The 57,032-nt window shown below is 66.1% G+C and carries 55 protein-coding genes (1 of these 55 only partly in view); 23 read left to right on the forward strand and 32 right to left on the reverse strand.

Annotated elements, in window-relative coordinates:
* The first annotated feature begins 19 nt into the window (after positions 1-19).
* From OXK16_08145 to OXK16_08160, 4 genes are read left to right on the forward strand one after another with little or no spacing between them, the layout of a single operon-like run.
* Complete coding sequence (locus OXK16_08145; protein ID MDE0375915.1) at positions 20-1,255, forward strand: HNH endonuclease signature motif containing protein; 1,236 nt, start codon at positions 20-22, stop codon at positions 1,253-1,255.
* A 60-nt stretch (positions 1,256-1,315) separates the two neighbouring features.
* Positions 1,316-1,855 carry a GNAT family N-acetyltransferase gene (locus OXK16_08150; GenBank protein ID MDE0375916.1) on the forward strand — a complete coding sequence of 180 codons (540 nt, stop codon included), beginning with the start codon at positions 1,316-1,318 and terminating at the stop codon, positions 1,853-1,855.
* Between the two features lie 51 nt (positions 1,856-1,906).
* On the forward strand, positions 1,907-2,344 hold the full coding sequence (locus OXK16_08155) for a cupin domain-containing protein (protein MDE0375917.1): 438 nt from the start codon (positions 1,907-1,909) through the stop codon (positions 2,342-2,344).
* A gap of 49 nt (positions 2,345-2,393) precedes the next feature.
* Positions 2,394-3,452 carry a hypothetical protein gene (locus OXK16_08160; GenBank protein MDE0375918.1) on the forward strand — a complete coding sequence of 353 codons (1,059 nt, stop codon included), beginning with the start codon at positions 2,394-2,396 and terminating at the stop codon, positions 3,450-3,452.
* Positions 3,453-3,614: 162 nt separating this feature from the next.
* On the opposite strand, the gene OXK16_08165 is transcribed toward OXK16_08160, so the two are convergent.
* A complete protein-coding gene (locus OXK16_08165) occupies positions 3,615-3,755 on the reverse strand; it encodes a hypothetical protein (protein ID MDE0375919.1) in 141 nt (46 codons plus the stop codon).
* Positions 3,756-3,934: 179 nt separating this feature from the next.
* On the opposite strand from OXK16_08165, the gene OXK16_08170 reads away from it, so the two are divergent.
* From OXK16_08170 to OXK16_08180, 3 genes are all read left to right on the forward strand, one after another.
* On the forward strand, positions 3,935-4,642 hold the full coding sequence (locus tag OXK16_08170; GenBank protein ID MDE0375920.1) for a hypothetical protein: 708 nt from the start codon (positions 3,935-3,937) through the stop codon (positions 4,640-4,642).
* Between the two features lie 898 nt (positions 4,643-5,540).
* On the forward strand, positions 5,541-6,680 hold the full coding sequence (locus OXK16_08175; protein MDE0375921.1) for a DUF1295 domain-containing protein: 1,140 nt from the start codon (positions 5,541-5,543) through the stop codon (positions 6,678-6,680).
* A gap of 419 nt (positions 6,681-7,099) precedes the next feature.
* The gene (locus OXK16_08180) at positions 7,100-8,212 is read left to right on the forward strand and encodes a Fic family protein (protein ID MDE0375922.1); all 1,113 of its coding nucleotides are present in this window, start codon (positions 7,100-7,102) and stop codon (positions 8,210-8,212) included.
* Positions 8,213-8,233: 21 nt separating this feature from the next.
* Here OXK16_08180 and OXK16_08185 read toward each other — a convergent pair whose 3' ends face one another.
* The 3 genes from OXK16_08185 to OXK16_08195 form a co-directional block, all read right to left on the reverse strand.
* A complete protein-coding gene (locus OXK16_08185) occupies positions 8,234-9,049 on the reverse strand; it encodes an endonuclease/exonuclease/phosphatase family protein (GenBank protein MDE0375923.1) in 816 nt (271 codons plus the stop codon).
* 72 nt (positions 9,050-9,121) lie between these two features.
* A complete protein-coding gene (locus OXK16_08190) occupies positions 9,122-9,520 on the reverse strand; it encodes a type II toxin-antitoxin system VapC family toxin (GenBank protein ID MDE0375924.1) in 399 nt (132 codons plus the stop codon).
* Positions 9,517-9,801, reverse strand: a complete 285-nt coding sequence (locus tag OXK16_08195) for a type II toxin-antitoxin system prevent-host-death family antitoxin (protein ID MDE0375925.1) — start codon at positions 9,799-9,801, stop codon at positions 9,517-9,519. Before OXK16_08195 ends, OXK16_08190 begins: the two co-directional genes overlap by 4 nt.
* Before the next feature lie 148 nt (positions 9,802-9,949).
* Between OXK16_08195 and OXK16_08200 the strand changes: the two genes are divergently transcribed.
* On the forward strand, positions 9,950-10,786 hold the full coding sequence (locus OXK16_08200) for a phytanoyl-CoA dioxygenase family protein (protein ID MDE0375926.1): 837 nt from the start codon (positions 9,950-9,952) through the stop codon (positions 10,784-10,786).
* Between the two features lie 419 nt (positions 10,787-11,205).
* Positions 11,206-11,877, forward strand: a complete 672-nt coding sequence (locus tag OXK16_08205; GenBank protein MDE0375927.1) for a pyridoxamine 5'-phosphate oxidase family protein — start codon at positions 11,206-11,208, stop codon at positions 11,875-11,877.
* A gap of 15 nt (positions 11,878-11,892) precedes the next feature.
* Here the strand turns inward: OXK16_08205 and OXK16_08210 are convergent, their stop codons facing one another.
* Positions 11,893-13,515, reverse strand: coding sequence for a gamma-glutamyltransferase family protein (locus tag OXK16_08210; GenBank protein ID MDE0375928.1), 1,623 nt, complete (start codon positions 13,513-13,515; stop codon positions 11,893-11,895).
* A gap of 66 nt (positions 13,516-13,581) precedes the next feature.
* On the reverse strand, positions 13,582-14,757 hold the full coding sequence (locus OXK16_08215) for an ATP-binding protein (GenBank protein ID MDE0375929.1): 1,176 nt from the start codon (positions 14,755-14,757) through the stop codon (positions 13,582-13,584).
* Between the two features lie 521 nt (positions 14,758-15,278).
* Here OXK16_08215 and OXK16_08220 point away from each other — a divergent pair.
* On the forward strand, positions 15,279-18,041 hold the full coding sequence (locus OXK16_08220) for a UvrD-helicase domain-containing protein (GenBank protein ID MDE0375930.1): 2,763 nt from the start codon (positions 15,279-15,281) through the stop codon (positions 18,039-18,041).
* Between the two features lie 20 nt (positions 18,042-18,061).
* Here OXK16_08220 and gcvPB read toward each other — a convergent pair whose 3' ends face one another.
* The 6 genes from gcvPB to OXK16_08250 are packed head-to-tail and all read right to left on the reverse strand — an operon-like array spanning position 18,062 to position 24,614.
* Positions 18,062-19,543, reverse strand: a complete 1,482-nt coding sequence (gcvPB, locus tag OXK16_08225; protein ID MDE0375931.1) for an aminomethyl-transferring glycine dehydrogenase subunit GcvPB — start codon at positions 19,541-19,543, stop codon at positions 18,062-18,064.
* Positions 19,540-20,898 carry an aminomethyl-transferring glycine dehydrogenase subunit GcvPA gene (gcvPA, locus tag OXK16_08230; protein ID MDE0375932.1) on the reverse strand — a complete coding sequence of 453 codons (1,359 nt, stop codon included), beginning with the start codon at positions 20,896-20,898 and terminating at the stop codon, positions 19,540-19,542. Before gcvPA ends, gcvPB begins: the two co-directional genes overlap by 4 nt.
* A 7-nt stretch (positions 20,899-20,905) precedes the next feature.
* Positions 20,906-21,310 carry a glycine cleavage system protein GcvH gene (gcvH, locus tag OXK16_08235; protein MDE0375933.1) on the reverse strand — a complete coding sequence of 135 codons (405 nt, stop codon included), beginning with the start codon at positions 21,308-21,310 and terminating at the stop codon, positions 20,906-20,908.
* A complete protein-coding gene (gene gcvT / locus OXK16_08240) occupies positions 21,310-22,425 on the reverse strand; it encodes a glycine cleavage system aminomethyltransferase GcvT (protein MDE0375934.1) in 1,116 nt (371 codons plus the stop codon). Before gcvT ends, gcvH begins: the two co-directional genes overlap by 1 nt.
* Positions 22,426-22,484: 59 nt before the next feature.
* Positions 22,485-23,699, reverse strand: coding sequence for a CoA transferase (locus tag OXK16_08245; protein ID MDE0375935.1), 1,215 nt, complete (start codon positions 23,697-23,699; stop codon positions 22,485-22,487).
* A 30-nt stretch (positions 23,700-23,729) separates the two neighbouring features.
* Positions 23,730-24,614 carry a fructose bisphosphate aldolase gene (locus OXK16_08250; GenBank protein ID MDE0375936.1) on the reverse strand — a complete coding sequence of 295 codons (885 nt, stop codon included), beginning with the start codon at positions 24,612-24,614 and terminating at the stop codon, positions 23,730-23,732.
* Positions 24,615-24,693: 79 nt separating this feature from the next.
* On the opposite strand from OXK16_08250, the gene OXK16_08255 reads away from it, so the two are divergent.
* Positions 24,694-25,986 carry a hypothetical protein gene (locus OXK16_08255; GenBank protein MDE0375937.1) on the forward strand — a complete coding sequence of 431 codons (1,293 nt, stop codon included), beginning with the start codon at positions 24,694-24,696 and terminating at the stop codon, positions 25,984-25,986.
* 160 nt (positions 25,987-26,146) lie between these two features.
* Here OXK16_08255 and OXK16_08260 read toward each other — a convergent pair whose 3' ends face one another.
* Complete coding sequence (locus tag OXK16_08260) at positions 26,147-27,676, reverse strand: ATP-dependent DNA ligase (GenBank protein MDE0375938.1); 1,530 nt, start codon at positions 27,674-27,676, stop codon at positions 26,147-26,149.
* A gap of 120 nt (positions 27,677-27,796) precedes the next feature.
* On the opposite strand from OXK16_08260, the gene OXK16_08265 reads away from it, so the two are divergent.
* Positions 27,797-28,342 carry a hypothetical protein gene (locus OXK16_08265; protein ID MDE0375939.1) on the forward strand — a complete coding sequence of 182 codons (546 nt, stop codon included), beginning with the start codon at positions 27,797-27,799 and terminating at the stop codon, positions 28,340-28,342.
* A 12-nt stretch (positions 28,343-28,354) separates the two neighbouring features.
* On the opposite strand, the gene OXK16_08270 is transcribed toward OXK16_08265, so the two are convergent.
* Together OXK16_08270 and OXK16_08275 are read right to left on the reverse strand one after the other, a co-directional pair.
* Entirely contained in the window at positions 28,355-28,630 is a 276-nt protein-coding gene (locus OXK16_08270; protein ID MDE0375940.1) for a hypothetical protein, read from the reverse strand.
* 169 nt (positions 28,631-28,799) lie between these two features.
* Complete coding sequence (locus OXK16_08275; GenBank protein ID MDE0375941.1) at positions 28,800-29,645, reverse strand: TIGR03619 family F420-dependent LLM class oxidoreductase; 846 nt, start codon at positions 29,643-29,645, stop codon at positions 28,800-28,802.
* A gap of 107 nt (positions 29,646-29,752) precedes the next feature.
* On the opposite strand from OXK16_08275, the gene msrA reads away from it, so the two are divergent.
* A complete protein-coding gene (msrA, locus tag OXK16_08280) occupies positions 29,753-30,397 on the forward strand; it encodes a peptide-methionine (S)-S-oxide reductase MsrA (GenBank protein MDE0375942.1) in 645 nt (214 codons plus the stop codon).
* Entirely contained in the window at positions 30,394-30,873 is a 480-nt protein-coding gene (locus OXK16_08285) for an FABP family protein (protein MDE0375943.1), read from the forward strand. Before msrA ends, OXK16_08285 begins: the two co-directional genes overlap by 4 nt.
* Here the strand turns inward: OXK16_08285 and OXK16_08290 are convergent.
* Entirely contained in the window at positions 30,870-31,868 is a 999-nt protein-coding gene (locus OXK16_08290) for a proline racemase family protein (GenBank protein ID MDE0375944.1), read from the reverse strand. The two genes, OXK16_08285 and OXK16_08290, sit on opposite strands and share 4 nt — an antisense overlap.
* A 74-nt stretch (positions 31,869-31,942) precedes the next feature.
* Between OXK16_08290 and OXK16_08295 the strand changes: the two genes are divergently transcribed.
* Together OXK16_08295 and OXK16_08300 are read left to right on the forward strand one after the other, a co-directional pair.
* A complete protein-coding gene (locus OXK16_08295) occupies positions 31,943-33,094 on the forward strand; it encodes a PLP-dependent aspartate aminotransferase family protein (GenBank protein ID MDE0375945.1) in 1,152 nt (383 codons plus the stop codon).
* Between the two features lie 381 nt (positions 33,095-33,475).
* Complete coding sequence (locus OXK16_08300) at positions 33,476-35,233, forward strand: acyl-CoA dehydrogenase (protein MDE0375946.1); 1,758 nt, start codon at positions 33,476-33,478, stop codon at positions 35,231-35,233.
* Positions 35,234-35,271: 38 nt separating this feature from the next.
* Here the strand turns inward: OXK16_08300 and OXK16_08305 are convergent, their stop codons facing one another.
* On the reverse strand, positions 35,272-35,955 hold the full coding sequence (locus OXK16_08305) for an enoyl-CoA hydratase/isomerase family protein (protein MDE0375947.1): 684 nt from the start codon (positions 35,953-35,955) through the stop codon (positions 35,272-35,274).
* Positions 35,956-36,046: 91 nt separating this feature from the next.
* Between OXK16_08305 and OXK16_08310 the strand changes: the two genes are divergently transcribed.
* Positions 36,047-37,339, forward strand: coding sequence for an O-acetylhomoserine aminocarboxypropyltransferase (locus OXK16_08310; GenBank protein ID MDE0375948.1), 1,293 nt, complete (start codon positions 36,047-36,049; stop codon positions 37,337-37,339).
* A 6-nt stretch (positions 37,340-37,345) separates the two neighbouring features.
* Complete coding sequence (locus OXK16_08315; GenBank protein ID MDE0375949.1) at positions 37,346-38,167, forward strand: alpha/beta hydrolase; 822 nt, start codon at positions 37,346-37,348, stop codon at positions 38,165-38,167.
* A gap of 30 nt (positions 38,168-38,197) precedes the next feature.
* Here the strand turns inward: OXK16_08315 and OXK16_08320 are convergent, their stop codons facing one another.
* From OXK16_08320 to OXK16_08340, 5 genes are all read right to left on the reverse strand, one after another.
* Entirely contained in the window at positions 38,198-38,905 is a 708-nt protein-coding gene (locus tag OXK16_08320) for a ribonuclease HII (protein ID MDE0375950.1), read from the reverse strand.
* A gap of 61 nt (positions 38,906-38,966) precedes the next feature.
* A complete protein-coding gene (locus OXK16_08325; GenBank protein MDE0375951.1) occupies positions 38,967-40,031 on the reverse strand; it encodes a spermidine/putrescine ABC transporter substrate-binding protein in 1,065 nt (354 codons plus the stop codon).
* 296 nt (positions 40,032-40,327) lie between these two features.
* Positions 40,328-41,365 carry a transporter substrate-binding domain-containing protein gene (locus OXK16_08330; GenBank protein ID MDE0375952.1) on the reverse strand — a complete coding sequence of 346 codons (1,038 nt, stop codon included), beginning with the start codon at positions 41,363-41,365 and terminating at the stop codon, positions 40,328-40,330.
* Positions 41,350-41,673 carry a histidine triad nucleotide-binding protein gene (locus OXK16_08335; protein MDE0375953.1) on the reverse strand — a complete coding sequence of 108 codons (324 nt, stop codon included), beginning with the start codon at positions 41,671-41,673 and terminating at the stop codon, positions 41,350-41,352. The genes OXK16_08330 and OXK16_08335 overlap by 16 nt, the downstream gene beginning before the upstream one ends.
* A gap of 25 nt (positions 41,674-41,698) precedes the next feature.
* A complete protein-coding gene (locus OXK16_08340; protein ID MDE0375954.1) occupies positions 41,699-41,902 on the reverse strand; it encodes a hypothetical protein in 204 nt (67 codons plus the stop codon).
* A gap of 77 nt (positions 41,903-41,979) precedes the next feature.
* Between OXK16_08340 and OXK16_08345 the strand changes: the two genes are divergently transcribed.
* On the forward strand, positions 41,980-42,498 hold the full coding sequence (locus OXK16_08345) for a hypothetical protein (GenBank protein ID MDE0375955.1): 519 nt from the start codon (positions 41,980-41,982) through the stop codon (positions 42,496-42,498).
* Here OXK16_08345 and OXK16_08350 read toward each other — a convergent pair.
* The 9 genes from OXK16_08350 to OXK16_08390 form a co-directional block, all read right to left on the reverse strand.
* A complete protein-coding gene (locus OXK16_08350; GenBank protein ID MDE0375956.1) occupies positions 42,458-43,228 on the reverse strand; it encodes an SURF1 family protein in 771 nt (256 codons plus the stop codon). The two genes, OXK16_08345 and OXK16_08350, sit on opposite strands and share 41 nt — an antisense overlap.
* A gap of 102 nt (positions 43,229-43,330) precedes the next feature.
* The gene (locus OXK16_08355; protein MDE0375957.1) at positions 43,331-43,687 is read right to left on the reverse strand and encodes a single-stranded DNA-binding protein; all 357 of its coding nucleotides are present in this window, start codon (positions 43,685-43,687) and stop codon (positions 43,331-43,333) included.
* Between the two features lie 279 nt (positions 43,688-43,966).
* The gene (locus tag OXK16_08360) at positions 43,967-44,596 is read right to left on the reverse strand and encodes a hypothetical protein (protein MDE0375958.1); all 630 of its coding nucleotides are present in this window, start codon (positions 44,594-44,596) and stop codon (positions 43,967-43,969) included.
* Between the two features lie 548 nt (positions 44,597-45,144).
* Positions 45,145-46,182 carry a recombinase RecA gene (recA, locus tag OXK16_08365; GenBank protein ID MDE0375959.1) on the reverse strand — a complete coding sequence of 346 codons (1,038 nt, stop codon included), beginning with the start codon at positions 46,180-46,182 and terminating at the stop codon, positions 45,145-45,147.
* Positions 46,183-46,501: 319 nt separating this feature from the next.
* Positions 46,502-47,047, reverse strand: a complete 546-nt coding sequence (gene thpR, locus OXK16_08370) for an RNA 2',3'-cyclic phosphodiesterase (protein MDE0375960.1) — start codon at positions 47,045-47,047, stop codon at positions 46,502-46,504.
* Positions 47,044-48,291, reverse strand: coding sequence for a competence/damage-inducible protein A (locus OXK16_08375; protein MDE0375961.1), 1,248 nt, complete (start codon positions 48,289-48,291; stop codon positions 47,044-47,046). Before OXK16_08375 ends, thpR begins: the two co-directional genes overlap by 4 nt.
* Entirely contained in the window at positions 48,288-49,655 is a 1,368-nt protein-coding gene (gene rimO / locus OXK16_08380; GenBank protein MDE0375962.1) for a 30S ribosomal protein S12 methylthiotransferase RimO, read from the reverse strand. The genes OXK16_08375 and rimO overlap by 4 nt, the downstream gene beginning before the upstream one ends.
* Before the next feature lie 43 nt (positions 49,656-49,698).
* Entirely contained in the window at positions 49,699-51,234 is a 1,536-nt protein-coding gene (locus tag OXK16_08385; protein MDE0375963.1) for a VanW family protein, read from the reverse strand.
* A gap of 45 nt (positions 51,235-51,279) precedes the next feature.
* Positions 51,280-52,338, reverse strand: coding sequence for a hypothetical protein (locus OXK16_08390; GenBank protein MDE0375964.1), 1,059 nt, complete (start codon positions 52,336-52,338; stop codon positions 51,280-51,282).
* A 192-nt stretch (positions 52,339-52,530) separates the two neighbouring features.
* Here OXK16_08390 and OXK16_08395 point away from each other — a divergent pair, with 192 nt between their 5' ends.
* Positions 52,531-53,070 (forward strand): GNAT family N-acetyltransferase, encoded by a 540-nt coding sequence (locus tag OXK16_08395; protein ID MDE0375965.1) that lies wholly within the window; start codon positions 52,531-52,533, stop codon positions 53,068-53,070.
* Between the two features lie 133 nt (positions 53,071-53,203).
* The gene (locus OXK16_08400; GenBank protein ID MDE0375966.1) at positions 53,204-54,430 is read left to right on the forward strand and encodes an MFS transporter; all 1,227 of its coding nucleotides are present in this window, start codon (positions 53,204-53,206) and stop codon (positions 54,428-54,430) included.
* Here the strand turns inward: OXK16_08400 and OXK16_08405 are convergent.
* A complete protein-coding gene (locus tag OXK16_08405) occupies positions 54,409-55,689 on the reverse strand; it encodes an MATE family efflux transporter (protein ID MDE0375967.1) in 1,281 nt (426 codons plus the stop codon). The two genes, OXK16_08400 and OXK16_08405, sit on opposite strands and share 22 nt — an antisense overlap.
* Positions 55,690-55,941: 252 nt before the next feature.
* Between OXK16_08405 and nth the strand changes: the two genes are divergently transcribed.
* Together nth and OXK16_08415 are read left to right on the forward strand one after the other, a co-directional pair.
* Positions 55,942-56,628, forward strand: coding sequence for an endonuclease III (gene nth / locus OXK16_08410; GenBank protein MDE0375968.1), 687 nt, complete (start codon positions 55,942-55,944; stop codon positions 56,626-56,628).
* A gap of 48 nt (positions 56,629-56,676) precedes the next feature.
* Positions 56,677-57,032, forward strand: partial view of a phosphoribosyltransferase family protein gene (locus tag OXK16_08415; GenBank protein ID MDE0375969.1) — the 5' portion only. Its footprint extends 205 nt past the window's final position; only the first 356 of its 561 coding nucleotides appear in the window; the start codon lies at positions 56,677-56,679; the stop codon falls past the right edge of the window.

Here is a 57,032-nt window from a genome sequence, read left to right on the forward strand (position 1 = left end):
GTTGTTATGCTCATACATTATGTATGAAGTGACAGCTTTCCACGATGCCGACTCGATCCTGGTCGCCGAGAACAACCTCAACGATGCCCAGCGGGAGATCGACCGCCTCCGTGGCCGCCAGCTTGCCTGGTTGAAGATGGTGGTTCGCCATCGGGGCATCGTCCGGGACGGGTACCGCTCCCTGATCGACTGGACAGCCTCTCGGCTGGACATACCTCATACGGTTGCTCGGGATCTCGCCTATCTGGCCCGGCGGTTGGACGATGACACCATCGACCTCATAGGGCGAGGGCACCTGCCCTTCGACCGCACCGTCTCCCAGCGGCGGCTCCTCCAAGCCGGAGCCAGCCCCTCCGATGTAGCCGCGTCAGAGGACCTGGACCTGGCAGGGGTCACGAAGCTGGCCACCAGGTTCCGCAAGCTCAGCAGGGGAGACGAGCGGAGCGCCTTCGAGCGGCAGTATGTCAACCTGCGCGTGTCCGACGACGGCGCTGTATGGCACCTGTCGGGCAGGTTCACGGCCACCGACGGACAACTCGTGCGCCACGCCCTGGACCGCCGAGCCGACCAGATCCCACCCCTCACCTCCGACTCCGATCCCGAATCTGAGCTGACACCCACTCAGAAACAAGCCATCGGCCTCGTCACCATGGCCCAAGACGACCTGGACCAACACCTCATCCCCGGCGACCCCGCCGGGCGGGAACCCGTAATCATGCTCATCAAGGACGAAGCCCTCGCCGACCAATCAGACAACACCCAAGGCGTAGAGGTGTTCGGGGGCCCCCGGGTCGGACCCCAAATCGTCGAGACGGTCGAATGCGAAGGACGCACCGAAGAAGTCACCATCCAGGACAGCCAAGTCGTGGAAATCGGGCCAGTGCAACGTCAGGTTCCCAAACGGCTCCGCCGAGCAGTGTTAGCAAGGGACCGGAAGTGTGTGATCGACTCGTGCCGGAGCGGCTACCGGCTCCAAACCCACCACATCATCCCCAGACGCGACGGCGGTCCCGACACGGCCGACAACCTCGCCACCCTCTGCTGGTACCACCACCACATCGCCATCCACCGAAGAGGACACCGCATCGACCGCCACACACCACCACACCGCCGCCGGCTCCTTCCACCCCGAACCTGGCCCCACTACCGGCACCCCACCAACGTCGAGTACCTCAGCCCCCACCAACAACAACAGCGCGCCTACCAGGCCTTCCTCGACAAATACCACCCCCAACAACCCCACCCCGGCGGATAGCAACCACACCTATACCGGACACGCCCGGCGTCCCGAAGCGCCTGGTCATAAGATGTTTCCATGCGTATCAGGACTGCGGAATTGCGGGATGCCGACTCGCTCGCCAGGGTTCACGTCGACTCGTGGCGGTCCACCTATGCCGGCATCTTGCCTGACGAGTTCTTGGCCGGACTCTCGTACCGGGACAGGGAGTCGTTCTGGGAACAGGTCCTGACGACGGCGCGGCCCACCGTCAGCAACTTCCTCGCGGAAACCGCATCCGGTTATGTGGTCGGCTTGGCCGGGGGAGGGCCGGAGCGAACGGGCAACGAGACCTACGTGGGGGAGCTCTATCTCGTCTACCTACTCGAGCAGTACCAGCGCAGGGGTTTGGGGCGCCTCCTCGTCTCGGCCGTGGCGGAGAGGCTGGTGGCGGACGGGTTCGAATCGATGCTGCTGTGGGTGGCAAAGGACAACCATCCCGCGTGCCGCTTCTATGAGGCGCTCGGAGGGGAACCGATCGACAGCAGAACCATCGACATCGCCGGAGCAGGCATAGCCGAAGTGGCCTACGGATGGCAGCAGGTCGCCGACCTGTTGACCGATCAGGCAGGAGTCTGAGCAACCCACACTACAGTGGAGCGCCCAATTCGCCTGCCCGGGACCGTGATCATGTCCATCCGAAGGTTCACCGAAGTCGAGGCCTACCAGCACGCCGACGACGGCTACTACTACCGGCCGCTGGTCGCCGGGAAGGAGCTGTTCTCCTACGTGGCCCACGTTCCCGCCGGCGGCTACATGCCACCCGATGCCGAGGAGGCCGAGCTGTTCGAGCTCTCGCTGTTCATGCTCGAGGGACACCTCGACGGGATCCTCGACGAGGACCGCGTGGCCCTTTCTCCCGGCGATGCGCTCCACATTCCCAGGGGAATGCCCTTCGGAGTAGAGAACCGGGGTTCTGCCACGGTCTCGTTCGTGCTCAGCTTCGCACCACCGCCACCCGGAGTAGACCTCGACACCATGAAGCAGTCAGCCATTGACCGCGGCCGGGTTGTCATCGAAGCCCCCGACGTAGAGGACGTAGTAGGCCCAGTCACCTTCCCGGCGTAGGCATCAGAGTCTCGGCCGGCGGTTTGGACTCGGCACAACAGGGGCGTAGATGACTATCTCGGGAATCTGGACGCGAAACGATGAAGGATGGCAACTCAGCCGACCCGAAGGGTTCCCTGACGAGGCGACGCTACACAGGCTGATCGAAGACACGCCAGAGATGCTGCCCCTGGCCGGCGCGCCGGCACTCTTGGTACTCGGTAGGGAAGTGCCCCTGGGATCGGGCTGCGCGGACCTCGTGGGGGTCGAGGCGTCGGGCCGGCCGGTCATCATCGAGATCAAGCTGGCGCAGAACAACGAGGCTCGCCGCGCTGTCGTTGCGCAAATCCTTGCCTACGCGGCCAACCTCCACGGTACGACCCGGGAACAACTGGAGGACCGCTTCAGTTCGGAGTTGAAGCAACGCGGCCACGAGTCCCTTGTGGATGCGATGAGATCGGTCCAAGAGGAGGCGCTCGACGCCGAGGAGTTCACAACATCTCTCGACGAGCACCTGCAAGAGGGCAGGTTCCGGCTCGTATTCGTACTCGACGACGTGCCGGCTGAGTTGATGACGCTGGTCGCTTACCTGGAACACGTCACCGACAAGTTAATGATTGACCTAGTCGCCGTTAACTCCTTCGACGTGGACGGCGCTTCCGTAGTCCTGCCGCAACGGGTAACCCCCGAACGGCACGAAGTAACCGTCAACGAGAAACGCCGCGGCAAGTCCGGCACCCTCTATCGGGGGAGCGAGAGATTCGAGCAGAGCATCAACCAAGCACCTCCCGAGAGCCACGAGACACTGCACAGGCTCCTCCTGTGGGCTCGGAGTCTCGAAGCGAACGGTTGGATACGACTCGCTACCTTCGAGGGCAAGGGAGCGAAGCGATTCACCTTGCTCCCACGTCTCGTGGTCGAGAACGTGGGCCTAGTCACGATCTGGAATGAGCGCGGCGCCTACCTGGCCTTTTGGCGCAGCGTATTCGAGAAGAAGGCGCCTCAATTCATCGACCCGATCGAGAAACTGCTCGACACCCGCCTCGGCCAGGGCACGACAACCCGGAACGTCAACGAGAACCTCCTCGCCACTCTTACGGAGGCATACGAACACGCCGCAGAGACCTGAACCTCGGCTTGGCGTGGATGGGCGCGTGTCGGCGGGGAGTGTGACTGCCGAGTGGTATCAAGTAGGTTCTCGTAGTGGGGAGGACTCGAAGTGGCTGTTGAGATGGCGATCTGGAGGATGACTGAGGCAGGGCCTCGGTACCTGGTGTCATCGCCGCTCGATTCAGAACAGCGTCTCGAGGATATGCTCGCTGAAGATCCCGGCATGTGCGGGATGGATCTGCTTGTCGTCGGACGCCAGGTGCGGACCCGATATGGCGGATACATTGATCTCTTGGCCCTGGATGCTGACGGTCGCGCCCATGTCCTCGAGCTAAAGCGTGATCGGACTCCTCGCGACGTTGTCGCCAGACACTCGACTACGGGTCTTGGGTACAGGATCTAGGCATAGAGGATCTGCAGCAGATCTATCTGGACCACCAAGATGGCGAAACCGACCTCGGAGAGGCCTTCGCCGAGCGATTCGACAGCCCGCTTCCGGATGTGGTCAATGCCGATCAGCAGCTCACGATCATCGCGTCCGAACTCGACCAGACGTCTGATCGCATTGTCGAGTTCCTCGCAGAGTCGTACGGTGTACCCATCAACGCCGTGTTCTTCCGCCACTTCAGCGACGAGGACCGTGACTACCTCGCGCGAACGTGGCTACTCGATCCACAGCCGGACGGAGACACGACGCAGCGACCACCGCGGCGAAAGAGCAGGCCATGGAACGGTCGGGACTTCTACTGTGTCCTCGACCGGGCCGATCAGCCCGAACGCTGGTCATTAGCCAGAAAGTACGGTCTCCTAAGCGCAGGCGGGGGATCGCGCTACTGGAAACCCTTAAGACACCTCACACTGGACAAACGCGTGTTCGCATATGTGGGTGGCGCAGGCTATGTCGGCATAGGCCGGGTCATCGGCGAGATGACTCCCGCTCGCGCTGCCGACGTTGAGATCGACGGACAAAGCCAACCACTCCTCCGTCAACCAGAGCTAAGCGCCGAGAAGTGGAAGAACGCCGACTCGGAGGACCCCGATCTGACGGAGATGGTGGTACCGGTCGAGTGGCTGGGCACCCGGCCCATCGAGGACGCGATCTGGCAGAAGGGCCTCTTCGCTTCACAAATCACGGCATGCAAGCTAAAGGACGAGAACACGATCAAGACCGTCGAGACCGCATTCGGACTGGACCTCACAGCGGACTGATCGAGCATCCCTCAAGGATCGCCGCCCGGACAAGCGGACCAGGAGGAAGTACGGATGGATCTAGGAAAGCTAGAGCGCGGGAATGTCAGGGAGGCGTGGCCGCACGAAGCGCATAACTTCACTCCTTGGCTAGCAGAAAACTTGGACCACCTCTCGGCCGAACTGGGCATCGACGACCTAGAACTTGAGGGCACCGAAGTAAGCGTCGGCCCACATCGTGCCGATATCGTTGCTCGGATACCGCAGGAAGGCTCCCTCGTACTGATAGAGAATCAGTTAGAGCGTGCCAACCTCCAGCACCTAGGCCAAATGCTCGCATATCTGGCCGGCTTGGAAGCGAAGATCGTGGTCTGGGTCGCCGCCGGCTTCGATGAGCCCCATCTGTCGGCTATCCGCTGGCCAACAACCACACTACGGATCCCTTCGCGTTCTTCGCCGTGCGCGTCAGCGTTGTCCGTATAGGGGATTCGCCGCTCGCCCCTGTCTTTGATGTGATCGAACGTCCCAACGAGTGGGATCGGACCGTTGGGGAGATAACCCCCAGCGGATCGCTCAGCCCAGTCGGCCAGTTCCGGCGGGACTTTTGGGCGCACTTCGGAAGGGTGCTGCCAGACGCGCCTGGGCCTCGGTCCGGCTATGCAGGCAGCAACGTCTACCACCTAGTGGAGCCGGCCCACCTGCGCATCAGCCAGTACCTAGCGAGCCTCGCTGACCCCACGAGCGACAGGCCGCTTTCTTGGCTTACTGGAGCCGATATAGTGCCTGTGATAGGCACCGCGGCGGCGGCTGATGCAGGAGAGGCGGTGGCCGGGGGCGAAGGGAAAACCGATCTCCTTGGCGGTCCAAGGGCCATCTAGGACCTAGGTGACCACGTTACTGGAGGGGAGGGAACTCGGTCATGATCGAATGGCTTGGGATTGGCCACCTTTTCGAACTGTCAGGGTCGGAGGCGGTTTGGGGGTTCCTCACCCCACTGGTGATCTTCGCGGTGTTTTGCCTGGCACAGCTCATATTGCCGGCGAGGCGGGTTCCCGGCTACGTCATCAACCCCGAGACCGGGAAGCCTCGTGACTACCGGCTCAACGGTCTCCTGGTATTCGTGATCGCGCAGATCGTGTGGGCTCTGGAACTCACTGGTATGCCACATGACTGGTTCTACCGGTCCTCGGTCTATGCCGTGGCGGGAGGAACAGTCCTCACCGCCATCTTCGCGATCATCGCGGTGTTCACCCAGCCGAGAGACGAGACCAAGAACACGCTGCTCGAACTCTGGGAAGGGCGGGTCCGGGAGCTGTCGCTCTTCAACAACCGCTTCGACGTGAAGATGTGGTTCTATGTGGTGGGCGGGACGATGCTGTCGCTCAACGCTCTATCAGGAGCTGTTTACCACTACGAGCGCTTCGGCGAAGACGCCAATCCGGGCGTGTTCTTGTACGCGGGGTTCTTCACACTCTACGTGCTCGACTATTTCGTATTCGAGCGTGCCCAGCTGTATACCTTCGACCTGATCCACGAGAACCTCGGCTTCAAGCTGTTCTGGGGTGGGCTCGTCGTCTACGGGTGGCTGTTCATCCTTCCGCTGTGGGGTATGGCTGCGCACCCGGACCCCGGACACTCACCACCATGGAGGTATGTCTGGCTCATCGGGGTTCCGGCTCTGTTCCTGGCTGGTTGGTGCATCGAGCGCGGCGCCATCATGCAGAAGTACACATTCAAGCGCTGGCCCGACCGTAAGTTCCTCGGGCTCATCGAGCCCGAGTACATTGAGGCAGGCGACCGCAAGATTCTGTGCAATGGCCTATGGGGTGTCGCCCGCCACTTCAACTACATGGGCGAAGTGCTGTACTCCCTGTCAATCTCCTTGACATTCGGGTATCTCACCAATCCCTGGGCCTGGATCTACTTCGCCTTCGGCGTTTCGCTGTTCACCACTCGCCAACGTTTCGACGAACGGTTCTGTCAGGAGAAGTACGGCGCCGAGAAGTGGGCCGAGTATCAGGCACGGGTCAAGTACCGGATCATCCCCGGGATCTACTGAGACGACCAATCTCGCGTGTCAACCACGTGGTCCTCGCTGGTCGTTGCACGCCTTAGGGCGACACCCGCCAGGACGTACCGGCGCCTCGTGACGGAATGTCCCATAATGCATGTTATGTAAAGTTGCGGTTCCGATGATCCGACTGTATCCCTACCCTCGATCTCCGATACCATCCAACGCCACAGAAGTCCCATGACTACGGCAAAGGGGCCCAGGTTCGTCGTGAATGTCCCAAGGTCCGGGTAACGAGTCAGCGAGCGTGTTCACTCCCTGGCCGAGTTCCGACGGCGGACCTGTTGGGAATCGGCATCCTCGGCGATCGCGATACTGCTCTACCCCAGAGTGCCCTATGTCCAGCACACGCTGCGGGATGCTCCGGAGCCTGCTGCGGTGATTAGCTGCTACAATCACCGCAGATTATGCGGCGGTTGTATATTCATGAGCATCGGGACTGGCCCCAACTCCGTTGGGATGCCGACAAGGTGGCGGACAGCCTGGCGGTTGTCCGCTACAAGCAGGGCCGCTTGGTGGGCCAGATGCAATCGTTGGGGTTCGACCTTCAGCAGGAAGCGATTCTCGAGACTCTGACTCAGGACGTTCACAAGTCCAGTGACATCGAGGGCGAACGTCTCGACCTAGAACAGGTCCGCTCGTCTGTCGGCCGTCGCCTCGGTTTGGATGTCGGTGGTCTTCCCCACGCGGAGGACCGGGTCGAGGGCGTCGTGGAGATGATGCTGGACGCAACCGGCAACTATGGCCGGACATTGACCGTCGAGCAGCTGTGGGGCTGGCAGGCGGCACTCTTCCCTACCGGGCACAGCCGGATGCGACCGATCACCGTAGGGGGCTGGCGTGACGACCGTACCGGACCCATGCAGGTGATCTCCGGACCCCTCGGCAAGGAACGAGTGCATTTCGAAGCGCCCGCGGCGGAGCGGATCGGCAACGAGATGAACGAGTTCCTCAGGTGGTTCAACGAGCCGTCGGACACCGACGGGGTGGTTCGGGCGGCATTGGCGCATCTATGGTTCGTGACCATCCATCCCTTCGACGACGGCAATGGACGCATCGCCCGGGCGATCAGTGACATGGCCCTAGCCTGTTCGGAGGACAGCCCCCAGCGTTTCTACAGCATGTCATCGCAGATCCGGCTGGAACGCCGCGGCTACTACCGGATCCTCGAACGAACACAGAAGGGAACACCGGATGTTTCAGAGTGGATGGAGTGGTTCCTAGGGTGCCTCGGCCGAGCCATCGACGGAGCCGAGACGAACCTGGCATCTGTCCTCACCAAGGCTCGCTTCTGGCGACAGGTCGAAGGCGTCAGGCTCAATGTGCGCCAGAGGAGGGTTCTCAACCGACTCCTAGACGGGTTCGAGGGCAAGCTGACCACCTCGAAGTGGGCAAAGCTAGCCAAGTGCTCGCAAGACACCGCTCTGCGGGACATAACTGCCCTGGTAAACGACGGGATTCTCGTCCGAAGTTCGGCCCGGGGTCGCAGCACCAACTACTCCCTCACCACCCGGCCATAGGCTTAGCTAGACACCGCGGTTTCAGAAGTCGGACTCGCACACGATCGGGAGGTGGTCGCTCAGTTTCGGCGTCGGGCCGAACACTTCCTGATGGCTCAGCACCCGGGCAGACCTCAGACGTTCGAGTAAGCCTGCGCTCACGTAGCAGTAGTCGAGTTGGTGGGTGATGCTCCCTCCTGAATGCCTGAAGGTGGGCACATCCCCGTCCATGTAGTAGCTAAGGCAGTCCTTCAAGCCCAAGGCATTCATCCGGCGTATGATTTCCCCGTTACCTCGATCCCTGGGGTGGTCGAACAGAACCGAACTGTTGAAGTCGCCACCGACAACCCAGTTCGTCTCCTCCGGAGTATCCGAGTCTCTGAGCAACGCCCACAGAATCTCCGTAATCCAGAGGCGAGGATTATTCGCGAGCTTGATGCCGGCGAACTCTGAGTGCAGCAGATTCTTAGTAGGAATGGCAAAGGCAGGTGAATGAACCGACACTACTCTCAGCGTGGTCCCCGAACCTGTGGTCACTTCGGACTCGAGGATCCATCCGTGGTGCTGCGATTGGATACGGTTCACCCATCCGAACCGCGACGTCAGGAATTGGCGAGTGTCCATCTCCCCCTTGGACAGGATCGCTGTCGCGAACGGTGCACTGCCACCACGGAAGTATGTTGGTGTTACTACGCGACAGTTGTAGCTGCTCTGTAGGTCCGCGGGTAATCGCACGACTTCTTGCAGCAGGACGACGTCCGCCTCCTCACGCCGCACCGCGTCCCACAGAGCAGACCGTGACTCTGCCGCTTTGTTGACGTTCCAGGTGAGTACCTTCAGTTGTTTGTCAGCATCCATACTCTCCTCCCCGGCCGTTTCAGTCCACTCGCGACTCTCACCCGCATGCGTGCATAAGGACAACTGGTTGGGTCAATCGGTGGCGCGTAGGCGGTTCAGCGAACCGGGCCACTCAAGGATGCGGCGGTCGGCGGTTACCAACTGGCGACCGCCGAGCGCAGTCGCCACGATGATGCGATCTGCCGGGTCGCCGTGGAAATCCCGCAGAGCCGCAGCGCGGATCCCGATGTCTCCATCGACCGGGAGTTCGGCTATGCCTTGGTCGATCTGTTCCCGCCTCCACATCGCAATGTCCTCGGGGAACCTGATCCGGCCCTTCTCCTTCAGCATCGCGACCTCCCAGAATGAGATCGCCGAGACGGCCACACCTTCGGAATGCCACGCCAGGTCGATCTCAGATCGCGCATTGCTTCCGAGTTTGGGATCGCCAGACCTCAGCCAAAGCATCACTTGTGTGTCCAGCAGGATCACAGCGGTTCGTCCCAGCTACCGCCTGCTTCAGCTTCCCAATCGACGTCGATGGGATCGCCTATCTCGCCTACGATCTCGAACCGTCCACGGTCTATCCCGAACAGTGTCTCCGGCATCGTCCGGTGTGGCACGAGCCGTGACACCGGCCGGCCGTGCTTGGTGATGACGATCTCCTCGCCGCTCGCTGCTACCTCGTCCATGAGCTTCAGGCACCTGGCCTTGAACTCGGAAGCCTTGATGGTCCGGACGCCTGCAGACTCGGCGTTGGTGGTTCTTTCCATTCCCCACACTCCTTAAGTGGGACTCATCCTAATATGACCATAGTCATGACTATAGGCGGTTTAGCGGCACGGTATAGACCTGGCGAGTGCCCCATCGCCGTGAGAGGTGCCGCCGCTAGTGTCCGCTGAGGTTGTGGAGAGGAATGCGATGCCCAAGCGTCTGACAGCGGATGAGGTGGCTCAGTACCGGAGGGACGGGTACATCTGCCCGGTTCGGGTGATGGATCCGGCCCGTGCGGCCGGTTACCGGCAGGTGCTCGAGCGTTTCGAGTCCGAACAGGGAGGGCCGGTGTCCGGGGCCCTTCGCAACAAGTGTCATCTGCTGTTCCGCTGGGTCGACGAGTTGATGCGCGACGAAACCGTACTCGACGCCGTCGAGGACCTGATCGGCAAAAACATCCTGTGCTGGAACACTCTCTTCTGGATCAAGGAGCCCCAGACCAAGTCCTACGTGTCGTGGCACCAGGACCTCAACTACTGGGGGCTGGACACCGACGACCTGATAACGGTGTGGCTCGCATTGTCACCCGCCACACCCGAGAGCGGCTGCATGAGCGTTCTGCCGGGCAGCCACCGGGGCGAGTTCATGCCCCACAGCGACACGTACCAACAGGACAACATGCTGACCCGCGGCCAGGAGATAACGGTGGAGGTCGACGAGGCCGAGACCGTCTCGATGCCGTTAAATCCAGGCGAGATCTCCATGCACAACGGCCGGTTGGCCCATGCCTCCTCCCCCAACACGTCCCGGGACCGCCGTATCGGGGTCTCCTTCCACTACATGCCGACCAGGACTCGCCAGATCATCGGCGACTGGGACAGCGCGGCCCTGGTCCGTGGCGAGGACACCTACCGGCACTTCACCCACACCCCTCGACCCACGAGGGACTTCGACCCGGAAACGGTGAGGTTCCACAGCAAGGCCTCCGAAGCCGTGCGCGACATCCTGTTCCACGGTGCCGACAAGGTACGGCAGACCCTCTGAGCCGGGGCCGCTCCGGACCGCCGGTGCGTATCGCGCAGCGATCATCCGGGAGGCGGCCGAGGCGCTTAGTCGCCAACGGTTCGCCCATCGCGTGGCGGCCGAGGCGGCGGAACTGCGGAAGGAGCGGGCAGATTGGTCGTCCTACCTGGAGCAGGCGGAGTCGACTTCCGTTGCCGATGGCCTCGATTGACGAACTTTGACTCTTCGACTTCGGTGACCCATATCCCGGCGAGCCAGGATCGCACAGGCCGGCTCTGGTAGTTGGTCCACCGCGTGCTTTCGGGGCCGGATTCCCGTTCGGCATCCCTGTCATCTCGTGGGAAGTGCCGGGTAATCCCGACTCCCACCAACTGCGACAAGTCGGGCGTGGGCGCTACCCTCCCCCGGCCATGGACGACCTTGCATCTCATGAGAGTCCTATGCCGCCTTCTGCCCGCACGAGGGTCCGCCGCGGTCGGGAACGGGCCCGCTACGACCGAGCGGAAGTGTTGGAGATCCTGGACGCCGGCGTCATAGCCCATGTCGGTGTGGCCACACCGGACGGACCCCTCGTTCTGCCGATGGCTTACGGCCGTGATGACGAGATGCTCTACCTGCATGGGGCCATCGCCAATCACCTCCTCGGCTCTGGTGAGGAACAGGAGATATGCGCCACCGTCACGCACCTCGACGGGCTCGTAATGGCCCGCTCCCCCTTCCACAACTCGATGAACTACCGATCGGTGGTGGTGCGGGGCCGCGGCCGACGGATCCGTGACGATCGGCGGAAGCTCGAGGCGCTCAAGCTCATCACCGACCACGTAGTACCGCACTGGGACGATGTCCGCCCGCCGTCGCGGTCCGAACTGCGCAAGACCCTGGTCCTGGAACTCCCCCTCCTGGAGGCGTCGGCCAAGGTGAGAACCGGGGATCCGATCGACGATCCCGAGGACATCGAAGGCCCCTGGTGGGCGGGGACGGTACCGATCACGACCCGCTTTGGCCGGGCGACCCCGTCGGCAGACCTGGAGTCCGGCTCGAGTGTCCCGGCACCCCTGCGCGCGCTGACCGATCTGACGCTAGACGAACGCCGCCAGCCTCATCGCAGGTGACATAGAAAAGAGAGATCAGAGACCGATGGCACAGCCGTCGCCCCTGGGATCGGAGCCACCCCAGAGGACACCGGTCTCCGGATCGCGCACGATGATCTGCCCTCGGCCTACCACCGTTGTTCGCAGGGCGCCCGAAGCGGGACGGACGGGGTGCCCGAGTCGGGCCAGGGCGCTGATCGTGCCCTCCGGTATGGTGTCCTCGACCCAGATCTGACCATTGGGCGGGTCGTCGTAGATCGAGAAGCGAGGCTCGTCTATGGCACTCTGGGGATCCATGCCGCGGTCCACCAGATTGATAACCGCCTGGACGTGTCCCTGGGGCTGATTCCACGCGCCCATCACCCCGAAAGGTCCCACGAGCGACCCGTCCGGCCGGGTGAGCATGGCAGGGATGATGGTGTGGTAGGGGCGCTTCCCGCCCTCCATGGCATTGGGGTGGTCCGGTTCGAGGACGAACCCGGCGCCGCGGTTCTGCAGGCTGAACCCGCAGCCACGGGGCACGATGCCGCTTCCGAAGCCGTGATAGTTGCTGTTGATGAAGGAGCAGGCGTTCCCCTCTCCGTCGACCGTGCACAGGTAGACGGTGTCGGATCCGCCCGGCAGGTGGCCGGCGGTTGCGAACTCGATGGCGGCCTCGGAGGAGATGAGCCGGCGACGCTCCGCCGCGTACCCTTTGCTGAGCATGGCGGCGACGGGGACGCGGGCGCGGGTGGGATCCGCGATGTAGGCCCGGGCGTCGGCGAAGGCCAGGCGGACCGCCTCGATGGTCGTGTGCAACGCTTCCGGCGACCTCGGTCGGGTCGAGGGGATGTCGAATCCCTCCAGGATGTTCAGAGCCATCAGCGCGGTGATGCCCTGGCCGTTGGGAGGACACTCGTAGACGGTGTAGCCACGGTAGGTGGTTGAGATCGGGCTGTCGAAGGATGAACGGTGATCTCGCATGTCGTCGGCCGTCATGCAGCCACCGTTCATCTGCACAGCCTCGACGATGGCCCGCGCCGGCCACCCGCTATAGAACGCGTCGGCGCCGCCCTCCGCCACGGCGCGCATCACCCGGGCGATGGACGCGTTTCTCCACACCTCGCCTGGCCCTGGAGCACGGCCGTCGACCAGCAGATCGTGGCCGGCAGGTCCCCTAGCCCTCAAGAGGTCTTCTTGCCCCTTCCAGCCGCCGCTGATGATGGGCGTCACCGGAAACCCGTCCTCGGCCAGCGCGATGGCCGGTGCCAGCACCTCAGCCATCGACATCCGCCCGAAGCGCTCCACGGTGTCCACCCAGCCTGCGACCGCGCCGGGCACCGTCACCGCGTGGGGTCCCTGTGGATCGAAGCCAGCCGGTCCCCCGGCCATTTCCGGTGTCAGAGCCTTGGGACTCCGTCCGCTGCCGTTGACGGCGTCGACCACACCTCGGCCGGAGTCATAGAAGAGGGCAAAGCAGTCACCGCCGATGCCCGTGGAACCCGGTTCGACCACCGCCAGCGCCGCGGCGGTGGCAACGGCGGCGTCAGCTGCATTGCCGCCCGACTGCAGCACCGAGATACCGGCCAGGGTGGCCAGCGGCTGGCTTGAGGCCACCACACCCCGCGTGGACAGGATGGGCGAGCGTCGGGACTCCCATCGGATCCGGTGTGCGTACACGCTCCCAGGCTACCCAGTCGCGGAGCGCGGACTCAGGCAGCGCCAGTTCGTCGACCCGCGCAACCATCACTTAGGGCCGGCGTCATGGAGGCGCGCCCACGGCATGAGTGTCCCGTCCGAGCGGAACTGGAGATCGTCACCCCCGTACACCACCATGATGTCGGATGGGCGAGGTATGGAGGCCATGTGCCGCTGGACTGTCCTTCCGGCGCCGAAGAAGCTGGAGGACGCCGTGATCCCCGACTTGGCTTCCACGAGGGTGATCCCGTCCGGACGGTCGATCAGCAGATCGATCTCGACCCCGTTGCGATCCCGATAGAACGAGAGCCCGCCCGGCTCGCCCAGGTTGGCCCGGTGCTTGGCGATCTCGGAAACGACCCATGTCTCGAATATCGCACCCCGTAGCGGATGGGAACGCAGGTGTTCGGGCGTCCGGATGCCGAGGAGCCAGCAGACCAGGCCCGTGTCGTAGAAATGCAGTTTGGGCATCTTGACGAGCCGCTTGCGCACGTTCGAGTGGAAGGCTTGAAGCCGGAACACTACGAACCCCGCTTCGAGGACCGACAGCCACGCCTTCGCGGTCGGCTGTGATACTCCGCAGTCGCCGGCCAGGGACGAGTAATTGAGCAACTGGGCGGTGCGTCCGGCGCACAGTTGAACGAACCGTTGGAAGGTGGCGAGATCTCCGATGCTCCTGATGGATCGGACGTCGCGTTCTATGTAGGTCGCGACGTAGGATCGGAGCCAGTCGGACGGGTCGAGGCCGCGGTCGAATATTCGGGGATAGGAGCCTGCCAGCAGTGACTCCTCAAGACCTGTCGGGTGACGGGGAAAGCGCACGATCTCCCCACGGGTCAGGGTGAACAGATTGTGGAGGGCTGTCCGACCGGCCAGCGACTGGCTTACCGCCTCCAGCAAAGCGAGATTCTGCGATCCGGTCAGGATCCAGCGTCCGGGCTCCGGATCGTCATCGATGAGGCCTTGCAGGTACGACAGGATATGCGGTGCGCGCTGCACCTCGTCGATCACGGCGCCCTCGGATAACCCGGCCAGGAAACCACGAGGATCCGCTCTAGCGAACGCGTGCGTGTCAGGAGCTTCGAGCGTCACGTAAGCATGATCGGGGAAGAGCGTGCGGCACAGGGTGGTCTTACCGCTCTGGCGCGGTCCGGTCAGAGTGACGGACGGCATCGTCCGCGCTGCCGCGAGTACCTGCGGCGCCAGGTCCCTGTCGATCAGCATGCACAGCAGATTACAACCATGCTAGGCTAATTCAAAGTTTAATTTTGAAATAGCTTGGACTCGTGGCCGCTATGCGCTGTCTTCTTGCCAGCGGAGGACGGGGCGGCGGGCGGCAGTGTCTTCTGCCACAAGACACCTGAGTCCCTCTTGGCCTCGTCCGCGTTGACAAATTGCGCGGCCTCTCCATGAGTCTGGGACATCGGCCTGGGTGTATTGCTCGACCACTCGGTTCTGTTAGCCCCCTTCGCGCGCAGCCCGGCCACCGTGATTGCCGCTCGCTTGCATTCTCTAGGCTGCTATGCCGTACCTGACCGCCGACTGAGTCAAGGACCGGAGAAGTGGCTAAGGCCGAGCGGGAACTGACCTGGACAACCTCGCCGCCATCTAGGAGAGCGTTGCGTAGGCAAGGCTTCGCCGTGTTCCACTTTGCCGAGGTGCGGAACAGGCACATCGTACATGCTCGCTCAGCGACGGTCACACGTGACACGCTTGAGAACGCTGCGGCAAGCATCTTGAGATTGATGGACGGCCACGAGCGCATCGCGATTCTCGGAGTACCCGCTCGAACAAATGGGGACGTCGATGACATCTACTCTTTTCTGGTCGAGCCATCGTTCCGCCGCGACCTCACGCTACTTCTCGGCGTCGACAGGTCGTTCGACGAACTCGATCCGGTAGAACTCACGACACCGGAAATGGGATATCCATGGAGCCTCGAACGGCTTCAGTATCTAATGCGGACCTACGCCCGGAACCAGCAAAGCGATGGGATACCGCCCCTCACGCCGATCGAAGCGATCCTGCTCGGTGCTATGCGTAGTCACGGCTTGACGCCGCAGGCACAGTACGGCATCATCAAGTACCGGGTTGACTTCGCTTTCCCCGCCCAGCATCTAGTCGTCGAATGCGACGGACGCGGATGGCATGATGCGGAGCGCGATGCCCGGCGAGACGCGCAACTCGAAGCTCTAGGCTGGAAGACCCTTCGCTTCACAGGCTCGGAGATATACCGCCGGGCGTCTGCAGTCACGAAACAGATAGTCTCCGAGCTTGAGACGCGATCACACGTCACGACTTACACAGAACAACCCCGGGAAGCACGTCGCGCCTGGTGGCACCGAATCCTCGATTTCTTCCTGGGCCGCCACCAGCCGCAAACCTCACTGCCCCCTCCATCGACACCTGCTTCGGAGCGCAGCGTGCCGGCCTGGAAGGCCCATCTCGACGCCGACCAGCGCCGCGCGGTTGACGGCCACGAAGGAGTAATACAGGTCATTGCGCCGGCCGGCTCCGGCAAGACCACCACCATGATCGCCCGGGTCCAGGAACTCTTCGCGAGGGGGGCACTTGCTAACCGAATCCTGTGCACCACCTTCAACCGAGATACCCGTGTTGACCTAGAGGCTCGCCTTGAGCCGAAGGGTCTCGCCAATGTCCAAGTGAAGACGTTCCATGCGCTCGGAAGGGCCATCCTCGACCAGGAAGGCCTTCTTCGTTCGGAAATCGGCTCCATCAGTCATGGTCAGTGGCGTCGGATCGCGAAGCTAGCCAAGGATGCGGTCGAGGATGGTGTCTGGATTGACGCTCCGGTAGCGGCCGAAGTAGTGAGCAATTACAAACTATCTGAAATGTGGGACCCGCTGACGGCTCGGCAACGAGCAGCAAACAGCTTCTACAGGACTGCCGCCGAAATCTACACCCTTTATGAGGAGCATCTGGAAGCTGCGGGACGCAATGACTTCGATGACCTGATATTCCGAGCCGTTGAGCATTTGAAGAGCAATGATGCTGCTAGACGGCGCTGGCAGGATAGATGGGAACACGTGCTAGTTGACGAGTACCAGGACATTGAGCCAGCGCAGGAGCTACTGATCCGTTTCGTAGCGGCACCGGAGGATTCTCTCTTCACCGTAGGCGACGAGGATCAATGCATTTACACATGGCGGCGGGCCAGCGTCGAGCGCATTGTGATGTTGGACACAAAGTACCCGGGTCTTCAGCGCGTCGTGTTGAGCACCTCGTATCGCTGCCCACCCGTGGTCACCGACGCCGCCCGGAGTCTTATCAGCAACAACAGACGTCGTTTCCCCAAGGAGATTCTACCGAGTCCCAACCGGAAGGGGTTAGGTGAGATTGAGCTTCGGATTACCGAGAGCCTTGCCGCGGGTGCTCATGAGACCACGACCTTGCTGAAGGAACATGACGGGCCACCCGGCGAGATAGTGGTGTTGGCGCGCACCAGCCGTTTGCTACGCGCCGTTGTACGCGCATGTGCAGAACAGGGGGTAGCTGTCAATGCGCCACGTCAGTCGCTGCGCCTCACTGATTCGGAGAAGACCGTGCTCGCCTATCTGCGAGTTGTGTCGTCGCCTAGGAGCGCCCAGGCCGAAGACATCAAACGTTCTTTTCGTGTCCCCAACCGCTACCTCCGCGACGGCGACCAGCACCGGATTCGGCAAGCTCTCGGCGATCGGCTCTCCTTCGCCGGGGCGGTGGAATCGATCGGCGCTACCGGTTCAGAGGAGTGGCGCACCAGGGGACAGCGGGAATGGGCACAGCTATGTCAGGAACTCAGGACCGCTGCTGATGCCACCGCCGCCATGAAGCTCCTTCGAACTTCCGGGGGGCTCGACCGTCACTACATGAGCGTCGACCAGTTGTCCCGCCACGATCAGTACGAGGTAGAAGCGCTAGAGGACATCCAGGACGCAGCAACAGGCCGGAGCCTGTTCGAGTTGGTCACACACCTCGAAAGCCGCGCGTTGTTGCTAAACCAGGATCGGAACAGCCAAGGAGGCAAGGACGCGATCGAGCTAAACACAATCCATCGGGCAAAGGGACGCGAGTGGGACACGGTCATTCTGTTCGGCGCCGACGATGATCAGCTTCCCCACCGTCGAACGGTACTCGAAGCTGAGAGCGAGGAAGAGTTGGAGGTAGCCATAGAGGACGAGCGACGCCTGGCCTATGTCGCCATCACGCGAACCCGCCACAAGCTCGTGCTTGTCACGACCGGAGTTCCCAGCCCGTACCTGCGTGAGGCAGGTATCACTCAGTCGGCTGGAGCCCTTCCAACACGCGCCAGCCTCCTTGAGTCGCGTGGATCATCGCATCCCTCGCGGGACTCTGCCTCACCGACAGTTCAAGCGCAGTATCGCACCATATGCCATAACTGCGGTCGGCCCATCGAGCCCGGAAACCCGATCAGGAGATTTGGTGACGGCTGGGCACACGACCAGTGTGACCGTCACAGGCCCCGTCTCCGTCACGAAGCTCCGTTCTGAGTCTTTGGTAACCCCTAGGGCTACTGCCCCTCCGAGGTCCAGCGGAGTACGGGGCGGCGGGCGGCTGTGGCCTCGTCGAGGCGGCCTATGGGTGCGGTCCAGGGGGCATGGTGCAGGGTGTCGGGATCGCTCTCGGCCTCCTTCGCGACCGAGATGAGGGCTTCGACCAGCGCTTCGATCGCCTCGGGAGGCTCGGACTCGGTGGGCTCGATCATCAGGGCCTCCTCGACGATCAACGGGAAGTAGACCGTCGGCGGGTGGAAACCGTGGTCGATCAGGCGCTTGGCGATGTCGTAGGTTCGCACCCCGAGCTCCCGGCGCTGGCGGGAGCCGGAGAACACCACCTCATGCAGCACCGGACGGTCGTACGGCAGGTCGTAGTGGCCATGGAGCAGGGCGCGCACGTAGTTGGCGTTTAGCACCGCCTGGCCGGAGGCGGCGCGCAGGCCGTCGAGCCCCAACGCCCGCATGTACGCATAGGCGCGGACCAGGACCGCCGCGTTGCCCTGGAACTGCTGGAGCCGGCCGATGCTGCGCGCGGGCGCGACCAGGTGCACGAGACCGTCATCGCCCTCCTCCACCATCGGCGTAGGCAGGTACAGGGCCAGTTCCTCGGAGCACAATACGGGTCCGGCGCCCGGGCCGCCGCCACCGTGGGGGGTGCTGAAGCTCTTGTGGAGGTTTAGGTGGACGACATCGAAACCCAGGTCCCCGAAGCGCACGCGGCCCATGATCGCGTTGAAGTTCGCCCCGTCCCCGTACAGGTACCCGCCGGCGTCATGGATGAGCTCGGCCACCTCCTCGATGCCTTGCTCCCACAGCCCGAGGGTGTTGGGCGCGGTGACCATGACGGCCGCCACGGTCTCGTCGAGCTCTCGCTCGATCGTGGCCCTGTCGAGCGAGCCGTCGGCGCCGGTCGGGATCTGGGTGACCTTGAATCCCGCCATGGTCGCCGTCGCCGGGTTGGTGCCGTGGGCCGAGTCCGGAACGAGGATGCGGCGGCGGGTCTCGAGCTCTCCCCGATCCTCGAGCGCGCGAGCCACCATGAGAACACCTGCCAACTCTCCGTGTGCGCCCGCGGCAGGGGCGAAGCTGACATTCGGAAGGCCGGTGAGCTCGCCCAGACCACGACCCAGCTCCAACTGGACCCACAGCGTGCCCTGTACGTCCTCCTCCCGGGCCTGGGGATGTGCCCGGGCGAACCCCGGAAGGGAGGCCACCGTGTCGTTGACCTTCGGGTTGTACTTCATGGTGCAGGAGCCCAGCGGATACGTACCGGAGTCGATGCCGAAGTTCCGCGCCGACATTGCCGTGTAGTAGCGCACCAGCCCTCCCTGGCTGAGCTCGGGCAATCGCACCGAGTCGCGCAGCAGGTGATCGTCCGGCAGAGGAGCCTCCTCCCCCGCCCACGAGGGCACGTCGACCGCTCGACGGCCCGGTTCTCCGCGGTCGAAGCTCAGGCGCGCTCCGAAGTCGGCTACGCCAGGTCCGGAGCCGCTCACGCCTCTCCCCCGATCTCTGCCAGCGCCCCGATCAACGCGTCTACGTGCGCATCGGGAGTCGCCTCGGTCACGGCGAACAGCAGGGCATCGCGCGCCTCGGGCTCCGGCCGCCCCGACACGTCGAGGCCCGCTCCGATGCCGCGCTCGGCCAGCTGAGCCACCAGTTCGGCGGCGGGGATGGGCCCTCGAACGAGGAACTCCTGGAGCCAGGGCCCGCGTTCGGGTGTCTCGTAACCGGGCAGCGCCGCGATGCGGGAGGCGGCGTCGTGGGCGCGCTGGTAGCAGAGCACGGCGGAGTCGCGTAGACCGCTCGGGCCCAGCCCCTGGACGGTGATGGTGAAGGCGACCGCTATCAAGGCTTGCGCGGTGGACACGTTCGACGTGGCCCGCTCCCTCCGGATGAACTGCTCGCGGGCCTGGAGGGTGAGCACGTACCCGGTGCGTTGGTATCCGCTGCCGTTCCCGTCGGCGAGTTCTCTGGTCCGTCCGACGATGCGACCCGGCATCTGCCTCAAGTACTTGGTGCGCGCGGCGAACAAACCGAGGGACGGCCCGCCGTAGTTGGGAGGACCGGCCAGGTCACGGCCCTCGCCGGTCACGATGTCGGCGCCGGCATCGCCCGGCGCCCGTAGCAGGCCCAGCGCGAACGGGTCGGCGACCGCCACGAACAGCGCCCCGACCGCATGGGCAGCATCGGCGAGCGGTTCGAGGTCCACGATGGTTCCGAGGAAGTCCGGTTGCTGGGCTACCAGGCAGGCGTGCTCTTGACCGATCGCATCGGGCGACGGAACTTGATCAACGGCCAGCCCGGCGCCGTGCGCGTAGGTGCGAACCACTTCGGCGGTTCCGGGATGGATGGGTTCTAGCAGCGCGACGGTCCTCCGCTTCGTGACCCGGGCCGCCAGCAGGCAGGCCTCGGCGGTGGCGCTGGCCACGTCGTAGAGCCCGGCGTTGGAGACGTCCATGCCGGTCAGCTCGCAGACGACCGACTGGTACTCGAACGCGGCCTGCAGGGTCCCCTGGCTGATCTCCGGCTGGTAGGGCGTGTAGGAGGTGGCGAACTCGGAACGTGAGGTCAGGTATCCGGTGATGGCCGGGATGGAGCGCCGGTAAGCACCCGCGCCCAGAAAGTCGGGCCGTGACGGCGGCGCGTTGGCGGCGGCGCGCTCCTCCATCAACGCGATCAGATCCGCCTCCGGTAGGGCGGGTGGGAGGTGGATCGCCGGGTCCCGCATGGCTGCGGGCAGGTCGGCAAAGAGGGCGCCCACATCGGGGGCTCCGATCCGCTCCAGCATCCGCGCCCGGTCCGCCTCCGTGGCCGGGATGTAGGGATGCGGTGAGGGCCGCGCAGGCATCAGCGTCTCAGTGGTCCTCAAGCAGCGTCCGGTAGGCGGACGCGTCGAGCAGGTCTTCGAGTTGTGCCGCATCGGCCATGCGGACGCGGATCATCCAGCCGTCTCCGTAGGGAGAGTCGTTGACCAGCTCCGGCTGGTCTTCGAGGTCCCCGTTGACGGCGACCACCTCGCCATCCACCGGGGCGTAGAGGTCGGAGACCGTCTTGGCCGATTCGATCTCGCCGCAGGCCTCACCCGCGGTGACCCGGTCCCCTTCGGTGGGAAGCTCCAGGTACACCACGTCACCCACCCCGTCCTGGGCGAAGTCCGTGATGCCGATGACGCCCTCGTCCGGCTTCTCCTCGTCACGGCGAAGCCACTCGTGTTCCTCCGAGTAGAAGAGGTTGTCCGGAATCTCGAAATCGGCCTTCATCACTCCCTCGACTTTCTGTAGAACGGACGGCGAACGACTTCGACCGGGAGCATACGCCCGCGCACATCGACTTCGAACCGGGCGCCGGTCTTCGCAAGCTCCACGGGAAGGTAGGCCATGCCGATGCCGAGACGCAAGCTCGGGCTGAAGCTTCCGCTGGTGAGCCGAGCCACGGGGTCGCCGCCTTCCGGAGCGTGCACGGCGTAGCCCGACCGCAGTACGCCGCGCCCGCGCGCCTCGAGGTGGGCGAGCCGCCGTGTCCGGGGTCGCCCCCGCGCCTCGACCAGCGCATCGCGCCCTGTAAATGGCGCACCGTCATCGAGGGTCACCGCAAAACCCAGGCCGGCGTCGTAGGGGCTCGTCTCCGCGTCCAGATCGTTGCCGTACAGGGGCAGCGCAGCCTCCAGGCGCAGCGTGTCCCGCGCCCCGAGACCCGCCGGCGATGCCCCTCCCTCGATCAGCGCATCCCACAACGCCGCGGCCTGCGCGAGCCCGACTACGCACTCGCCGCCGTCCTCGCCCGTATAGCCGGTGCGGGCGAACATGACCTGCCCACCGTCCCAGTCGAGTTCCACGCAGGAGCGCATCTCGAGCCCCTCTACGGCGGGCCCGAGGACCGTGCTCAGAAGCGACAACGCGTCCGGACCCTGCACGGCCAGCATCGCGGTCTCAGCGGTGATCTCGGAGGCCTCGTCGCCGAACACGGACCGGAGCCGGTCGAAGTCCTGCTCGGCGTTGGAAGCGTTGTGGACGACCGCCCACCGCTCTCCGGCCAGCCGGTAGACGAACACGTCATCATCGATGCCCCCGGCCTCGTTGCAGTAGAGCGAGTAGTGCGCCTTGCCGGGCACGAGCCCGGTCACATCGAAGGTGGTCACCGATCTGAGCAGCGGCCCCGCCTGCGATCCCTGCACCAGGGCCCGGCCGAGGTGAGAGACATCGAAGACCCCCACCCCTTCGCGTACGGCATGGTGCTCGCCGACTATCCCCTGGTACTGGAGCGGCATCTCCCAGCCGGCGAAGGGTGCGAAGCGGGCGCCGAGGGCTTCGTGCCGGTCCCGCAGGGTTAGCTGTCTGAGCCTGCGTCCGGCGCCCGAACCGCCGTCTTCTGTCACACCCTCAGTTTAGCGACGGTTTTTTCACGGCCTTGGCTTCATGATGAAGACCCCCGGCATTATTCAGGCGGACCGAAGGCGCCTCGGAGGCGGGCTGCCTCGATGCGGGCATCGTCCCAACCCATCTCCCGCAGTACCGATTCGGTGTGCTCGCCCGGGTCGGGGGCCGGGCCCGTCGGACGAAGGTCGGCGCCCTCCATCTCGAACGGCGTCGCCACAGTCCGGAACGTACCCGCGGCAGGGTGTTCGATCTCGGGATAGAGACCCAGGACCTCGGCCTGCGGGTCCGAGGCCACGTCGCTCAGGCTGGAAGCCGGACTCCAGACCAGGCCCGCCTCTTCGAGGACCACGCCCCACTCCCCCAGGGTCCTCTTCGCGAACGCTCGATCGAGGCGCTGGACCACCAGATCCATGTTCTCGCGGCGGGCGTCCGCGTCGGCGAAGCGCTCGTCCTCGATCATGTCCTCGACACCCAGCGCCACACAGAGCGGTCGCCACATCGCACCCCCTGGCATGGTCAGGAACAGCCACCGATCGTCCGAGGTCCGGTAGCGGTTGTTCAGGGCCGTGACCTCGGACGACCTCGACCGGTGCTCACGGTCCCGTCCGTCCACCAGGGTGGCGGCCAGCATGCTGGCCATGGTCCAGATCCCCATTGAGAGGAGGCTGGTGTCAACCACCTGGCCGCGGCCGGTCCGCTCGGCGGTCCGGAGACCCAGCAGGATCGCTGCCACCATCGCCATGGCGGTGGCGTGATCACCGGGTCCCGTCGGCGGCTTGGGAGCGTCGCCATCGGGCGGCGTCATGGTGTCGATCATGCCGCCGCGGGCGAAGAAGGCGGTCATGTCGAAGCCGGGCCGGTGCGCCTCGGGGCCCCGGCTCCCGTACCCGCTCACCCGAGCCACCACCAACCTCGGGTTGGCCTCCAGCAGGTCGGACGGTTCCAGGCCGTATTTCACCAGCCGGTAGTTGAGCATGTTGGTGAGGAACACGTCTGCGGAGCCCGTCAGCGCCAGCAGTGCCTCCCGGCCCGCCTCCCTGTTGACCGCCAGGGTCACGGACCGCTTACCCCGATTGCTCACCGTGAACGGATAGTCCACCTGGGCGGCGGGGCCGCCGACCTCGGGAGAGCGGAGGAAGCCGCGCACCGGATCACCGTTCGGGGGCTCCACCTTGATGACGTCGGCGCCGAGATCGGCCAGGACCGCTCCCGCCGCCGGCGCGGCGATCCAGTTGGCCAACTCCACGACACGTACGTCGGCCAGCGGCTTCATGCCACGCGCACCCGAGCCGGCGCCATACGGTTACGTAGCCGAAGCTTCGGACACGTTGCCCACCAGCCGGTCCAGCACCGCATCGAACTCCTCCTGGGACTGGTCCACCCTCAAGCCCTCCAGGAGGGCCCGGCTGAAGCTGGCCACCATGCCGCGCTGCCGGGCCAGGCGCTCGCACGCCTCCACGTGATCGTAGCCCCCGGAGAGGGCCGCCACCCGGACCAGGTTGGGATGCTCGACCAGACCCGAGTACAGGTTCTCCTGGCTGGGTAGGGTCAGCTTGAGCATCACGCCCGAGTCCCCCAGCCGGCCCAGCCGGGCCCGGATGGCCCCCAGCAACAGGTCCTCCGCCTCGGCCTTCTCGGGGCTGTCGATATCCACCTCGGGCTCGAGGATCGGGATCATTCCGGCCTCAAGGATCCGCTCACCCACCTCGAACTGCTGCTCCACGTTGGCCTCGATGCCCTCCCTGTCGGCCAGCTTGATGACGGAACGCATCTTGGTGCCGAAGATCGCGCTCTCCCGCCCTTCTTCCAGCAGGTCCCCCAGGCCGGTCATCGGCCTCATGAGCTGGACGCCGTCCCGCTCCTCGTCCAGGCCCTCGTCCACCTTCAGGAAGGGCACCACGCCCTTCTCTCCCCACAGGTAGCGCGCCGTGTCCAGACCCTCGATCCGGCGGCGCATCGTGTCGGCGAACAGGATGGCCCCCAAGATCCGGTCCCCACCGAAACCGGGGCTGGTGATGACCCGGGTCCGCATGTCATGGATCAGATCGAACATCTCGTCGCTGGTCGAGTAGGCGTCCTCCGGTACCCCGTATCCCGCCAGCGCCTTGGGTGAGCTACCCCCGCTCTGGTCCAGGGCGGCGATGAACCCCTTCCCTTCCTTAACCTTCTGCAACTGGTTTAAGTTCATGTTCTCGTTCCGGCTAGTCCTACTTCGTGGGCCCGCACCGGCGGGACGGTCCGCCCGCGCTCGCCGCTACGTTAATGGTGTGAGCACCGACTATCCGCAGCCCCGGTCTCCCTCGAAGATCTCCCGCGCCACCCGGGCCGTGGGCCGCAAGATCGAGGGGCAGTTCTCACGACACGGCTGGGCCTTCCGGCGACTGGCTATCTCCCATGCCACGAACGTGGCCGGAGACGCCCTGGTGGCCCTGGCCCTGGCCGACACGCTGTTCTTCTCGGTGCCCACCACGGAGGCTCGGGGCAATGTGGTTGCCTTCCTTCTCCTCACCCTGGCACCCTTCGCCGTGATCGGACCCGTGCTCGGGTCGCTGGTCCACCGGCTGCCTCGCAGCCACCGGGCCGGCCTGGCCGTCGGATCGTTGGGGCGGGTGGTGCTGGTGATCGCCATGATGCGGGCGGAGACCGACGTAGTGATGCTGTCGATGGTGTTCGGGATCCTGGTGCTGTCCCGGATCTACGGGATCAGCCGCAGCTCGATCCTGCCGACCGCGCTACCCGATCCGGCCGATCTGGTGGAGGCCAATGCCCGCCTCGCCCGGCTCGGAATCCTCGCCGGGGGCGCCATCCTCCCGATCGGGCTGGGCGCCATCAACCTGGTGGGAAACACGGCTGCGCTCGTGCTGGCAGCCTGCATCTTCGCCTGGTCGGGCATCGCCGCTCTTGGTCTTCGGGTCGACCTCAGGCCGGCCGCCCGGCATCCGGGCGCGGAGGGGTTCCGCGCCGCCCGCTCCCCCGCCTCCCGGCGGGCGGTCCGCCACGCCCGCATAGCCACCGCCATCGTCCGCCTCCTGAACGGCTACCTCCTCCTCCTGGTGGCTTTCGTGTTCCGCGACAACGAGGCGGGAATCGTGGGATTCGGCAGCCTGCTGCTCGCCGCCGGCGCCGGCTTCGGCGTGGCATCGCTGCTGGCCCAGTTCCTGGCTCGGCGCCTTCGTGAGGAACCGATGGTGGTGGCGGCCCTGGCCCTGGAGGCGGCCGCCGCGTTCATCAGCGCCCATGTGTTCGGGGTCTGGTCGGCGGCGGCCGTGGCCTTCTTCGCCGGGCTCGCCTGGGGAACGGCCAAGTTCGGATACGACGGTCTGCTCCACGCCAGCGTCAGGCCCGAGGAACGGGGCCGGACGTTCACATATTCGGAGACCCTCTTCCAACTCGCCTGGGTGGTGGGGGCGGTCATTCCCGTGCTGGTGCGCATCCCCGCCACGCTCGGGCTGATCCTGGCCGGATGTGCGGCGCTACTGGCCCAGGTGGTCCTGGTCAGCGCCCTACTGATCTCGATGGCCGAGCCCGCCGATACGGACCCCTACGGCATCCATCGTTAGTGGTCTGTCTGTGGTATGGCGGTGTGGTATGGCGTCGCCAGCGGTGTTCCTCGCAAGGCGCGCTGACGAAGGCGTACCCGCAGCGGTACGTTGAGGAAGCGGAACGCGCGACGGGACGCCGATGGCCGCCATAGCACCCGGTTGTGGCGCAGACAGACCACTAGTTCCGCCTTCCGCGTTCCTCGAATATCCGCTGGATCTGCTGGATGGTGTCGGCCTGGTCGGGCGGCTTGTCGGGCCGGTACTGCTTGACGCGGGCGAAGCGGAGCGCAACCCCGCCCGGATACACCGGGCTCGACTGGACGCCGTCGAACGCCACCTCGACCACCACCTCCGGCCGTACGAGCACGACATGGCGTTCCCGGCGGACCGCGATCTCGAGAAACCGCTCGGTCTGCCAGGCGAGCATCGCATCGGTCAGGCCCTTGAAGGTCTTTCCCACCATCACGAACCCTTCGCTCTCTACGTCCCTGGCGCCCAGGTGCAGGTTGGAGAGCCGCCCGGTCCGGCGCCCGTGGCCCCATTCGGCGGCCAGCACCACCAGGTCGAGGTGATAAGCCGGCTTGACCTTGAGCCAGGCCGATCCCCTCCGGCCCGCTTGGTAGGTGGAGCCGATCGCCTTGACCATGATCCCTTCGTGGCGGCTCCGGCGGGCCTCCGACAGAGCGCCCTCGGCTTCCAGGACCCGGTCGGTCACCAGCCTGGGTACCCGGCATCCGGCAGGGACCAGATTGTCGAGCACGGAGATGCGCCGGCCGAGGGGGAGGTCGATCAGGTCCTCGCCGTCGAGATGCAGGATGTCGAAGAAGTACGGGTACAGCGGCTTCCTGTCGCCTTCCTCGTGGGTGCCGAAGTGGCTCATGATCTGCTCGAAACGCTCCGGCCGGCCCTCGACGTCATGGGCCAGAACCTCTCCGTCGAGCACCACGCTCGTGACGGGAAGACCGGATACCACCTCTGCCACCAGCGGCAGCCGATCGGTGACGTCGTTGAGCCGCCGGCTGAACACCGCCACCTCCGAACCGGCCCGGTGCGCCTGGATGCGGACGCCGTCGAGCTTCCACTCCACCGACGCCCGGCCGGACGACTCCATCGCATCGGCGGCCGACCCCGAGGTCGAGGCCAGCATGGGCCGGACCGGCCGCAGCGGAACGATGCGCATCGCCCGCAGCGCGGCCTCTCCTTCAGTGAGGGCCGGAACGGCGATCGATCCGAGATCGCCGCCGAGCATGGCGGCCCGCCTCACCACCGCGGAATCGATGCCCGAAGCCGCCGCCACCGCGTCCATCATGAGGCCCTCGAGTGCTCCGTGCCGGAGCTCTCCGGTGAGCAGCCGCCGCAGGTAGTCCTGCTCGTCAGCGGTGGCTCTACCGAGCAGGGACTCGAGCAGGTCGGTCCTGCGAGCCCGGGAACCGGGGCCCTTGATCCCCGGGAAAGCACCTATCACCCGATCGACCTCCACGATGTCGAGGATCGGTTCCGGGGCGGGATCGACCTTCGACGCCCACAGCGCGGCCGGGCCTACACCGATGCGTCCCTGGCGCGGCCGGCCGGCCAGGAACCCGACCAGGATCCGTATCTCGTCAGGCCTCGCTCCGGCAAGGAGTTCGGCCAGGCCGGCCACCTTGGCGCGCCGCGCCCTGGTGCCTGCGATCTTCTGCGACGTAGCTACCACCTCGGCAAGTCTCAACCGCGCCTCCGATCGACCTACGGCCGGGTTTTCGGCCCGAAATTTACTCGTGAAACGCCCGGCCATACCGTAGAGTCCTAACTACCAAGGGACGGAGCACAAGCCCGCGGCCGGCGACAGATGAGCACCCACCTCCGGGCCGGCCAGAGCGATCGGGAGGAACACATGAACCCGCAATGGATGATCATCGCCATCGGCCTGGTGGCACTCCTGATCGCCTACGCCGCCGTCCGCGATTCCCAGGACGGATGGTCGGGCACAGTCGGCCCGTTGAAGTGGTCCTTCGCCGGAAGCTGGTCGTCGAGCATCGCGGTCGTGCTAGCCCTGGTGCTGGTGCTCTTGGGGTTGGGCGCGCAGGCCACCCTCGTCGCCTTCGGGATTCTGGCGGTGCTGGCGCCCCTGATCTACAAGGGGATCGGTCGATCCGAGGGCGCTTCCAAGCCCGTCTTCTTCATCGTTGCGGCGATCATGACCTGGTCCACGCTGGTAATCCTCTACACGGCCGCCACCGCGGTTCCCAACCTGGTGAGCACGCTGCCGATCGTCTCCGTACTCGTGATCGACGCCGCCCTCGTCCTCGCCCTCCTCGGAGCGGTGATCAACAGCGTCCGTAACCTGGCCGCGGCGGCTTCGAGCGACGGCTCGGAGGCCTGGATCCTGCCCTGATCCAATCCAGGGTCAGCTGCCGAAGGGCGAATCCCCGCTACCCAGCACCGACACCTGACGCTGCTTACCCGACACCGGGCCCGGAAGTATCAGGGCGGGCGCCCGGAATGAGCCGGGGACCTCGAGATCGACCATCATGGTCTTGCCGTCGAGCGCGCCCCCGCTCCACACGATCATGGTGCCTCCCCAACGATGGCCCGGATGGTCGATCTCACCCAGCGACGCCTCGGCCACGTCCAGGATGTTCCCGCCCTCGCCGATGACCCGTACGTAACCCTGGTAACTCACCTACGCATCCTCGCCGGCTCGCTCGCAATCGCGACATCGTAGCCGCTTCATCCGGTTGCCCCGGCGCGGAGCGAGTCGACCGGAGCCATCCGGGAGGCGCGTCCCCGAGCAGGCACCCGGAACAGGGCTCTTTCCCCATGGCCGCGATTCCAGCCGGGCGGGGCGGGTGCTAGTCGTCGACCAGGTGACGATGCTGATCGAGGAGCGGCACGATTACGTCAGCAGGCGCGGGGGGCAGGAAGATAGTCACCCGGGACACCCCCAAGGCTTCGTACCCCTTCCATAGCTCAGCGTCCGGCTGCGAGCCGTAGACGCCGATCTCCACTTCCGACGGATCCCGCCCGGCCTTCTCCAGAAGCCCGTGCAGTGTGGCGATGTCCCCGGCCAGGTTCTGCGGGTACACGGGCATCCAGCCGTCGCAGTACTCGGCCACGGCCGCCAGCGCCAATGGGCCTCCTGCGCTACCCATCACGATGGGCGGATGCGGCTTCTGGTAGGGCTTGGGCCATGCCCAACTCTCCTCCAGGCTGATCATCTCTCCCCGGTAGGAAGCCCGGTCCTCGGTCCACAGGGCTTTCATCAGGGCGATCTTCTCCCGGACCAACCTGTGTCTCGTCCGAGCATCGATGCCGTGGCTGGCCATCTCCTCCCGGTTCCAGCCGAACCCGATCCCGAACTCGAACCGTCCTTCGGAGATGATGTCCAGCGAAGCCACCTCCTTCGCCAGCCAGATCGGATCCCGTTGCGCCACCAGGGCGATGCCGGTGCCGACCTTCAACCGATCGGTGGTGGCCGCGACGGCGGCCAGCGCCACGAACGAGTCGTAGGTGTACCGGTACTCCTTCGGCAGCGGCGGAGCATTCTTCCGCCCTCCCCAGGGAGTGATCCGGCTGGTCGGGATATGGCTGTGCTCCGCCACCCAGAGCGACTCGTACCCCCGAGCCTCCAGTTCCTCCCCCAGTTGAACCGGCTGGATCGAGTAGTCGGTAAGGAATATGTTCACCCCGACGCGCATCCGTACACTCCTCCAAGTCGATTCCGACCCCGGACCACGAGGCTAGGGAGGCAGGGTAGCAACGGCTCGGGAGTAGGATTCCGGGTAGTCGACGAGGGTTGGTTTTGATGTTCCGGACTGCCAAGAACCTGATGACCTCGGCGGAGTCGGCTCTGCCGGGCCGGGATGCCCCGGTCCTGGAGCCGCGCCCCCATTTCGTGCACGGTCGGACCATCGTGCCGCCGTTTCCGGACGGCATGGAAGTCGCCTACTTCGGCATGGGTTGCTTCTGGGGGGTCGAGCGCATCTACTGGCAGATCCCCGGGGTGTACACGACGGCGGCCGGCTACCAGGGTGGGTTCACCCCCAATCCGACCTACCGGGAGGTCTGTAGCGGATACACGGGGCACACCGAGGCGGTACTGGTGGTGTTCGATCCTGAGGTCGTCTCCTACGGAGACCTGTTGAAGAGGTTCTGGGAGGAGCACGACCCGACTCAGGGGATGCGCCAAGGGAACGACCGGGGCACCCAGTACCGGTCGGCGATCTACTGGACATCCGACTCCCAGCGCGAGCTGGCCTCCCAGACCAAGGAGGCCTACGAGCGGGATCTGGCTGCCCGGGGCTTCGGGCCGGTCACCACCGAGATCCGTGAGGCACCCCCCTTCTACTACGCCGAGGACTACCACCAGCAGTACCTGGCCAAGATCCCCAACGGCTACTGCGGCCTCAAGGGGACCGGAGTGTCCTGCCGCGTACCGGCGCCCCAGTGAGCCGAGCCCACCCCGACCTGGCCCCGCTGGCCTTCCTGGTCGGAACATGGAGGGGTAGGGGCACCGGCCGGTACCCCACCATCGAGCCCTTCGAGTATGTCGAGGAAGCCGTCTTCACCCCGGGCCCCGGCAAGCCCTTCATGGCCTACCGGCAGCGGACCAGGCGAGCCGGAGCAGGCGAACCACTCCACTCCGAGTCGGGCTACATACGGCCCGGGGGTGCGGATGGCGCCGAGTTGGTGATCGCCCAACCGACCGGCATCGTGGAGGTCCACACCGGGGAAGTCGCCAGCAACCGGGTGTGCTTCCGGTCCCGCGAAGTCAGGCTGAGCCCTACCGCGGTCGAGGTTTCCCGGGTGGAGCGTCACATACGGGTGGTCGGAGACGTGATGAGCTACCGGCTGTGGATGGCCGCGGTCGGCCAGCCCTTTCAGGTTCATCTAGAAGCTGAACTCACCCGGCTCCAGAGCAGTTAGGACACCAGGAAGCCGTGACGCAAGGGGTCGTCCGGCTCGATGACGAACGATGCGGAGCCGGTGTAGTAGGCCCTCCCGGCCACCTCCACCGTCACCGCCGGTAGGCCGCCGACCACGCACTCTGCCACCACCCGGCCGGTCATGGTCGATCCGGTAACGCTCCCGAAGGTCCGCACCTCCCCCGAGGACACATGCCCGCGAGCGTGGCCGATGGCCATGCGAGCGGTCACTCCAGACCCGGTAGGGCTTCGATCCACCTGGGAATCGGCGAACACGCAGACGTTGGCCGATACAGGCTCGTCGTCCCGGCCGTCGGTCAGGATCGAGCCGTACAGATAACCCAGGTCACCGGCGTCCGGATGGGCCAGTTCGACGCGCTCTCGCACCGCTGCGGACAACGCATCGGCGGCGGTAACCAGGTCCCTAACCGGGGAACCCGGCACCTCCAGCCCGAAGCGGGCGGCGTCGGCCACGGCGTAGAAGGCGCCCCCGTACGCTACGTCGCACGAGACCGAACCATAACCTTCTACATCTACTTTAAGATCAAGGGAGTGGGAGAAAGCGGGCACGCTCTCGAAGCCGACGGCGCCTGCTTTGCCTCCGTCCACCTCCACGCGGACCGCCACCGGCCCGCAGGGGCACTGGATCACCATGCTGGTCTCCGGCGCCACCTTCGGAACCAGTCCCCTGTCCACCGCATACCTTCCCAGCGCTATGACGGCGTGGCCGCACATGGTGGAGTAACCCTCGTTGTGCATGAACAGCACCGCGAGATCGGCTTCAGGAAGGTCGGGTTCCACGGGAATCACCCCGTACATGTCGAAGTGGCCGCGCGGTTCGTGCATGAGAGCCGTCCGCAGGTGGTCCAGCTCCGCGCGGACGTGGCGGCGCTTGTCCAGGATGGTGGCCCCCGGGATGAGCGGGTACCCGGACTCCACGATCCGGACCGGCTCCCCACCGGTGTGCATCTCGGTGGTCGTGATCGTGCGGGCCATCGGGCGATGGTACCGGCCCGCTGCCGGACAATCCCGGACGTCGGGGTAACCTGTCAGCGACCCGAAGGAGACCGATGGGGTTCAGAACAGACCAGATACATGCCGGAGTGACACCTGATCCGTCCAGCGGTGCCATCCTCACGCCCATCCACCAGTCGACCACCTTCGTGCAGCCGTCCGTGGACGACTACATGGCGACCGGCTACTCGTACTCCCGTTCCGGCAATCCCACCGTCACGGCGCTCCAGGCTCGGGTCGCCAAGCTGGAGGGCGGGATCGGCTCAGCGGCATTCTCGTCGGGTATGGCCGCCACCAACGCCGTCTTCATGGCCCTGCTCAACGCCGGGGACCACGCCGTGGTCAGCGACGTCGCCTACGGGGGCACCTACCGCCTCGCCACCAAGGTGTTCACCCGATTCGGGGTGCACTTCACCTTCGCCGACACGTCCGACCTCGATGCAGTGAGGGCCGCGGTCAACGAACGGACCAGGCTCGTCTTCACCGAGACACCGGCCAACCCGAACCTCAAGTACACGGACATCGCGGGAGTCTCCGAGATCGCCACCTCGCTCGGTATCCCCCATGCGGTGGACAACACCTTTCTCACGCCCTACTTCCAGCGCCCGCTCGAGCTCGGGGCCGACCTGGTGGTGCACTCCACAACCAAGTACTTCGACGGTCACAACGCCACCGTGGGCGGAGTGGTGGTTAGCCGGACGGAGGAGCTCTCGGAGGCGGTGGCCTTCGTGCAGAACGCCGCAGGCCTGATCATGTCGCCCATGGTGGCCTGGCTCACACTCCAGGGGAGCAAGACCCTCAGCGAACGCATGGACCGGCAATCGGCCAGCGCCATGGCCGTGGCCGAGTTCCTGGAAGGTCACCCCAAGGTGACGGCTGTCTCCTACCCGGGGCTGGCTTCTTTCCCGCAGCACGAACTGGCCACCAAGCAGGCTTCCGGATACGGCGCCATGGGATGTTTCGAGGTCGAGGGCGGCGTGGAGGCCGCCAAGTCACTGATGGGATCGGTCCGGCTCTGGACCCTGGCCGAGAACCTCGGGTCGGTGGAGTCAATCATCACCCATCCCGTCACCATGACCCACGCGGATGTGGAGAAGCCGGAACGCCTCCGGGTCGGCATAACCGACGGGATGGTGCGCATCTCCGTAGGCCTGGAGGACACAGAGGACCTGATCGGGGACCTGGCCCAAGGACTGGACCGTCTCTAGCCGGCTCCCTCCCCCGGCAACCTGGCACGACACGCCCCGAAGACCGAAAACGCGAAAAACCGGTGCTTCGCACCGGGCTCCCTCCCCCGCCTCCACCGCCGTTACTGTTCGGAGCGTGGTCGGCCACGCCCGGATGGTTGCCGGGCATCGGCCCTCGCTCCATGAAGCTCGGATGATCCCTCGGACCGGTAAAGCCAATGGCATAGTTCATGTACCGGTTGTCAGTGCTTGGCAGTGGGCAACGTACACCGGGGGTGGGACAGATTCAACCCCCTCTCGGCGGAACGCGAGAAATGCTCGGACCTTCGAACCAGATCCCGCTCTGCCTTGGCCGGGGGACGCCGGTCGAATGCGGCTCCTGCGGGCCTAGAATCGCGATCCATGTCCGGCTACGTGGCCCCGCTCCGAGACGTCCGCTTCGCCCTCGAGCACATCGCCGACCTCGATCACGTCCTCGGCCTCGAATCGTTCCGACACGCCGAGCCGGAGGTGGTGGGGTCGCTGCTCGAAGAGTGCGCCCGCTTCGTCCACGATCTGGTGGCGCCCCTCAACCGGGTCGGGGACGTGGAGGGATCGACCCTGGAGGACGGCCGGGTGGTCACCCCGCCCGGTTTCCCGGAGGCCTACAAGTCCTACGTCAACGCCGGTTGGGGAACGATCGGCGCCCCGGCCCCGTGGGGTGGCGCCGATATGCCCCGCATCCTGGGGGTGGCCGTCGAGGAGCTCTTCACCTCGGCATGCCTGTCCTTCAGCACCGGTCCGCTGCTGACCGCCAGCGCCATCACGGCCCTGGCCGCCCACGGGACCGATGAGCAGAAGGACCTGTACCTCCCCAGGCTGATCACCGGCGAGTGGTCAGCCACGATGAACCTCACCGAGCCCCACGCCGGATCTGACGTGGGCGCCCTCGACACCAGGGCTCATCCCGCCGGGGACGGAACCTACCGCCTGACGGGCACCAAGATCTTCATCACCTACGGCGACCATGACATGGCGGGCAACGTGATCCATCTGGTGCTTGCCCGCATTACCGGTTCCCCGCCCGGCACCAAGGGAATCTCGATGTTTATCGTCCCCAAGTTCCTGCCGGACGTGGACGGCGAGCCGGGCGAGCGGAACGATGTGAAAGTGGTGTCGCTGGAGCACAAGCTCGGCATCAAGGCCACCCCTACCTGTGTCATGGTCTACGGCGAGGACCGGGGCGGTGCGGTCGGATACCTCCTGGGAGGCGCCGATCATGGCATGCGGAACATGTTCACGATGATGAACACCGCCCGGATATCGGTGGGCATCCAGGGTATGGCCGTGGCGGAGCGGGCCTACCAGCAGGCGGCCGCCTTCGCCCGAGAGCGGCGGCAGGGACGTGCGGTGGGCGCCACCGAGCCGATGTCGCTGATCATCGATCACCCCGACGTGCGCCGCATGCTGATGACCATGCGGTCCTACACGGAGGCCATGCGTTCGTTGATCTACCGGACGGCCATGCACCAGGACCTGTCACATGCCGCGCCGGACGCGGATCAGCGCCGCCGGCACTCCAAGTGCCTGGCCCTCCTCACCCCCGTCGTCAAGTCGTGGTGCACCGAGATCGGCGTGGAGGTGGCCTCGATCGGGATCCAGGTGCACGGGGGCATGGGCTACATCGAGGAGACCGGCGCCGCCCAGCATTGGCGCGACGCCCGCATCACCCCGATCTACGAGGGAACCAACGGCATCCAGGCCATCGACCTGGTGATGCGCAAGCTCCCCATGGACGGAGGCCGGTTCGTCGAGTCGTACATCCGGTCGCTGCGGCCGTCCGTGGCCGCCCTGCGCGAGGTGGAGTGGTACGGAGCGGCGGACAGCCTCGAGGCGGCTCTCTCTCGCCTCGAGGACGCCACCGGCCGGCTGCTCGCCGCGAGCGACCGGCCCAACCGGGTGCTGGCAGGCGCCAGTCCCTACTGCCTCATGTTCGGAGGTGTGGCCGCCGGCGCGATGATGGCGGACGCAGCCTCGGCGGCGGTCGCAGCAGGAGACCGCCGCAAGCAGGCCACCTGCCGTTTCTACATCGAACAACTCCTGCCGCTCAGCACGGCCCTCCACGGTGCCGTCACCGGCGGGGAGGAGGTCCTGTTCGACATCGGGGCGGCCGACCTGTAGCCGGACCTGCTCCGCCGGTCCGGTGTTCACACCCCGACTCAGAACCCGTCCCGGGCAGGCGTCATCAACTCGACCGCTTCGGCGATGCTCCGCTTCACGGCTAGGAGAGCATGGGCCGGCTTCTCGCACAAGGTATCAGCCAGTTCCCGGACCGCATCATCGAGTTCTGCGGGAGGAACCACCCTGGTCAGGAACCCCGCCGCCTTGGCCTCCTCGGCGGTGAAGGAACGGCAGGTCAACATCAACTCCCGGGCCAGGGATGGTCCCAGTTCGCGTACCAGCCTGGGAACCCCGCCCCAGCGAACCGGAACCCCCAGCTCGACCTCCGGAAGGGAGAAATAGGTGTCCTCGGCGGCGATCCGCAGGTCGCACGCCGACGCCAGCACCACGCCGCCTCCGACAACCGCCCCCCTCAGGACCGCCACGGTGACCGCCGGGATGGCGTCGAATGCCTCCATGACTGTCTGACCGCCCCGGACGATCTCCCGGACCGGGACTCCGCAGTCCGGCTCCAGCATGCGCAGGTCGAGCCCCGAAGAGAACGCCCGGCCCCTGCCCCGCAGCAACACCACCTTGAGCGAGTCCCCACGGGCCGACACCTCGGCCGCCGCCCGGGCCAGCGCGGTCAGCGTGGACGCTGCCAGGGAGTTCAGCGTGTCAGGTCGCTCGATGGTGATGGTGGCCTGGAAGTCACCGCCGTAGCTGATCGATACTTCGTCCATGCGGCTCCTGTCACCTCCGTCCGGGACCACCTCGCCGCCCTCCGGACCGCCGCGCCGGCAGCGTTAGGCTCTGTTCCGGACAGGAGAGCCGTTGGTCGATCCCAAGCTGTTGAACTTCGACACGCTGAGCGTGCACGCCGGGTACCACCCCGATTCCGATCATGGCGCCCGCGCCATCCCAATCTATCAAACCACCTCCTACGTGTTCCGCGATGTAGAGCATGCGGCCGGCCTGTTCAACCTGGAACGGCAGGGCCACATCTACAGCCGGATCTCGAATCCGACCGTGGCCGCCCTGGAGGAGAGGCTGGCCGCGCTCGAGGGCGGCGTCGGGGCGATAGCCACCGCCTCGGGCATGTCCGCCCTGTTCCTGGCCATAGCCACCCTCATGGGCGCCGGCGGCCACATCGTCTCCTCCTCGTCCCTGTACGGAGGATCCAACAACCTGCTGGCCACCACCCTCCCCCGCTTCGGGATCCGGACCACGTTCGTGGATCCGCGGGACACGGACGGTTTCCGGGATGCCATCCGTCCCGAGACCCGGCTGGTGTACGGCGAGACGCTCGGCAACCCCGGCCTCGAGATCATGGACGTGGAGGCGGTGGCGGCCATAGCGCACGAGGCCGGGGTGCCGTTCATGCTGGACAACACCTTCGCCACGCCCTACCTGTTCCGGCCCTTCGAGTGGGGCGTCGACCTCTCCTATCACTCCATAACCAAGTTCATCGGCGGGCACGGGCTGGCCGTGGGCGGGGCGCTGGTCGACAGCGGACGGTTCGACTGGGAGGCATCAGGCAAGTTCCCCACCCTGACGGAGCCCTATCCCAGCTACCACGGCCTCCGGTTCACCGAGGAGTTCGGGACCCAGGCCTTCATCATCCGGGGGCGCGTGGAAGGCCTGCGGGACTTCGGTGCGCCCCTAGCCCCCCAGAACGCCTTCTACATCCTCCAGGGCATGGAGACGCTGGCTATCCGGATGCAGAGGCACGTCGCCAACACGCGCGTCGTGCTGGACTTCCTGGCAAGTCGGGACGAGGTGGCCTGGATCAGCCATCCCGACCTGCCCGAGCATCCTGACCACGATCGGGCGGCCCGGCTGATGCCCGACGGGTGCGGCGCCATCCTGGCGTTCGGTATCAAGGGTGGGAGGGAAGCCGGCCGGCGGTTCATCGAGCGCCTCCGCATCTTCTCGCATCTGGCCAACGTAGGAGACGCCAAGTCACTGGTGATCCACCCGGCATCGACCACCCATTCGACCATGAGCGCCGACCAGTTGGCCAGGGCCGGGGTCGGCGAGGACCTGATCCGGCTCTCGGTGGGACTGGAGGACCCGGACGACCTGCTGGACGACCTGGCGGCCGCCCTGCGGGCCTCCCAGCGGTAGGCCGGCATGGAGCTGACGGTCAGGGGCTCCGGGGTCTCCGCCACCACCGGCGGCCGGGACCTCGACCAGCGGTTACCCCTCCTCGTGTTCATCCACGGAGCAGCGCTCGACAAGACCACGTGGCAACTCCAGACTCGCTATTTCGCGCACCACGGCTTCTCGGTGCTGGCCGTGGACCTTCCCGGTCACGGGTCATCCGACGGCCCGGTGCTCGGAGCCGTCGAGGACTACGCCGACTGGGTGGCGGAGTTGGTGGATGCGGCGGGCTTCGGCGAGGCCCACCTGGTGGGTCACTCGATGGGCGCCCTGATCGCCCTCGAAGCGGCCGCTCGCCATCCCCATCGCGTCTCCACCCTCACCATGTGCGGCGGGGCAGCCGCCATCCGGGTCCATCCCGGCCTGCTGGCCGCCTCCGAGCAGGGAGAGCACCTGGCCTACGAGTTGTTGTCCTCCTGGGGTCACGGCAAGCCCTTCCACCTGGGCGGCCACCAGACGCCCGGCCTCTGGATGATGGGCGGCACCATCCGGTTGTGGGAGCGTGCGCCGACCGGGGTCCTGGCGTCCGACCTCCACGCCTGTAATGACTACGACTGCGGCGCCGAGGCGGCCGGCCGGGTCCGGTGCCCGGCGCTTCTCATCCGCGGCTCACAGGACATCATGACGCCGTCCCGGGCGGCGGCGCCCTTGAGGGAACACATGGCCGACCTGCAGGAAGTCACCATCGACGGCGCGGGCCATATCATGATGGTCGAGCGACCCGACCAGGTGATCGACGCCATCGCCGGCTTCCTGCGAGGACCAGATGAAGGTTCGTCCTCCTCCGCCTGATACAACCTTCTACCTGAGGGACAATGTGTGTCAGCCGGCGTCGAAGAGCACGCCTTGGGGGTCCGGTCTGACGTAACGTGGGATCCCGGTCCAGGGCATGTGGTCCATGAACACCCAGCTCCGGCGGTGGATGGCAGACGGACCCCATGCCTGCAAGGCGGCCTTGTGGGTCGGGCAGGGGTAGCCCTTGTTGTTCTCGAATCCGTAGTTCGGATAGTGGGCCGCGAGACGGCGCATCATCCGATCACGGGTCACCTTGGCGAGGATCGAGGCGGCCGATATCGAAAGGGAGGTCGCATCGCCCCGGACCAGCCTGATGGTCTTCGAACCACCCACGAAATCCCAGCGACCATCGACCAGGATCCGGTCGGCCGTGAGACCCAAGCCGTCCAGCGCGCGGCGGGCAGCCAGGCGTTGGGCTTCCGACATGCCCAGCCGGTCACACTCCTGGTGGTCGGCGTGGCCGGTCGACCACCCCACACACCAGCCGGCCACGCGATCGAACAAGGCCTCCCGCTCGGCCTCGGTGAGCATCTTGGAGTCGCGTAGCTTGTAGATGCGGCGGTCCTTCGGGATCACGGCCGCCCCAACCGTCAACGGGCCCGCCCAGGCACCCCGTCCGACCTCGTCCACGCCTACCACCACCTCGTGTCCCACCTCCCAGAGCCGCTTCTCGACCCGAAGGTTGGGGACCCGCTTCTTGAGGACCGGTCGGAGCTTGGGAACGGTGCTGGCCACCGGTTCAGACTACAAGCCTCCCACCGCGGATCCGGCCCTTGATCACTCCTCGTGACACCTTCTACTCCACGACCAGAGCGAACTCCTCTGCGTACAAGAGGTCCAGTTCCTCCGTGTACTCGAGGAGTACCAGCCGCTCCCTGGCCCGGAGCGTCGGATAGAGCGCCCGGTTGGCGGCGGTCTCGGGCATGAGGTACGAAAGCGACGCCGTGTTCGCAGTCGCCTTCCCGATGTGATCGGCCACGACCGCTCCGGTCCTGGGCTCGAGCAGGAAGTCGATGAAGGAATGGGCGCTGCACGGATGCTGGGAGGTGACGGGCACGGCCATCGACTCCAACCAGATCGTGGCCCCCTCCTGGGGTATGACGTAGAGAAAGTCATCCGAGTCGGGTGAAAGGGCCGCCAGGAAGTCATCCGACCGGCCTTGAGCGAGGTCGAGCCCCCCATCGGCCAACATGGCGGCGTAGTCGTCAGAGTCGAATCCCCTCAAGTGGGCCTTCGCCTCCGCAACCACCCGGCCGGCTTCCCTTACCTGGGCTCGGTTCGCCGAGTTCGGGGAGTGGCCGAGGTAGAGCATGGCGGCGGCCATGACCTGGCGGGGATCATCAAGGAGCGAGACACGGCCCGCGTAGATCCAAGCATGGGAGAGGTCGAAGACGAGCCCCCAACTCGTCTCGGCCGTGTCAGGCACCACGTTGACATTCAAACCGATCCCCACCGTGCCCCAGACGAGTGGCACCGAGTAGAAGCCCTCCACATCCGAACTCGGTTGCGTGAGCTGGGCGTCGAGGTTGACCCGGCCCGGCAAGGCAATCGGGTCGAGAGCGTGGAGCTGGCCTCCCCGCCAGAGAATCGCCGCCAGGTCCTGGCGGAGGATCACCACATCGAACGGATCTGCGCCTGCGGTCACGCGGGAGAGCATCTCGTCGCCGGTCTCGTAGAACAACTCCGTGACGTCCACCGCGTAGCGCCGCTCGAACCGGTCGATGACGTCCGGTGAGATCTGACCGGCACGGCTGAGCAGGACCACCTCGCCGTCGATCTGACCGGACGCGCAGACCGGGGACGGCACCTCCTCGGTCTGGTCGGATCCGAGACCGCAAGCCACCAGCGATGGAATGAGCAAAGCCACAACTGCCCGGCGCCACCGCCAGAACAGCCCGAGAACGCGAAAAACGCGCCGGCAAACCGGTCCTCCCCACCGGGCCCTCCCCCGCCACCACCTTTCCTTTTTGGAGCGTGGTCGGCCATGCCCGGCCGGATGCCGGGATGCGGGCCCCTCGCTCCTAGAAGCTGAATGTTCCCTCGGGCCGGTCGAGCCAATTGGTAGAGCTCTCGATCGGCGCAGGTACTTGACGGTCGGCAATGTATGTCGAGGGTGTGACAGTTTCAACCCCTATCCGGTGATGCTCACGATCGGTCTCAGGACCGATCATCCCAGAGGGCGGCCCGATCGAGAAAGACCCGCGGATCGGACAGCCACTCGGCCAGGCCGATCCGACCCCCGTCGATCAGCCAGGCGATGGCCGCGTTGATCTTTTCCAAGAGCCCGGTGTCGTCGATGTCTACCACGAATCCCCCTCGCTCGGGGCGGGAGTCGAGGGCGGTTACCACGAAGGCCCCATCCGACGAGGCCGCCGCGAGCGTGTTTCCTGCGGTACCTCGGGCTATGGCGTCGATCGTGCCGTCGGCTAGTGCGGCCAGGAGTCCCTGCTCCCCCACCTCCGCGTCCGGCTCCTCGCCGAGGTAGAGGATCTGCGGTCGCTCGGGATCGGCCGCTATGAGGCGCGTGCGACTCGCCAGTTCCGGTGAGGCACGGGCGGCGGTGATGATCAGGGATCCGTCCGTCTCGACCGTCAGCCAACCGGATGGCGTCTCGATGCGGGTACCGGCCGCCAGGCCCCCGTCCTCGTCCGCCACCCCCAGGAGTTGGAGCAGCCGGGCTTCGCCGGTCGTATTGGGGAGGACTCCCACGACATCGGCAGGCAGGAGCGCCTCGTGATCGGGCAAACGGGGGCCGTCTTCGGCGCGAACCAGGAGTGACTGGGTGAAGTCGATGTGACCGTCGGTGAACGCCACGACCGCTTCTCCGGCGTCATCACGGGTCCGGGACTCGAGGATGGTGATGCCCCCACCGGCAAGATCGAACTCGTCACCGGCCGGCCTCAGCCAGATATCGGTCCATTGGGGAACGGCGGTCCGGTTGAACCGCAGACCGTAGCCCTCCATCGCCTCGATAGCGGTCAGCAGGTCGGCTTCATAGCCGACGTGAACGTTGAAGTCGGGCAACGTGGGATCGGCGTCCGCCGACGAACTCACCGGCTCGAAGAAGGCGTAGAAACCCACCTCTACGACACGCTCCTCACTCCCCGCCGAGCAACCCGCGCTCGCCAGTAGGAGGAAGACCGCCAGCACCGTGATGAGGCCACCGGCGGGACGCCGGGTCAGCCGGGGGGCCATCTCAGCCGGCGGCCACCCAGGACGTGGAAGTGGAGATGATCGACCGATTGTCCCCCGTCCTCGCCGATGTTGGTGACCACCCGGTAGCCCGACTCGGCCACACCCTCCCGCTCCGCAACCGCCGCGCACACGCTCAGCAGATGGCCGACCAGCGCCTGATCGTCCGCAGCGGCGTGGGCGAGGCTCCGGATGTGCCGGCGTGGAATCACCAGCACATGGACGTCGGCTTGGGGGGCGATGTCCCGGAACGCGACGGCATGCTCGTCCTCGTAGACGATGTCGGCAGGAATCTCTCCGCGGAGAATCATCCCGAACACCGTGTCGTTGCGCTGCTCAGCCACGCGCCATCGCTTCCTTCCATTCGCCCATCGGCATCCGTTCGCCCTCCTCCACCAACATGACCGGAATGGTGCCTTCGATCCGGTAGCGCATCCTGGTCTCCGGATCAGTGGATACCAGAGCGCCGTCGATCTCCTTGAGAGTCGCCCTGCTGAGAGGGCACACCAGGATGTCTAGTAGCACCGGATCGATTGCCATGGGTCTGAGTATCGCACGTCCCGGGCAGGCTGCGGTTGGCGCGCGGGTCATCAGTCCTGCCACCATGTAGCGGGATCATGAGTAGCGATATCGCTCGGCGGGTACAGAACGCCCTGGCAGAACTCCAAGCTGACTTTACGGTCGTCGACATCGACCCGGCGTTCACCCACACCGCGGACTTCTGCGCCCGGTACGGCTACTCCCCGGAGCAATCGGCCAACGCCATCGTGGTGGCCTCGAGGCGTCCTTTGGGGCACAACGCCGTCTGCCTGGCCACCGCCATCACCCGACTCGACGTGAACCGCCGGGTACGTGGCCTCCTCGGGGTCCGGAAGCTGTCCTTCGCCTCCGCCGAGTTGACGGAACAGCTCACCGGCATGGAGATCGGCGGCGTGACCCCCTTCGGGCTTCCGGATGACCTTCCGGTCTTTGTGGACGCCCGGATCATGTCGCTGGACGAGATAATCGTGGGTGGAGGGAACCGCTCCACCAAGGTCTCCGTGAACCCGGAGGTATTCGACCGGATGCCGTCGGTCAGCATCATCGAGGACCTGGCTAATCCCCTGCCCGAGCCCTCCGCCGACGGCGCGGCCTGAGCTCTCGACGCATCAAGGCCGCGTAGCCGATGACGGCCACGGCACCGAACGAGAACCACTGCACGGCGTAGGACAGGTGGGATCCCTCACCGGCCTCGGGTAGCGGGACGGGGACGGGCAGGCGCCCCGGCTCGTGCGGTTCGACCAGTTGGATCCAGAAAGGCAGCAGCCGCAGCTCAACCTGTTGCTGGATCCGGTCGATGTCGATCCGCGCCACCGTGTCGAGCAGGCCCGGGGCTTCCGTTCTGCCCAGCGCCGGCCTCTTCTGATCGGCCCGGACCAGGCCGGTCAGTTCGACCTCGCCCGACCCGCCGAAAGCATCCGCTATCGATCCGACCTCCACGTCGAGCGGGAACCAGCCGACGTTCACCAGGACGCCGGTTCCGTCGGCCAGCTCCATCGCGTACACGCCGTGCACGCCGGCCTGTCCCCTCACGACCTGGGAACGGACCAGCACCCGGCCCCGGTCGGTCAGCCTCCCCGTGGCAGTCACCGTCGTGTACTCGTAGTCGGCCGGATCGACCTCTATCCCCTGCTCCGGACGGAGTGCGGCCGTCAGGTCTTCGAGCGGGATCGGCTGGCGCGCCAACCTGGCAACCAGGACGGCGTTGGAGGCCCGGCGCTCCTCCAGGCGACTCAGCTGCCAGAACCCCAGGAAAACGCAGGCGACCGCCACGAAGACCACCAGGACCGAGAAGACGATCCATCGGGGACGAACTGCAATCCGCACGTTTGCATTATCACGCTCCGGAGTGCGTAGTCCGCAATCGATCCCCTGCGTCCCTGGTGGTTGTTCGTGTGCGGTCCCCCGCCTACGTCCCGGGACCGGTCGTCAGGCCGTAGCCTCGATCTCGCCGAGCACGACCTCGCTGGCCACCACCTCGACCCGGCTGTGACGGCCCTCCGCATCGGTCCAGAAGCGCCGGTGCACCTGACCGATGACGTCAATGGGAGTACCGCGTTCGGCCTCGATGACCGCAGCATCCGGCTCCCAGACCGTTACCGGGATGACGTCGGTCCTGGTTCTCGGAGCGGACAGGCGGATCGTCACCAGCATGCGCGCCAGGGAGGCTCCTGATCCGAATACCCGATGCTCCGGCGCAGTGGTCAGCACGCCTCTCAGGACAACCTCGTTGCGGTCGTGCCGCTGCGTGTCGTCGGGCTTGGCCGGCTTGTTGCTCTTGACCATGAGTTTGGCTCCTTCGCCTCAGGGAGAAGTGCGATAGGTAGAGCAATGTATGGGGTGGGTGTGACAAGAATACGTATGACTAACGGATTCAGTCGCTGTTGGTGGGCTGTCCGACCTAGTGGTCTGTCTGTGTAATGGCGGTGTGGTATGGCGAGGCAGCGGTGTTCCTCGCAAGGCCCGCTGACGAAGGCGTACCCGCAGCGGTACGTAGAGGAAGCGGAACGCAGCGACGGGACGCCGATGGCCGCCAGAGCACCCGGTTGTTTCGCAGACAGACCACTAGCCCCGCCCCGGCCCGGCTTCCTCGACCTGCTGGATCAGTTCCTCGAGTCCGGGCATCTCCGGATCCGCCCGGCGGATCGCCTCGGTCAACTGGGCGGCCGCGTCCGTCTCCCCCATCGCCAGGGCGGCACGGGCGGCCACGAACCAGCAGCGGATCTCGTGCGGTTGCGCATCCTTGGAAAGGCGATCCGTCCCGGCGATCCTCCACGCCTCCGCAGCCCTCCCCCTATCGAGCAGGTATGAGGCATAGACGACTCTCGCCTCGGCCTCGGTGGGACGGTCGCCGCCGAGCTCCACGAACCGGCCCCACGTCACTTCCACATCGCGGTAGCGCTTCAATGCGCGGAGAGAGTCCATCTCGACGGGCATGTGGGTGGTGTCACCGGTCAGTCTCCGGTAGGCGCGCAGCTCGGCCAGGGCTTCATCCCACTTCCCGCACCGGTAGGAACTGAGGCCGAGCAGTTCCCGGATCGTCGATGACCGCGGGCTGAGCTGCTTGGCCTCCATCAGCTTGCGGCGTGCGGCCGGGAATGCCTCGTCCCCGTAGGAGTCGACCGCTCCCGATAGCAGCAGCAGAGCGGCATCCCGGCGATCCTTCCGGGTGGCCCGGTGGATCTCATCTCGCATCCAACGCGGCAGGTTACGAACGCCCACGCCCGCGTGTGGGGGCTTGCGATCCGGCCGCCGGCGCGTGTCCTGCTCCGACCGGCCGGGGCGCCCCGCCGTACGACGTTCGCCCCGGGAGCGGGAACCGGGTCCGGCGCGAGCGGATCGCGGGCCTTTCGACCGGGGCGCAGAAGCCCGCCCGGACTTGGACCCTCGACCCGGCACCGGCTTTGATCCCCGCTTGGGACCCGGCCCGCTCCTCCGCTTGGACGGCGGGCTTCCCGAACGTCCGGAGCGTCCGCCTGCGCTCGGCCCGCGGCGTTTCCCCTTGCTCCCTTGCCGGCCGGGCCCGCTAGGACGTGAGGAACGGCGAGGAGGCCCGGATCCTGATCGGTCTCGACGGCGGTTGGTCACGACTGGCCCCTTTCCGGGCACTCGGAGTTACGCGGCACGGGCTCACCATGGGTTCCGAGGTGAGCCCGTGCTGATCAGGAAGGCTAACGACTTCCGAGAGCCTGGTCTGCCCTACCGGTGCCGGTGGTCTGTCTGTGGAATGGCGGCGCGGACCGCTAATCGGACCCGACTTCGACAGCTTCCGTCCCGGCTTCCTCGGGATCCGTGATCCCGACCGCCGCCAGGACCTTCGCCTCGAGCACCATCGCCAGGTCGGGATTCTCACGCAAGAACCTCTTCGCCTTCTCGCGGCCTTGTCCCAACTGGTCGCCTTCGAACGTGTACCAGGCGCCGCTCTTCCTGACGATCCCGATGTCCACTGCCACGTCCAGGAGGCTGCCCTCGCGGGAGATGCCCTGCCCGAACATGATGTCGAACTCGGCCATGCGGAAAGGAGGCGCCAGCTTGTTCTTGACCACCTTCACCCGCGTCCGGTTGCCGATCTGTTCCCTACCGTCCTTGATCGCTTCGATGCGACGGATGTCCAGGCGCACGCTCGAATAGAACTTCAGGGCCCGACCACCGGGTGTGACCTCCGGGGAGCCGAACATCACTCCGATCTTCTCGCGGAGCTGGTTGATGAAGACGGCGGTGGTCATCGATCGGTTGACGTTGGCGGTCAGCTTGCGCAGAGCCTGGGACATCAGCCGGGCCTGGAGACCCACATGGGTGTCGCCCATCTCCCCCTCGATCTCGGCCCTGGGCACCAGTGCGGCCACCGAGTCGATCACCAACACGTCGAGAGCGCCGGAGCGGATCAGCGTATCGGCGATTTCCAGGGCCTGCTCGCCCGTGTCGGGCTGGGATATCAGGAGCTCGTCGATGTCAACGCCGACCGCCTTCGCATAGACGGGGTCAAGGGCATGCTCGGCGTCCACGAAGGCTGCCAGCCCTCCGTTGCGCTGGGCCTCGGCCACGATGTGCAGGGCGAGGGTGGTCTTCCCGCTCGACTCGGGACCGTACACCTCGACTATGCGCCCCCTGGGCACCCCCCCGATCCCCAGAGCCAGGTCGAGGGACAGCGCCCCGGTGGAGATATGGGCGATCTTCTGGTGGGCGGTCGAACCGAGCTTCATGATGGATCCCTTGCCGAACTGCCGCTCGATCTGCGACATGGCCGAGTCCAGAGCCTGCGTCCGTTCCTTGTTCTTCATCGGTTACTCCTTCGTGTCATCGAGCCGACGGATTCGTGCCGGGCCTGTACCACGACCAAAGGTAAGGAGAGGCTGTGACAGAACCCGCCGGTCCTCCCGCTTCGGCCGGGCAGGACCCGGAATCCGACTCGATATACACCAATTACACCTGCCGAACTACAGTCGTGTTATCCACAGCCAAGGTTAGTGGTCTGCCTGTGAAACAACCAAGCGCCATTCCACAGACAGGCCACCGCACTTCCGGGATGACACGAACACATGTTCGTATACTACACGGTGAATCAACGGAAGGCCGGCATTTCCGGCCGACCACCCCGGCTCAGGCCAGCGAGAACCTCTCCAGCGGGTGGTAGGTGGTGCGGGGACCCTCGGTGCTGCTCCGGTAGAACACCACCTCGGTGGCGCGGGCGGGAATCCCGGCAGGAGCGGCGACAACCGCACGGAGGTCTGCGGGCGGCCGGATCCTGGCCAGGGTGAGATGGGCTCGAAAGGGGCGTTCCTCGTGGCCGAACCCGGCCGACGCCACCGCCTCATCGACCACCGAGGCCAGCACCGACAGCCTGCCCTCGTCGCCCTCCAACCCGGCCCACGCCACGGTCGCCTTGGGCGGCCTCGGAAAGGCCCCGAGCCCGCCGATCCGGTAGCGGAAGGACGGGCCCAGATCGGAGGCGTCGAGCGCCGCCATGATCCGCTCCTGCCCCACCTGGTCGGCCGGTCCCACGAACCGCAGGGTCACGTGGAACTTCTCCGGCGGCACCGGCCGGCCCGGCAGGTCCAGGGTGTCACGCCATTCCCTCACGGCGAGACGGACCTCCGGAAGGAGGGACAGGGCCACGAAGTAGCGGATCCGGAAGGCGGCGTTCACTCCTCCCACCACTCGCCCAGGATGGCGAGGCGGGCGAGTTGGAGAACCGTCGTGGTCGCATAGGCCCGGACCCTCTCCCGGTCTCCGGGCATCCGCAGGAGCTTCGATCGGGTATCGAGAGGAGTGCGCACCGCCACGGCAACCGTCCCCGGTGGATGGCCCAGGTAGTCCGGACCGGCCACACCGGTCGTGGCCACCGCCACATCGACGCCCAGCACTCCGGCCGCCCCCTCCGCCATCGCCACCGCGGTCCCGGGGCCGATCACCCCATGGGCCTCGATGATCTCCGAAGGCACCCCGAGGATGTCCCGCTTCACGTCGGTGGCATAGGCGATGACGCTTCCGCGGAACACCTCCGATGCCCCCGGAAGGAGGCTCAGCCGGGCTGCCACCATCCCGGAGGTGACCGACTCCGCCGTGCCGATCGTCCATCCTCTCGCCCGCAACCCGTCCAGGAGGATCTCCTCGAGAGTCTCCTCGTCGGTGGCGAAGACCGACTCCCCCAGCCGCCGGCGCACCTCCTCCTCCACCGGTCCGATGAGCGCCCCGGCGTCCTCCTCGGAACCCGCCTTGGCCGATATGCGTACCTTCACCTCACCGGCCGAGGCGAGGAAGGCCACCGACGGGTTGGACGAGGCGTGGTACAGATCATCCAGCAGCACCGCCACCGCCGACTCTCCGAGACCCCAGGTGCGCAGTACGCGGCTCACCAGGATCTCCCCGGCGCCGGTGGCCTTGCGAAGCCGGGGCATGACATGGTCGTCGAGCATCATGTACAGCTCGGCCGGAACCCCGGGAAGGGCGAACAACAAGACCCCGTCGTGCTCCATGAACAGGCCGGGAGCGGTTCCACGGGGATTGGGGAGCTGTTCGGCGCCCTCCGGATACTCGGCCTGGCGGAGGTTGCTCTCCGGAAACGGCCGGCCCAGGTGGTCCCAGAAGGACCTCAGGCGGACGGCCTGCTCCTCACTGAACAGCATCCGGCGCCCGGTCGCCTCGGAGATGGCGTCCCGGGTGATGTCGTCCTGGGTGGGCCCGAGGCCACCGGTGATGATCAGCGCGTCCGCCCGTGAGCAGGCGGTCCGGATAGCGTCCACCATGCGGTCGTGGTTGTCCCCCACCACCACCTGGTAGTGGGCGTCCAGACCCAACTCCGCGAAACGCTCCCCCATGTAGGCGGCGTTGGTGTTGACTGTCTGGCCCAGCAGGAGCTCGGTCCCCACCGCCAGCACTTCGACGATCACTCCGCTCCCCTCGACCCGACCGGATCCTCTACCGCCCGGGAGCGGACCTCGCCGGTGAGGTCGGTCTCGTAACTGCCCGTTATCTCGACCTCGAGCCACTCGCCGGGCGTTCCGGCATCCAGGCAGATCATCCCGTCGATGTCCGGCGCCTCCCGGTAGGAACGCCCCACCGGTACCCCGTCCTCCACCTGATCCACCAGCACCCTGTGCCGCCTCCCCACCTGCTCGGCGTTGCGCCGGGCCGTGATCATCTCCTGGACTCGGCTCAGCTCCCGCACCCGGTCGTTGACCTCGTCCGGATCGATCCGTCCCGGCAGGTCGACGGCCGCCGTGCCCGCCTCGGGCGAGTACGGGAAGAAGCCGGCCCAGTCGAGATCGGCCTCGCCCAGGAAGTCGATCAGCTCGTCCACATCCTCTTCGGTCTCGCCCGGGTAGCCGACGACGAACGAGGACCTCAACGCAGCATCCGGATCCGCATCCCGGATCCGGGTGATGAGACGAAGGTGGCTGCCGGTGCTCCCGGGACGGCGCATCGACCGGAGGAGGCGGCGCGACGCGTGCTGGAGGCTGAGGTCGAAGTAGGGCGCCAGCCTGGGGTTGGTGACCATCTCCTCGATCAGGGGAGGCCGGATCTCGGTGGGGTACAGGTAGAGCAGCCGTATCCGGACCAGCTCCTCGACATCCGAGACGAACCGGATCAGGTCGACGATGGTATCCCGGGTCGCCACCCCGATGTCACGCCCGTAGGCGGCCAGGTCCTGGGCGACCAGGACGATCTCCGACACACCCGCCCGGCACAGCCCGTCGATCTCGTCCCTGATGGAGGTGGGACGCCGCGAGCGTTGGGGGCCCCGTATGAGCGGTATGGCGCAGAAGGCGCAGGTCTTGTCGCATCCCTCGGCAACCTTCACGTAGGCGTAGGGGAAGACCGGGGTGGGCCGGTGCGCCAGGTCCAGGATGTCCATCGGTGAGCGCCGTGGACCGATCCGTACCGGCGACCAATCGGTCATCGAGTCGAGCATGCCCACCAACTCGCCGTAGCGGTCGAGGCCGACCACCGCATCGACCCCGGTCAGCGCCTCCTCCAGCTCGGTTCCGAAGCGTTGCGCCATGCAGCCCATCACCACCAGCCGGGCGTCGTCCGCCCTGGCGTCCTCCAGATCGAGGATGGTGTCGACCGACTCGGCCCGGGCGGCCTCGATGAAGGCGCAGGTGTTGACCATCACCACGTCCGCCTCCTCGGGAGACCCGGCCGAGCGGTAGCCCGCCTGGTGGAGCATGGCGGACACCTTGTCGGAGTCGACCTGGTTCTTGGAGCAACCGAGGGTGGTTATATGGATGCTGGGGCTGGTGCGCGACCTCACGGGCGGGAAGTCTAGGAGGGTGGCTGGATTGCCCCGCTGTCGCTCAGAACGGCTGCGGTCCCACCTCTCCGTTCTCCTCCTCCTCCTCGACCGGTTGCTCCACGGGGGGACACGTGTCGCTGATCACGCACGGGTGGGCCTCGATGATGGCGCGGACCGGTCTGTAACTGACCCACCACGACTGATCCCTGTCCCGGCCGTTGACGGTCACGGTCCGGTCGACACGCACCGTCCAGCCCTTCCGAGCCGGTTCGATCACGATCGACTCACCGATCCCCAGATCCGGGTTGGAGATGTACCGGGTGGAGGGCGGGTCGACGTAGCGGTAGGGACGGGAGACCTGGCCGGTGACCACCCGGGCGTCCGGCCCGCCCTGCGTCAGCACGTCCAGGGTGTGCCAACCGTCCTTCCACTCCCCGATCACGGCTCTCCCATCGTTGTCCCCGTACAGTTTCACCGTCAGGGAGGTGTCCGTGTAGTCGCTCACCACCAGAACCGGGCTCTGGGTGTCGTTCCGGAAAGACAGGTCGATGGAGGGGTAGTCGAGGGTCCCCTCGACACCGGGTGGGTAACGAGGGATGTACACGCTGTGAGGCCGGGCGTAGCTGCCGATGAACCCTCCCCAGAAGATGGCGTTGTACATGGTGGCCGCGTACTGGCTGATCCCCCCACCGACCGTGTCCGATACCCGATCCACCACCCAGGTGTCCGCCGGCAGGTATCCCTTGTCGACGGTCCGCCGCCCTACCAGCCTGTTGAGGCTCAGCCGTTCGCCCGGTTGCACCACCGCACCCGTCACGGAGTCGGAGAAGAGCTCGAGGTTGGCAACCCGCGGCTCGCAGCAGTCGTGATGGATGGTGTAACCGGAGATCAGGTGACGGATCCCGTGCTCCTCCGCCACCTGCTCGTAGACCGCGGGAGGCGCCAGGTCGAGCGCCCTGGCCAGGAAGTTGACCATCTCGACCCGGGTGACCGGCTCGTTGTGACAGAAGCTGAGCCCGTCGTCGGAACAGGCGGTCACCAGCCCGGCCGCCACCGCCGAATGGATGTTCGGGGAGTGCACCGTCCCGGCCAGGTCGGTGAAACCCATCCGCTCGGCGGGCTCCAGACCGAACGCTCTGGTGAGGAAGGTGGCCATCTCCCCCCTCGTGACCGGGCTGGAGGGGCAGAAGCGCGGCGGGATCAAGCCGCATCCCTGGCTGATCCCCAACTCGGCGAGCCGCTCCGGGTAGCCCGACCACCAGGCCTCCTCGTCGACGTCGGTGAAGCGGCCGGGGCCGGGACCGGGCTCGTCCAGGTGGTCCACCGCCCTGACCAGCCAGACCGCCATGACCCATCGCCCGATCGACTCGTCGGGACAGAAGCGTCCGGTTCCGCACTCGGTCCCCTCCAGTATCCCGAGCGCGTCGAGGGCGTCGATCATCGCAGCGTCGATACCGTCGGCCGGGACATCCGCGAACGGGCGGCCCTCTTCGGTGTCGGTGGGTAGCACCGCTGCCACGTCCGCGCCCACCGGTTGCAGGGCGATGGTGGCAAGTGCCAGCACGAGGCCGGCCATCAGAACCGGCGGTCGCCTCATCCTTGCCGGTGGGCGGCGGGTTGGGAACCGGGCGCAGGGAACAGGTCAGACCTCTTGGAAGACGTAACGAGCCAGCACCTCGAGGCGGTCACCGAAGCCGCCCGGATGCAGGTACCAGAGGGTCGCGGCCACGGTGGAGAGCATCGGGTTGCCGTCCTGGGGTGTGAAGCAGAACCCGACGATGCGGTTACCTCCCCGCACCGCCAGCGTCTCGACCGGAACCACCGTCTGGCTGAGAATGCGCCCGTAATAGCCGTGGTCTCGCCCGAAGGAGAAGATCTCGCCGGCCGAGCGCTTGTAGGTGACCGCCACCCGCGGGTTGTCCATGAGGCGCTCCTGGGCCTCCTCAACGGTGATCTCCCGATCCAGCACTATCTCGAAGTGCAAGGCGTGCATGTACTGGCTGTTGACCTTGATCGCCGACGAGAACAGGTCGAGGTCCTCTCCGACCGTCCGGAAGAGGTGGTGGGCATCCCGGGCGTGGTGGGTACCGAATCTCCCCTTGGAATGGGTCCCAACCTCCGGAGACGGGATGAACCCGCCGGCCTGGCTGATGTCATTGGCCCGGCGGATACAGAGGAAGGACCCCTCGACAATGTGGTTGGTCCCGTCGGCGTCGAAGCCGAGGGTCTTGAGAAGCACCGCGATGTTGTGGGTGTTGCACGACACGATGTGGAGGAAGCGGTCCTCCTCCCGGTCGAGAGCCTGGTCGTTGATGCCCCGCGCATACATCTTGCCGAAGCCGAACTCGGAACCCTGGGCCAGGAACCCGCTGACACCCGACGCGCTCCGGTAGTACTTGTCCTTGTTCTCGTTGCCCGCCGGCGTGCAGTCGACCACTACCGTGGCCCGCTCGATGGCTTCCCACGCCTCCAGCTTCGGTGCGTGACCCAGTTCCTCGAAGCCGGCCCACCGATCCTGGTCGACCGACAGATGAGCGCCGCGGCTGACCAGATCGTTGACCTTCCCCCGCTCACGGAGCAGGGGCGTCCGCTTGTGGAAGGTGACCTCGTCGATGCCGAAAGCTTCCTGGTTATCGGCCATGAGACCGATCAAGGGCTCCCCAATGGTTCCCGTCCCCACGATATGCACGATCCTGACCATTCAGAACTCCCGCTCGACCATATCTGACGGGTTCTCATAGTAGGCACTCGACCGCCGGATCGCAGGTCGGACTGCCTGGCGACCACCCACCATTCGCCCCCAACCGGCGGCGCGGATGCGGACGTCGGCAACGTGTACCGTTGACCCCTGGCCGGATTGCCAAGCCGGCCCCGCAGAGACGAGGAGGCTCCGTTGATCACACCCGATCGGCCATCGCCCGCCGACACCGGCCCGGCAATCCGCGAGTTGGGGTCCGGGGAGCGGAGGGCGGCGGTCGGGCTGATCAACACGGCCGCCGGTTGGTACCGGGAGTTCCTGCCGCCGGAGCAACTCCACACTCCCGAGATGGACGAGTCCGGCTGGGATGCCGAGGCGGATCGGATGACCTGGTGGGGCGCGATCTCGGACCAGGGCCTGATCGGGGTGACGGGTAGCGAGCCCATCGGGGACGTGGTGCTCCTCCGCCACCTGTACGTCCTCCCCGAGCACCAGCGGAGCGGTGTCGCCGGCGCCCTGATCCGCCATGTCGAGCAGACGGTGCCCGACCCGACCAGGATGATCGTGGCCGGAACCTACGCGGACAACTACAAGGCCCGCGGTGTCTTGGAGAAGAACGGCTACCGGCCGGCCGCCGACTCCGAGTCCGTCCTCCGTACCTACTACGACATCCCCGAGGACCGCCTCGTCAGCTCGATCGCCTACGTGAAAGCGGTTGGCTCGCGAGGGCGATGATCGCAACGTCGACCATGAGGGTTACGGGTAACCTGGTCGGGATGGTCCCTGTGACACCGGGTTCGCTCGCCGCAACGAGCCCCAACCATCACCCCCGGCGGTCCATCGTACGCTCGCGCACGGGATGGATGCCTTGAGCTCCCTGATCCGCATGTTCGGGCCGGCTGCCGGATACCGCCGGGATGACTGGCGCTTGCTCGGCCTGATGTATCTGGCCGGCCTGTTCCAAGGCTTCGCGCAGACCCAGGCCGTCAACACGCTCCCGTTCGTCCGGCTCACCTTCGAACTGTCCAAGTCCGACATGAGCTACCTGTTCGCCATCGCTCGCATCGGCTCTCTGGTTGCCGTCGTCTACGCGGTGTTCGGAGACCGCTGGGGGCGTAGAGGTCCGTTCCTGATGGCATACCTGATGCTCATGCTGGCCACCGGAGCCACGGCAGCGGCCTTCTCCCCCACGGTGTACACCGCCCTGCAGGTGGTCGCCCGCATGGGTGCGGCCGCGATGGCGATGCTGGCCACGGTCCTGCTGGCCGAGCAGGTCAACTGGAACAACCGAGCCTGGGCGATCAGCCTCTATTCGACCGCCGTGGCCCTCGGGTCGGGAGCGGGACTCCTCGCCCTCCCGATCGCCCAGACCAGCGAGACCGGTTGGCGCCTCCTGTTCGCGGCGTCGCTCGCCGGCCTTCCCATCTACCTGTGGTTGAGAGGGAGGGTCGAGGAGAGCAGGGTGTTCCAGTTCGACACCGGCGGCGGTGTGTTCGCCCCGCTCTTCGGCCGCTCTGCGGGGCGGTTCTGGCTGGCCGGCATCTACAGCCTCTCGGTGAGCGCCTTCTCGGCGGTGGCGGTGACGTTCGCCCTCGAACGTCTCGTCAACGGTCTCGGCCTGACCTCATCCGATGCGGCCCGCATCCTGCTGATCGGCGGCACGCTGGGAGGGACCGGCTTCTTCCTGGGCGGGCGCATGGGTGACACCCTGGGACGCAAGCCGGCCATCCTCCTCTCGCTGGTCGTGGGGCTGGCGGGCGGGATCGGCTTCTACTGGACGTCGAGCAGAGACCTTCTCATCGTGGCCGCGACGCTGTCGGCCTTCGGAAGCTCGGCCGCCCTGCCCGTCAGCGCCGCCCAGCGAACCGAGCTGTTCCCCACCGCCATCAGGGCCACCGCCACCCAATGGCTGCACACCCTGGCCGTGCTCGGGTCGATCCTCGGCCTGACCATCGCCGCCACCACCATCGAGCTCTGGAGCCTGCCGATGACGGTGACCGTGTTGGGGGTGGGGGTCCTCGTGGCGATGCTCGCCCAACTCCTCATTCCGGAAACGCTGGGCGACGAGATGGGTCACACGACCACCAAGCGGTAGCGCGGGTAAAGGGTTGCCAGGCGAAGGACGTTCATGGCGACCAATGCCCACCAGACGGCGCTGATCGATCCGGCCATGAGCAGCAGCAAGCATGCCACCGCCGCGACGAAGACCATCGCCTTGGCCATGTAAGTGAAGTCGGTGGCGCCGATCATGATCCCGTCCAGCACGAAGATCAGGCCGTTCAGGGGCTGGCTCAGGGCGATGATCGGTATCAGGGTGATCACGAGCGCGGCCACCGCCGGGTCGGTGGTGAACCACCCGGGCAGGTGTTGGCGCATCAACCAGAAGGCCGCGGCGAGAAGCATGCCCCAGCAGAACCCCCAAAGGAGCATCCGTTGGGAGAACCGGCGCGCAGCCGCCCGGTCGGTGGCGAGATGGCCCGCCACCAGGTTCTGGGCGGCGATCGCCACCGCGTCGACGGCCAGGTTCAGGAAGATCCATACCTGCACCGCCACCTGGTGGGCAGCCACCTCGGTGTCACCCAGGCGGGCGGCCACCGCCACGGCGAGCGTGAGGGTGGCCACGAGCGCCGAGGTCCGCACGAACAGAGCCGACCCGGCGCTGATCAGTTCCCGCAGGTCATCCCACCGGGGCCGGGCCCGGCGGAGCACCAGCCCCGTGTGCCCGGTCAGGAAGTAGTAGAGGAAGGCTCCACCACCCAGGGTCTGGGCGATCACCGAAGCGACGCCGGCGCCCGGCAGTCCCCAGCCGAATCCGAATATGAACAAGGGATCGAGAACCAGGTTGACGAGGCTGAGGCCGACGCTGATGAACATGGGAGTGCGGGTGTCGCCCACCCCCCGGTACACCGAGTGCCCGACGGTGATCATCAGGATCGCGGGCAGGCCGAGGCCGCGGATCCGCAGGTAGGAGATCGCATGCGGCGCCACATCCGGTCCCGCGCCCATCAGGCCGACCAGCTGGGGGGCGGCGCCCTCGACCAGGACCAGCCCGGCTGCGCCCAGCACGGCAGCCACGGTCAGGGATTGCACGGCCACTTCCGCGGCCCGCTCGTGGTCGCCGATCCCGATCGCCCGGGCGATGAGCGGGGTCCCGGCATAGGCCAGGACGATGAAGACGAAGAACGCCAGGCCGAGGATGCCGGTTACCACCCCCATGGCGGCCAGGGGAACCTCGCCGAGGCGGCCCACGAAGGCGGTGTCGACCAGCGCCACCAGGGGCTCGGCCGCCAGCGCGCCCAGAGCCGGAACGGCCAGGCGGGCGATGGTGCGGTCGTCGTCGGTTATGCGGAACATGATGAGCCCTGGAAGCTTATGGCCTGTGACCACCGTCGACGCGCAATCTGGGACGGACGGACCCGAGGCAGTGGTCTGTCTGTGGAGTGGCGGTGTGTTATGGCGTCGGCAGCGGTGTTCCTCGCAAGGCCCGCTGACGAAGGCGTACCCGAAGGGTACGTTGAGGAGGCGGAACGCAGCGACGGGACGCCGATGGCAGCCAGAACACGCCAGGTCATTCCGCAGACAGACCACTTATCTAACCTGAGAATCATGGCAAGGGGTGAAGTTCGGGCGGACGGGACCGTTCCGACCGCAAGGGAACGGGGCTACGCCCGGCGCATCGTCAACCGGCTGGCCTCCCGCTACCCCGAGATCGCGACGGCTCTCGAGTACGCCAACCCCTTCGAGTTGCTGGTCTCGACGGTCATCTCCGCCCAGACCACGGACGAGAACGTGAACCGGGCCACCCCCGAGCTGTTCGCGCGCTGGCCCACGCCCGACGACCTGGCCACCGCCGACCCCGAAGACGTCGAGCGGGTGATCTTCTCAACCGGCTTCTACCGCCAGAAGACCCGCTCGATCATCGCCCTGTCACAGGACCTGGTGGAGCGGTATGACGGAGTGGTTCCCGATGAGATGGCCGAGTTGGTGACATTGAAGGGGGTGGGACGCAAGACCGCTTCGGTGGTGCTGGCGGAGGCGTTCGGACAGCCGGCGATCGCGGTGGACACCCATGTGCGGAGGATCACCAACCGGCTCTCGCTCACGACCGAGGACGACCCCACCAGGATCGAGCAGGACCTGAAGGCCCTGGTGCCCCGCCACGAATGGCAGCATCTCTCGATGCGGATCATCCAGTTCGGCAGGGACGTCTGCAGCGCTCGCAAGCCCCGGTGCTGGGAGTGCGAGCTCGCCAGGCTGTGCCCGTTCGAGCCGAAGTCCCTCCCGCCTGACTGAGCCGGCCCCCGGCGTCGGCGGGCCTGGTGCGGGTATCGTGCAGGCCGCATGGACCTGGAGCGCTACATACTCGAGCGGTCAAGCGTCAGCGGTGAGATCATCAGCGCCGACACCTTCCTGAACCACCGGGTCGACCCCACCGTCATGGTCGAGTTCGGCCGCCGGATCGCCGAGATCGCCGCCCCGCTCCGGCCGGATGTCATCGTCACCGCCGAGGCGAGCGGGATACCTCCCGCCCTGACCGCCGCCACGCAGCTGGGTCTCCCCATGGTCTATGCCAAGAAGTACGTCCTACCGGGGCCCAGGAAGGCGGTGAGCAAGGAGGTGCGGTCGGCCACCAAGGGCTTCGAGTACACGATCGAGATCCGCAGGCACGTGCTGGAGCCCGGAATGAGGGCGCTGGT

Source organism: bacterium (assembly GCA_028821235.1).
Lineage (GTDB): Bacteria > Actinomycetota > Acidimicrobiia > Spongiisociales > Spongiisociaceae > Spongiisocius.

What these genes read in the sequence shown, in the direction of transcription:
- OXK16_08145 (MDE0375915.1), top strand. Translation starts at nt 20, where the DNA reads ATGTATGAAGTGACAGCTTTCCACGATGCCGACTCGATCCTGGTCGCC.
- OXK16_08150 (MDE0375916.1), top strand. Translation starts at nt 1,316, where the DNA reads ATGCGTATCAGGACTGCGGAATTGCGGGATGCCGACTCGCTCGCCAGG.
- OXK16_08155 (MDE0375917.1), top strand. Translation starts at nt 1,907, where the DNA reads ATGTCCATCCGAAGGTTCACCGAAGTCGAGGCCTACCAGCACGCCGAC.
- OXK16_08160 (MDE0375918.1), top strand. Translation starts at nt 2,394, where the DNA reads ATGACTATCTCGGGAATCTGGACGCGAAACGATGAAGGATGGCAACTC.
- OXK16_08165 (MDE0375919.1), bottom strand. Translation starts at nt 3,755, where the DNA reads ATGGGCGCGACCGTCAGCATCCAGGGCCAAGAGATCAATGTATCCGCC.
- OXK16_08175 (MDE0375921.1), top strand. Translation starts at nt 5,541, where the DNA reads ATGATCGAATGGCTTGGGATTGGCCACCTTTTCGAACTGTCAGGGTCG.
- OXK16_08180 (MDE0375922.1), top strand. Translation starts at nt 7,100, where the DNA reads ATGCGGCGGTTGTATATTCATGAGCATCGGGACTGGCCCCAACTCCGT.
- OXK16_08185 (MDE0375923.1), bottom strand. Translation starts at nt 9,049, where the DNA reads ATGGATGCTGACAAACAACTGAAGGTACTCACCTGGAACGTCAACAAA.
- OXK16_08195 (MDE0375925.1), bottom strand. Translation starts at nt 9,801, where the DNA reads ATGGAAAGAACCACCAACGCCGAGTCTGCAGGCGTCCGGACCATCAAG.
- OXK16_08200 (MDE0375926.1), top strand. Translation starts at nt 9,950, where the DNA reads ATGCCCAAGCGTCTGACAGCGGATGAGGTGGCTCAGTACCGGAGGGAC.
- OXK16_08205 (MDE0375927.1), top strand. Translation starts at nt 11,206, where the DNA reads ATGCCGCCTTCTGCCCGCACGAGGGTCCGCCGCGGTCGGGAACGGGCC.
- OXK16_08215 (MDE0375929.1), bottom strand. Translation starts at nt 14,757, where the DNA reads ATGCTGATCGACAGGGACCTGGCGCCGCAGGTACTCGCGGCAGCGCGG.
- OXK16_08220 (MDE0375930.1), top strand. Translation starts at nt 15,279, where the DNA reads ATGGACGGCCACGAGCGCATCGCGATTCTCGGAGTACCCGCTCGAACA.
- gcvPA (MDE0375932.1), bottom strand. Translation starts at nt 20,898, where the DNA reads ATGCCTGCGCGGCCCTCACCGCATCCCTACATCCCGGCCACGGAGGCG.
- gcvH (MDE0375933.1), bottom strand. Translation starts at nt 21,310, where the DNA reads ATGAAGGCCGATTTCGAGATTCCGGACAACCTCTTCTACTCGGAGGAA.
- OXK16_08245 (MDE0375935.1), bottom strand. Translation starts at nt 23,699, where the DNA reads ATGAAGCCGCTGGCCGACGTACGTGTCGTGGAGTTGGCCAACTGGATC.
- OXK16_08250 (MDE0375936.1), bottom strand. Translation starts at nt 24,614, where the DNA reads ATGAACTTAAACCAGTTGCAGAAGGTTAAGGAAGGGAAGGGGTTCATC.
- OXK16_08265 (MDE0375939.1), top strand. Translation starts at nt 27,797, where the DNA reads ATGAGCACCCACCTCCGGGCCGGCCAGAGCGATCGGGAGGAACACATG.
- OXK16_08275 (MDE0375941.1), bottom strand. Translation starts at nt 29,645, where the DNA reads ATGCGCGTCGGGGTGAACATATTCCTTACCGACTACTCGATCCAGCCG.
- msrA (MDE0375942.1), top strand. Translation starts at nt 29,753, where the DNA reads ATGTTCCGGACTGCCAAGAACCTGATGACCTCGGCGGAGTCGGCTCTG.
- OXK16_08290 (MDE0375944.1), bottom strand. Translation starts at nt 31,868, where the DNA reads ATGGCCCGCACGATCACGACCACCGAGATGCACACCGGTGGGGAGCCG.
- OXK16_08295 (MDE0375945.1), top strand. Translation starts at nt 31,943, where the DNA reads ATGGGGTTCAGAACAGACCAGATACATGCCGGAGTGACACCTGATCCG.
- OXK16_08300 (MDE0375946.1), top strand. Translation starts at nt 33,476, where the DNA reads ATGTCCGGCTACGTGGCCCCGCTCCGAGACGTCCGCTTCGCCCTCGAG.
- OXK16_08305 (MDE0375947.1), bottom strand. Translation starts at nt 35,955, where the DNA reads ATGGACGAAGTATCGATCAGCTACGGCGGTGACTTCCAGGCCACCATC.
- OXK16_08315 (MDE0375949.1), top strand. Translation starts at nt 37,346, where the DNA reads ATGGAGCTGACGGTCAGGGGCTCCGGGGTCTCCGCCACCACCGGCGGC.
- OXK16_08330 (MDE0375952.1), bottom strand. Translation starts at nt 41,365, where the DNA reads ATGGCCCCCCGGCTGACCCGGCGTCCCGCCGGTGGCCTCATCACGGTG.
- OXK16_08335 (MDE0375953.1), bottom strand. Translation starts at nt 41,673, where the DNA reads ATGATTCTCCGCGGAGAGATTCCTGCCGACATCGTCTACGAGGACGAG.
- OXK16_08340 (MDE0375954.1), bottom strand. Translation starts at nt 41,902, where the DNA reads ATGGCAATCGATCCGGTGCTACTAGACATCCTGGTGTGCCCTCTCAGC.
- OXK16_08345 (MDE0375955.1), top strand. Translation starts at nt 41,980, where the DNA reads ATGAGTAGCGATATCGCTCGGCGGGTACAGAACGCCCTGGCAGAACTC.
- OXK16_08355 (MDE0375957.1), bottom strand. Translation starts at nt 43,687, where the DNA reads ATGGTCAAGAGCAACAAGCCGGCCAAGCCCGACGACACGCAGCGGCAC.
- OXK16_08360 (MDE0375958.1), bottom strand. Translation starts at nt 44,596, where the DNA reads ATGCGAGATGAGATCCACCGGGCCACCCGGAAGGATCGCCGGGATGCC.
- recA (MDE0375959.1), bottom strand. Translation starts at nt 46,182, where the DNA reads ATGAAGAACAAGGAACGGACGCAGGCTCTGGACTCGGCCATGTCGCAG.
- OXK16_08385 (MDE0375963.1), bottom strand. Translation starts at nt 51,234, where the DNA reads ATGAGGCGACCGCCGGTTCTGATGGCCGGCCTCGTGCTGGCACTTGCC.
- OXK16_08390 (MDE0375964.1), bottom strand. Translation starts at nt 52,338, where the DNA reads ATGGTCAGGATCGTGCATATCGTGGGGACGGGAACCATTGGGGAGCCC.
- OXK16_08405 (MDE0375967.1), bottom strand. Translation starts at nt 55,689, where the DNA reads ATGTTCCGCATAACCGACGACGACCGCACCATCGCCCGCCTGGCCGTT.
- nth (MDE0375968.1), top strand. Translation starts at nt 55,942, where the DNA reads ATGGCAAGGGGTGAAGTTCGGGCGGACGGGACCGTTCCGACCGCAAGG.